53 protein-coding genes (2 of these 53 only partly in view) are annotated in these 56275 nt (G+C 66.0%); 33 read left to right on the top strand and 20 right to left on the bottom strand.

The features are described from left to right. Window positions 1-329: the beginning of a YggS family pyridoxal phosphate-dependent enzyme gene (locus M2333_RS12940; RefSeq protein WP_264612030.1), read on the bottom strand. 349 nt of this gene lie to the left of the window's left edge; only the first 329 of its 678 coding nucleotides appear in the window; its start codon is at window positions 327-329; its stop codon lies off the left edge, out of view. A 94-nt stretch (window positions 330-423) separates the two neighbouring features. Here M2333_RS12940 and M2333_RS12935 point away from each other — a divergent pair, with 94 nt between their 5' ends. Next, entirely contained in the window at window positions 424-960 is a 537-nt protein-coding gene (locus M2333_RS12935) for a thiamine phosphate synthase (RefSeq protein ID WP_264574092.1), read from the top strand. Here the strand turns inward: M2333_RS12935 and M2333_RS12930 are convergent. Further along, window positions 953-2248 carry an SGNH/GDSL hydrolase family protein gene (locus M2333_RS12930; protein ID WP_264612029.1) on the bottom strand — a complete coding sequence of 432 codons (1296 nt, stop codon included), beginning with the start codon at window positions 2246-2248 and terminating at the stop codon, window positions 953-955. The two genes, M2333_RS12935 and M2333_RS12930, sit on opposite strands and share 8 nt — an antisense overlap. A 153-nt stretch (window positions 2249-2401) precedes the next feature. Then, entirely contained in the window at window positions 2402-3160 is a 759-nt protein-coding gene (locus tag M2333_RS12925; RefSeq protein ID WP_264612028.1) for a hypothetical protein, read from the bottom strand. A gap of 349 nt (window positions 3161-3509) precedes the next feature. Here M2333_RS12925 and M2333_RS12920 point away from each other — a divergent pair, with 349 nt between their 5' ends. From M2333_RS12920 to M2333_RS12895, 6 genes are all read left to right on the top strand, one after another. Continuing rightward, entirely contained in the window at window positions 3510-3959 is a 450-nt protein-coding gene (locus M2333_RS12920) for a DUF3576 domain-containing protein (RefSeq protein WP_264574095.1), read from the top strand. 47 nt (window positions 3960-4006) lie between these two features. Further along, the gene (leuS, locus tag M2333_RS12915) at window positions 4007-6562 is read left to right on the top strand and encodes a leucine--tRNA ligase (protein ID WP_413716496.1); all 2556 of its coding nucleotides are present in this window, start codon (window positions 4007-4009) and stop codon (window positions 6560-6562) included. Then, window positions 6562-7059 (top strand): LPS assembly lipoprotein LptE, encoded by a 498-nt coding sequence (gene lptE / locus M2333_RS12910; RefSeq protein WP_264593476.1) that lies wholly within the window; start codon window positions 6562-6564, stop codon window positions 7057-7059. The genes leuS and lptE overlap by 1 nt, the downstream gene beginning before the upstream one ends. Next, window positions 7056-8039, top strand: coding sequence for a DNA polymerase III subunit delta (locus tag M2333_RS12905; protein ID WP_264612026.1), 984 nt, complete (start codon window positions 7056-7058; stop codon window positions 8037-8039). The genes lptE and M2333_RS12905 overlap by 4 nt, the downstream gene beginning before the upstream one ends. A 202-nt stretch (window positions 8040-8241) precedes the next feature. Next, window positions 8242-8652 carry a peptide-methionine (R)-S-oxide reductase MsrB gene (gene msrB, locus M2333_RS12900; RefSeq protein ID WP_264572327.1) on the top strand — a complete coding sequence of 137 codons (411 nt, stop codon included), beginning with the start codon at window positions 8242-8244 and terminating at the stop codon, window positions 8650-8652. Window positions 8653-8743: 91 nt separating this feature from the next. Continuing rightward, on the top strand, window positions 8744-10885 hold the full coding sequence (locus tag M2333_RS12895; RefSeq protein ID WP_264612025.1) for a transglycosylase domain-containing protein: 2142 nt from the start codon (window positions 8744-8746) through the stop codon (window positions 10883-10885). A 144-nt stretch (window positions 10886-11029) separates the two neighbouring features. Here M2333_RS12895 and lpdA read toward each other — a convergent pair whose 3' ends face one another. From lpdA to mdh, 7 genes are all read right to left on the bottom strand, one after another. Next, window positions 11030-12433 (bottom strand): dihydrolipoyl dehydrogenase, encoded by a 1404-nt coding sequence (gene lpdA, locus M2333_RS12890; protein WP_264612024.1) that lies wholly within the window; start codon window positions 12431-12433, stop codon window positions 11030-11032. A gap of 57 nt (window positions 12434-12490) precedes the next feature. Continuing rightward, a complete protein-coding gene (locus M2333_RS12885) occupies window positions 12491-12799 on the bottom strand; it encodes a GIY-YIG nuclease family protein (protein ID WP_264572326.1) in 309 nt (102 codons plus the stop codon). A 50-nt stretch (window positions 12800-12849) separates the two neighbouring features. Beyond that, the gene (odhB, locus tag M2333_RS12880; RefSeq protein WP_264612023.1) at window positions 12850-14130 is read right to left on the bottom strand and encodes a 2-oxoglutarate dehydrogenase complex dihydrolipoyllysine-residue succinyltransferase; all 1281 of its coding nucleotides are present in this window, start codon (window positions 14128-14130) and stop codon (window positions 12850-12852) included. A gap of 33 nt (window positions 14131-14163) precedes the next feature. Next, window positions 14164-16983, bottom strand: coding sequence for a 2-oxoglutarate dehydrogenase E1 component (locus M2333_RS12875; protein ID WP_264612022.1), 2820 nt, complete (start codon window positions 16981-16983; stop codon window positions 14164-14166). Window positions 16984-17082: 99 nt separating this feature from the next. Further along, a complete protein-coding gene (gene sucD, locus M2333_RS12870; RefSeq protein ID WP_181560935.1) occupies window positions 17083-17967 on the bottom strand; it encodes a succinate--CoA ligase subunit alpha in 885 nt (294 codons plus the stop codon). After that, entirely contained in the window at window positions 17964-18305 is a 342-nt protein-coding gene (locus tag M2333_RS12865) for a GIY-YIG nuclease family protein (protein ID WP_264612021.1), read from the bottom strand. Before M2333_RS12865 ends, sucD begins: the two co-directional genes overlap by 4 nt. 70 nt (window positions 18306-18375) lie before the next feature. Further along, a complete protein-coding gene (gene mdh / locus M2333_RS12860; protein ID WP_181560933.1) occupies window positions 18376-19338 on the bottom strand; it encodes a malate dehydrogenase in 963 nt (320 codons plus the stop codon). 451 nt (window positions 19339-19789) lie between these two features. Between mdh and groES the strand changes: the two genes are divergently transcribed. From groES to pepF, 3 genes are all read left to right on the top strand, one after another. After that, window positions 19790-20077 (top strand): co-chaperone GroES, encoded by a 288-nt coding sequence (gene groES / locus M2333_RS12855; protein ID WP_181560932.1) that lies wholly within the window; start codon window positions 19790-19792, stop codon window positions 20075-20077. Between the two features lie 38 nt (window positions 20078-20115). Further along, the gene (gene groL, locus M2333_RS12850) at window positions 20116-21762 is read left to right on the top strand and encodes a chaperonin GroEL (RefSeq protein WP_181560931.1); all 1647 of its coding nucleotides are present in this window, start codon (window positions 20116-20118) and stop codon (window positions 21760-21762) included. A gap of 187 nt (window positions 21763-21949) precedes the next feature. Continuing rightward, window positions 21950-23815, top strand: a complete 1866-nt coding sequence (pepF, locus tag M2333_RS12845) for an oligoendopeptidase F (RefSeq protein WP_264612020.1) — start codon at window positions 21950-21952, stop codon at window positions 23813-23815. A 708-nt stretch (window positions 23816-24523) separates the two neighbouring features. Here the strand turns inward: pepF and M2333_RS12840 are convergent. Together M2333_RS12840 and M2333_RS12835 are read right to left on the bottom strand one after the other, a co-directional pair. Then, window positions 24524-24763 carry a hypothetical protein gene (locus M2333_RS12840; RefSeq protein WP_264576913.1) on the bottom strand — a complete coding sequence of 80 codons (240 nt, stop codon included), beginning with the start codon at window positions 24761-24763 and terminating at the stop codon, window positions 24524-24526. Then, complete coding sequence (locus M2333_RS12835) at window positions 24744-25151, bottom strand: EVE domain-containing protein (protein WP_181560927.1); 408 nt, start codon at window positions 25149-25151, stop codon at window positions 24744-24746. Before M2333_RS12835 ends, M2333_RS12840 begins: the two co-directional genes overlap by 20 nt. A 152-nt stretch (window positions 25152-25303) precedes the next feature. On the opposite strand from M2333_RS12835, the gene M2333_RS12830 reads away from it, so the two are divergent. Next, a complete protein-coding gene (locus M2333_RS12830; RefSeq protein ID WP_264612019.1) occupies window positions 25304-26251 on the top strand; it encodes an isopenicillin N synthase family dioxygenase in 948 nt (315 codons plus the stop codon). Between the two features lie 115 nt (window positions 26252-26366). Here M2333_RS12830 and M2333_RS12825 read toward each other — a convergent pair whose 3' ends face one another. Continuing rightward, window positions 26367-26738, bottom strand: coding sequence for a dihydroneopterin aldolase (locus M2333_RS12825; RefSeq protein WP_264593468.1), 372 nt, complete (start codon window positions 26736-26738; stop codon window positions 26367-26369). Window positions 26739-26903: 165 nt separating this feature from the next. Between M2333_RS12825 and M2333_RS12820 the strand changes: the two genes are divergently transcribed. From M2333_RS12820 to M2333_RS12805, 4 genes are all read left to right on the top strand, one after another. Beyond that, complete coding sequence (locus tag M2333_RS12820) at window positions 26904-27449, top strand: GNAT family N-acetyltransferase (RefSeq protein ID WP_264612018.1); 546 nt, start codon at window positions 26904-26906, stop codon at window positions 27447-27449. 83 nt (window positions 27450-27532) lie between these two features. After that, window positions 27533-28099, top strand: coding sequence for a DUF1285 domain-containing protein (locus M2333_RS12815; protein ID WP_264612017.1), 567 nt, complete (start codon window positions 27533-27535; stop codon window positions 28097-28099). Further along, entirely contained in the window at window positions 28096-28695 is a 600-nt protein-coding gene (locus M2333_RS12810) for a CoA pyrophosphatase (protein WP_264612016.1), read from the top strand. Before M2333_RS12815 ends, M2333_RS12810 begins: the two co-directional genes overlap by 4 nt. Further along, window positions 28692-29912, top strand: coding sequence for a CCA tRNA nucleotidyltransferase (locus tag M2333_RS12805; RefSeq protein WP_264612015.1), 1221 nt, complete (start codon window positions 28692-28694; stop codon window positions 29910-29912). Before M2333_RS12810 ends, M2333_RS12805 begins: the two co-directional genes overlap by 4 nt. On the opposite strand, the gene M2333_RS12800 is transcribed toward M2333_RS12805, so the two are convergent. From M2333_RS12800 to M2333_RS12785, 4 genes are all read right to left on the bottom strand, one after another. Next, window positions 29876-31591 (bottom strand): putative bifunctional diguanylate cyclase/phosphodiesterase, encoded by a 1716-nt coding sequence (locus M2333_RS12800; RefSeq protein ID WP_264576906.1) that lies wholly within the window; start codon window positions 31589-31591, stop codon window positions 29876-29878. The genes M2333_RS12805 and M2333_RS12800 overlap by 37 nt on opposite strands. A 207-nt stretch (window positions 31592-31798) precedes the next feature. After that, the gene (parC, locus tag M2333_RS12795) at window positions 31799-34090 is read right to left on the bottom strand and encodes a DNA topoisomerase IV subunit A (RefSeq protein WP_264612014.1); all 2292 of its coding nucleotides are present in this window, start codon (window positions 34088-34090) and stop codon (window positions 31799-31801) included. A 41-nt stretch (window positions 34091-34131) separates the two neighbouring features. Continuing rightward, the gene (locus M2333_RS12790; protein WP_264612013.1) at window positions 34132-34617 is read right to left on the bottom strand and encodes a hypothetical protein; all 486 of its coding nucleotides are present in this window, start codon (window positions 34615-34617) and stop codon (window positions 34132-34134) included. A 67-nt stretch (window positions 34618-34684) separates the two neighbouring features. Beyond that, the gene (locus M2333_RS12785; protein WP_264612012.1) at window positions 34685-36049 is read right to left on the bottom strand and encodes an MFS transporter; all 1365 of its coding nucleotides are present in this window, start codon (window positions 36047-36049) and stop codon (window positions 34685-34687) included. A gap of 172 nt (window positions 36050-36221) precedes the next feature. On the opposite strand from M2333_RS12785, the gene hemB reads away from it, so the two are divergent. Genes hemB through M2333_RS12770 form a run of 3 tightly spaced genes read left to right on the top strand, consistent with a single transcriptional unit; the run spans window position 36222 to window position 38366 of the window. Beyond that, complete coding sequence (hemB, locus tag M2333_RS12780) at window positions 36222-37217, top strand: porphobilinogen synthase (RefSeq protein WP_264612011.1); 996 nt, start codon at window positions 36222-36224, stop codon at window positions 37215-37217. A 19-nt stretch (window positions 37218-37236) separates the two neighbouring features. Next, a complete protein-coding gene (locus M2333_RS12775; protein ID WP_264612010.1) occupies window positions 37237-37812 on the top strand; it encodes a GNAT family N-acetyltransferase in 576 nt (191 codons plus the stop codon). Then, a complete protein-coding gene (locus tag M2333_RS12770; RefSeq protein ID WP_264612009.1) occupies window positions 37809-38366 on the top strand; it encodes a gamma carbonic anhydrase family protein in 558 nt (185 codons plus the stop codon). The genes M2333_RS12775 and M2333_RS12770 overlap by 4 nt, the downstream gene beginning before the upstream one ends. Here M2333_RS12770 and M2333_RS12765 read toward each other — a convergent pair. Further along, window positions 38341-38865, bottom strand: a complete 525-nt coding sequence (locus tag M2333_RS12765) for a hypothetical protein (protein WP_264612008.1) — start codon at window positions 38863-38865, stop codon at window positions 38341-38343. The two genes, M2333_RS12770 and M2333_RS12765, sit on opposite strands and share 26 nt — an antisense overlap. Window positions 38866-39092: 227 nt before the next feature. On the opposite strand from M2333_RS12765, the gene rplU reads away from it, so the two are divergent. The 3 genes from rplU (at window position 39093) to M2333_RS12750 (ending at window position 40619) form a co-directional block, all read left to right on the top strand. Continuing rightward, the gene (gene rplU, locus M2333_RS12760) at window positions 39093-39455 is read left to right on the top strand and encodes a 50S ribosomal protein L21 (RefSeq protein ID WP_181561558.1); all 363 of its coding nucleotides are present in this window, start codon (window positions 39093-39095) and stop codon (window positions 39453-39455) included. A gap of 90 nt (window positions 39456-39545) precedes the next feature. Further along, on the top strand, window positions 39546-39815 hold the full coding sequence (rpmA, locus tag M2333_RS12755) for a 50S ribosomal protein L27 (RefSeq protein WP_181560913.1): 270 nt from the start codon (window positions 39546-39548) through the stop codon (window positions 39813-39815). A 231-nt stretch (window positions 39816-40046) separates the two neighbouring features. After that, window positions 40047-40619, top strand: a complete 573-nt coding sequence (locus tag M2333_RS12750; RefSeq protein ID WP_264612007.1) for a GNAT family N-acetyltransferase — start codon at window positions 40047-40049, stop codon at window positions 40617-40619. 231 nt (window positions 40620-40850) lie between these two features. Here the strand turns inward: M2333_RS12750 and M2333_RS12745 are convergent, their stop codons facing one another. Further along, the gene (locus M2333_RS12745) at window positions 40851-41819 is read right to left on the bottom strand and encodes a magnesium and cobalt transport protein CorA (protein ID WP_264612006.1); all 969 of its coding nucleotides are present in this window, start codon (window positions 41817-41819) and stop codon (window positions 40851-40853) included. A 125-nt stretch (window positions 41820-41944) separates the two neighbouring features. On the opposite strand from M2333_RS12745, the gene obgE reads away from it, so the two are divergent. The 7 genes from obgE (at window position 41945) to lptG (ending at window position 49466) form a co-directional block, all read left to right on the top strand. Further along, a complete protein-coding gene (gene obgE / locus M2333_RS12740) occupies window positions 41945-43015 on the top strand; it encodes a GTPase ObgE (RefSeq protein WP_181560910.1) in 1071 nt (356 codons plus the stop codon). A gap of 262 nt (window positions 43016-43277) precedes the next feature. Then, a complete protein-coding gene (gene proB / locus M2333_RS12735) occupies window positions 43278-44408 on the top strand; it encodes a glutamate 5-kinase (RefSeq protein WP_264612005.1) in 1131 nt (376 codons plus the stop codon). Beyond that, window positions 44405-45328: an NAD-dependent epimerase/dehydratase family protein gene (locus M2333_RS12730; protein ID WP_264612622.1), complete on the top strand. Its 924-nt coding sequence runs from the start codon at window positions 44405-44407 to the stop codon at window positions 45326-45328. Before proB ends, M2333_RS12730 begins: the two co-directional genes overlap by 4 nt. Window positions 45329-45429: 101 nt before the next feature. Then, on the top strand, window positions 45430-45678 hold the full coding sequence (locus M2333_RS12725) for an acyl carrier protein (RefSeq protein WP_181560908.1): 249 nt from the start codon (window positions 45430-45432) through the stop codon (window positions 45676-45678). 4 nt (window positions 45679-45682) lie between these two features. Further along, window positions 45683-46942 (top strand): serine palmitoyltransferase, encoded by a 1260-nt coding sequence (gene spt, locus M2333_RS12720; protein WP_264571525.1) that lies wholly within the window; start codon window positions 45683-45685, stop codon window positions 46940-46942. Between the two features lie 214 nt (window positions 46943-47156). Further along, window positions 47157-48368 carry an LptF/LptG family permease gene (locus tag M2333_RS12715; protein ID WP_181560907.1) on the top strand — a complete coding sequence of 404 codons (1212 nt, stop codon included), beginning with the start codon at window positions 47157-47159 and terminating at the stop codon, window positions 48366-48368. 3 nt (window positions 48369-48371) lie between these two features. Beyond that, on the top strand, window positions 48372-49466 hold the full coding sequence (lptG, locus tag M2333_RS12710) for an LPS export ABC transporter permease LptG (protein ID WP_264612004.1): 1095 nt from the start codon (window positions 48372-48374) through the stop codon (window positions 49464-49466). Window positions 49467-50061: 595 nt separating this feature from the next. On the opposite strand, the gene M2333_RS12705 is transcribed toward lptG, so the two are convergent. Next, the gene (locus M2333_RS12705) at window positions 50062-50877 is read right to left on the bottom strand and encodes a flagellin (protein WP_181560905.1); all 816 of its coding nucleotides are present in this window, start codon (window positions 50875-50877) and stop codon (window positions 50062-50064) included. Window positions 50878-51251: 374 nt separating this feature from the next. Here M2333_RS12705 and M2333_RS12700 point away from each other — a divergent pair, with 374 nt between their 5' ends. The 5 genes in view from M2333_RS12700 to M2333_RS12680 are tightly spaced (at most 17 nt apart) and all read left to right on the top strand, a layout consistent with a single transcriptional unit that may run on beyond the window. Then, a complete protein-coding gene (locus M2333_RS12700; protein WP_264612003.1) occupies window positions 51252-52511 on the top strand; it encodes a sigma-54 interaction domain-containing protein in 1260 nt (419 codons plus the stop codon). A 17-nt stretch (window positions 52512-52528) separates the two neighbouring features. Beyond that, a complete protein-coding gene (gene fliE, locus M2333_RS12695; protein WP_264612002.1) occupies window positions 52529-52885 on the top strand; it encodes a flagellar hook-basal body complex protein FliE in 357 nt (118 codons plus the stop codon). 4 nt (window positions 52886-52889) lie between these two features. After that, window positions 52890-54656: a flagellar basal-body MS-ring/collar protein FliF gene (fliF, locus tag M2333_RS12690; RefSeq protein ID WP_264612001.1), complete on the top strand. Its 1767-nt coding sequence runs from the start codon at window positions 52890-52892 to the stop codon at window positions 54654-54656. Next, window positions 54649-55665, top strand: a complete 1017-nt coding sequence (gene fliG, locus M2333_RS12685) for a flagellar motor switch protein FliG (protein WP_264571519.1) — start codon at window positions 54649-54651, stop codon at window positions 55663-55665. Before fliF ends, fliG begins: the two co-directional genes overlap by 8 nt. Beyond that, window positions 55658-56275: the 5' portion of a flagellar biosynthesis protein gene (locus M2333_RS12680; RefSeq protein ID WP_264612000.1), read on the top strand. 66 nt of this gene lie beyond the right edge of the window; the window shows 618 of its 684 coding nt (coding positions 1-618); its start codon is at window positions 55658-55660; the stop codon falls past the right edge of the window. The genes fliG and M2333_RS12680 overlap by 8 nt, the downstream gene beginning before the upstream one ends.

Below are 56275 nucleotides of genomic sequence, written 5' to 3'. Positions count from 1 at the left end.
AGCGAGGCGCGGTCGACGCCATGAATGGCATCGAACAGCGCGACCGCATCCTCCGCCTTGTTGGACTGAAGCTGGCCGACGAGGTGGAGGCGGATATCGGGACAGGCCTCGCGCAGCGCCGGCCATTTGGCCTGCGCTTCCTGCACGCGGTTTTCGCCGAACACGCGCTGCCCGGCCTCGATGAGCGGGCGCACCGCCTCGGCCGGATGCGTCTTGCTGACGGCGATCAGCGTCACCGACCCCGCGGGACGACTTGCGACACGCTCGACCCTGCTAATCGCATCCCGCACATGTGCCAACCGGCTCTCGGCCGTGCCCTCAGCGCTCATTTGATTATTTTGCCCATTCATCGGCGCCGCTATAAAAGGCGCGATGCACGCAGGCCAAGGCAAATCGCGCACTCCCCTGCCAACCTTGTGGCTGATGAGCGACGAGCGCGTTGCGACGGACGATCTGCTGCGCGCCATCGCGCGTCTGCCGCGCCATTCGGCCATTGTGCTGCGCCATTATCGCCTCGACCCCATCGCACGGCGGGCCTTGTTCAATCAGGTGCGGCGGGCAGCGCGCAAGCGCCATTGCCGCATTCTGCTGGCCGGCGATGCGGACATGGCCCGGCACTGGGGGGCAGATGGCCATCATGGTCCGGCGCGGGGGCCGCGCGACTCGCGCTGGCTGCATAGCGCGCCGGCGCACAGCCATAGGGAAGCGTTGGCCGCGCAGGGCGCCGGTGCGGACGTTGTGCTGCTCTCGCCGCTGTTTCGCACGCGTTCGCACCCCGGCGCGCGACCACTCGGCCCTGCACGCTTTGCGGCGCTCGCGCGGCTTGCGACCCTGCCGGTGATCGCGCTCGGCGGGGTCCACCCGCGCCACGCCGCCTTGGTGCGGCGCCTTGGGGCTGTGGGTTATGCGGCCATCGACGGGTTGACGCCCAGACGTGGCCCGCGCGGTGGCGCTATTTGAACAGCGAGAGGTCGATGGACGCGGCCAGCGCCTCATAACCCGCGTCGGTGCCGTGCAGGAAGTCGCCCATATGATAGCCGGGCCGCATCTGCTGGGGATTGGCGGGGTCCGCAAAGGCGGCGTCGAAATCCAGCCAGGCATCGAAGATCGTACCGGAGCGGATGGCGGCATTGATGCCTTGCCGTACGGCCTCGGCCTCCGGCGTCCAGTAGGTCGCGCCTTTATAGGGGGCGATCGTCGCGCCGACCGCGGTGATGCCGCGCGCCCGCGCCCGCTCGGCGATCTGGCGATAGCCTTCCAGCATCGTCTCCAGCGTTACCTTGGTGCCATCGGCGAGGACATTGGGCCGGCCAGCCTGCTGGGCCATGCGCTCGGCGCCAAAGGCGATGCCAAGATCGTTCACGCCCTCGAACACGATCAGATAGCGGATGCCGGGCAGGGCGAGGATGTCACGGTCCAGACGGGCCAGCGCGCTATCGCCAAAGCCATCGCTGAGCACGCGATTGCCGCTGATGCCCTGATTGGCGATGCCCCACTTGCCGGGATTCGCCGCCAGCAGACGGGCGGCGAGGAAGTCCGGCCAGCGCCGGTTCGCGCCGGGCGTGGAGCCGATGCCGTCGGTGATCGAATCGGCCAGCATGGCAATCGTCCCGGCACCGTCCTGCGCATCGACTTCCAAGGCGGCGAGGAAGGGGCGGTGCGGGCCTTGCTGCACAGGCTCGAAGGGCTTGCCGAGATAATTGCCAGGCGGCGAGACGCGCAGCGTATCCAGCCCGCTTTCATGGCAGGTGCAGGGGCCGGTATCGCCCGGCACATAAATCTGCACGGAAAGGCGGGCGAGGTCCGGCACCGCCATGTCGATGCTGTCGCTCAGCAATGGTGCGCGCGCCGGGATGCGGGCTGTCGCCGCGCCGTCGAAGCGCAGCATCCGCGCCGAGCCCGGCACTTCGGCGCCTTGCGGATCGAGCAGGGCGATGCGCACCCCGCCGATCTCCAGCGGCTTCTCGCCATAGGCATTGGTGAGGCGCAGCCGCAGGGCCTTGCCGCCGGCCGCGATGCGGAGCGTCTGCACCAGCGTCTGATTGTTATAGCTTCTCGGCGCCATGAGCGGGCCAAGGTCCGTGCGGGGGCGGACCGGCGCGGCGGACCAGCTGGTGATCCAGTCTGCCCGGGCGGGGGCGGCCGAGAGAAGCAGGCCGAGGACCATGGCGACGATGCCCGTCGTGCGTCCGCTCCGGCTTTTTTCGGCGTGATCGCGACGATGATGAGCGATCTGATTTATGCGCATAGTCCCTCTCCCCGTTGCGGCGCCATCTGAAGGCCTGCACTGCGGTGCTGCCTTGTGGGGCGCCGCTGTGTCAATCATCGAGACGGAAGAACCACAGCACTTGCGGGCGCGACTCATCGCGTTCGCAAACGAGAGGTCAGCGCACAGGCGGGCTTAGAACTTGAATGTGGTCCCGACGTAGACGGCCTGGCTGTCCTGCGCCTGATCCGTGACGGTCGGCGCAAGCCGGTTGTTCGGGCCGGCATAGCGCACGCCTGCCTTCAGGTTCAGGTTGCGGGTCAGCGAGTAGCTGCTCGACAGATCGACGGCATAGCTGGGCTCGGTGCCGAGCGTGGCCGGCGTATCTTCCGCCGGGGAGGCGGCAGCGACTTCGCGGTGTTCAAGCTGGACATTCGCCGAGAAGCGCTCCTGCTTCGGGCGCAGCGTGAAGCTGGCGACCGGCTCGCTGATCGACTTCTCGATGATCGGGTCGAGCCTGGAGGATTCGATGCGGGTGCCCGGCGTGAACCGCGCGAGACCCTTGGTCACGCCCAGCCGGTATGCGACAGGCGCGACGCCGAGATTGGGCAGAACCCGCTCGGACCGGCCATCCAGCGCGGAGGCCATGGCGTTGGGCGTGCGGACGAGAATGGTCAGCGAGCGATTGCCGGCCGCCGAACCACTGGTCGGCGTGAAGCGGAAGCCCTTGCTCTGCGATTCGCGTGCGGCCTGGGCATAGGCCTTGGCCAGCTTCTCGTCATGGGTGACCGGCGTGAACGAACCGATGCTGCCCAGCATCTTCAGCGACACGCCGCTTTGATCCAGGCCCTTCGATTCTGCACCGAGAACAGCGGAAAGCGCCGGGGTGAGGGCGAGCGAAAGGGCGGCTGTCAAAGCCCCCGCCAACGCGATCTTTCCCGTCTTCACCGTCACCGTTCGCTCCCTGCGCCGACTCCATTTTGAGGGCCGGTCTGTGTTCTTATATCATGAGGGGATAGCGCGGACCAGAAGCAGAGACGATTCGCTGGAAAGCGTGACCGATTCTCCACAGTGGCCACCGGCGAGCCGGTTATCCCCTTATAATCCCTTCGTGAAACGACCATTGTTCAACACGGTTGCAAAAATCAACCCACCGCAACTGAAATTGCGCCGGGCCGATGCCGGCAGCGGCGCGAGCGGCAGAGCCCGCGCAATCCGCCACTTGTGCCGCCGCCCTGCCTCACTATAGAGGCTGATCGACAGGGAGCCCGGTCACCACCGGACATCACGGGATAGGCAACGCATGGTTCTGAGCGGACACAAGACTTTGAAGGGCGGCCTGCTGCTGGCGCTTTCCTGCGGGCTGCTGGCAGGCTGCGGTGGCGGGAAGGATCGCCCCAAGGCCGATCTGGCCGCCTCGCGCGTGACCAGCATCGGCATCAACGGCTATCTCTGGCGCGCCAGCCTCGAGACGCTGTCCTTCATGCCCCTGCTCCAGACCGATTCCAACGGCGGCGTGATCCTGACCGACTGGTACATCAATCCCGCCGCGACGAACGAGCGCATGAAGCTGACGGTGACGATCCTCGACCAGGATCTGCGGGCCGATGCCCTGCGCGTGGCGGCCAGCCGCCAGATGCTGCAGAACGGCCAGTGGATCGACGCCCCGGTGCAGGCGGCGACGACCCAGAAGCTTGAAGAAATCATCCTGACGCGTGCCCGCGACCTGCGGCGCCGCGCGATCAGCGGCTGACAAAGCCCGGCCTCGGCGCCCGTCACGGGGCCGGACCGGCCCTATTGATGAACGAGGCGAGAGTGAGCGACAGACGCTTCAACCCTGCGCAGGCTGACGCCCGCTGGCAGGCCGTATGGGACGACAGGGAGAGCTTCAAGGCCGGCACCCGCCAGGGCGCGCCGAGAAGCTATGTGCTGGAGATGTTCCCTTACCCCTCCGGGCGCATCCACATCGGCCATGTGCGCAACTATTCCATGGGTGACGTGCTGGCCCGCTTCCGCCGGATGCAGGGCCATGACGTGCTGCACCCGATGGGCTGGGATGCCTTTGGCATGCCCGCCGAAAATGCCGCGATGGAAAAGAAGATCCATCCGGGCAGCTGGACGCGCGACAATATCGCCTCGATGAAGGCGCAATTGAAGCGCCTGGGCTTCGCGCTCGACTGGAGCCGCGAGCTGGCGACCTGCGAGCCGGATTATTACGGCCAGGAGCAGGCGCTGTTCATCGACCTGTATGAGGCCGGCCTCGTCTACCGCAAGGAAAGTGCGGTGAACTGGGACCCGGTCGACATGACCGTGCTCGCCAATGAGCAGGTGATCGACGGCCGCGGCTGGCGCTCGGGCGCGCTGGTCGAGAAGCGCAAGCTCAACCAGTGGTTCCTGCGCATCACCGACTTCGCCGACGACCTGCTCGCCGGCCTGGGCACGCTGGACAAGTGGCCCGAGAAGGTTCGGCTGATGCAGGAGAACTGGATCGGCAAGTCGCAAGGCATGCAGTTCCGGTTCCGGCTGGAAACGCCGGTTGGCGAGATTCAGGAGCTGGAGGTCTTCTCCACGCGGCCGGACACGCTGTTCGGCGCGAGCTTCGCAGCGATTGCCGCCGATCATCCGATTGCGCTGGCGCTCGCTCAGGACAATGCCGATCTCGCCGCGTTCGCCGAGGAATGCCGCCGGTCGGGCACCGCCGCGGCTGACCTGGAGACGCAGGAGAAGAAGGGCTTCGACACGGGCCTGAGCGTTGTCCATCCGCTCGATCCGGACTGGAAGCTGCCGCTGTTCGTCGCCAATTTCGTGCTGATGGATTATGGCACGGGCGCCGTCTTCGGCTGCCCGGCGCATGACCAGCGCGACCTCGACTTCGCGCGCAAATATATGCTGCCGGTGGAGCGCGTCGTCGCGCCGCAGGGCGAGGAGCAGGCGCCGATCCACGACGAGGCCTATACCGGCCCCGGTCGCCTCGTGAACTCGCGCTTCCTCGACGGCATGGCGGTGGAAGAGGCCAAGGCCGAAGTCATCCGCCGCGCCGAGGCCGAGGGCTGGGGCAAGGGCACGACGGTGTGGCGCCTGCGCGACTGGGGCGTTTCGCGCCAGCGCTACTGGGGCACGCCGATCCCGTTCATCCATTGCTCGGATTGCGGCGTGGTGCCCGTCCCCAAGACGCAGCTGCCGGTGGTGCTGCCCGAGGATGTGAGCTTCGACGTCCCCGGCAATCCGCTCGACCGGCACCCGACGTGGAAGCATGTCGATTGCCCCAAATGCGGCAAGGCTGCGGTGCGCGAGACCGACACGCTCGATACCTTCGTGGATTCGAGCTGGTACTTCATTCGCTTCGCCAGCCAGCCCGATGACCAGCCGTTCGACCGCGCCGAGGCCGAGAGCTGGCTGCCGGTCGGCCAGTATATCGGCGGTATCGAGCATGCGATCCTGCATCTGCTCTATGCCCGCTTCTGGACGCGCGCGCTGGCCCATATCGGCAAGATCAGCGTTGCCGAGCCGTTCGAGAGCCTGTTCACGCAGGGCATGGTCACGCATGAGACCTATGCCCGCAAGCAGGGCGAAGGCCTGCCGCCGCTCTACTACGCGCCCAGCGAAGTGACGCGCACCGCCGAGGGCGCGACGCTGCTGGCCGATGGCGCGCCGGTCGAGATCGGCCGCGTCATCAAGATGTCCAAGTCCAAGAAGAATGTCGTGGACCCGGACGAGATCATCGAGCGCTATGGCGCGGATGCGGTGCGCTGGTTCATGCTCTCGGACTCGCCGCCTGAGCGCGACCTGCCGTGGAGCGAGGCCGGCATCGAGGGCTCATGGCGCTTCGTCAATCGCTTGTGGCGCATCTTCGGGCAGGTCGGCGAAACCGGCGACGGCAGCGAGGAAAAGGCGCTCAAGCGCAAGCTGCACCAGACGGTCGACGGCGTCGCCAGGGATATCGAGGCACTGGCCTTCAACAAGGGCGTCGCCAAGATCTACGAGCTGGCCAATGCAATCGAGAAGGCGGCGCCGTCCGCCACCCGCGCCGAGGCGATTCGCGCGCTGACGCTGCTTGTGGCGCCGATGACGCCCCACATCGCCGAGGAAGCCTGGGCCGAGATGGGCCATGAGGGCCTGATCGCCGACGCCATGTGGCCGTCTGTCGATCCGGCCTTGCTGGTCGATGACGAAGTGACCATCGCCATTCAGGTGATGGGTAAGCTGCGCGATACGATCACCGTCGCCAAGGGCACGGACAAGGCCACGCTGGAGAGCCTTGCGCTCGCCGCGCCCAATGTCGCGCGGCAGCTTGAAGGCCGGGCGCCGAAGAAAGTGATTGTGGTTCCGGATCGTCTGGTCAATCTGGTCGTCTGATGACCAGCGCTTTCCCCCGCCTCATTCTGGGCCTCGCCCTTGCCGCCAGCCTCTCGGCCTGCGGATTGAAGCCCATGTATGCCGGCGGGCGCAGCGGGGCTGCGGCGCAGGCGCTGGCGAGCGTGCAGGTGGAGCCGATCCCCGGCAAGAGCGGCTGGCTGATGCGCAATGCGCTCAACGACCGGCTGGCCGCCATGGGCGATGCCGCCCCGCGCTATCTGCTCAAGGTGCAGCTCGATGATCGCATCGAGGGTCTGGGCGTGCGCGCCGATGACACGGTGACACGCGAACGCCGCACCCTGCGCGCGCGATACCAGTTGGTCGACACGCAGGATGGCAAGACCGTGCTGGACGAGACCTCAAGCTGGGACGCCGGCATCGATGTCGCCTCCAGCGAATATGCCACGGTTGCGGCCGAGGATAGCGCGCTGGAGCGACTGACCGAGATCGTCGCCGACCGCGTGCTGGCCAGCGTGGCGCTCGCCGCGCGCGAATGAGCCTGCGGGCGGACAATCAGGCCGCGCTCAAGGCGCTGGACGACCCCGCGCCGAACATCCGCCTCTATCTGCTGTACGGGCCGGATGAAGCCGGCAGCGAAGCGCTGTCGGCGCGCGTTGGCAAGGCCATGGGGGCGGGCGCCGAGCGGATCGACCTGGATGGGGCGACGCTGCGCAGTGACCCGGCCCGCCTGCCGGATGAGGCCGCCGCCATCTCCATGTTCGGGGACAAGCGCTGGGTGCGCGTGCAGCCGGCGGGTGAGGAAGTCGTGCCGGCGGTCGAAGCCCTGCTGCAGGCGCCCGCGACCGGCAATCCGGTGGTGATGATCGCGGGCAATCTGCGCAAGACAAGCAAGCTGCTCAAGCTGTGCGAAGGCGACAAGGCGGTGATGGCCATCGTCAGCTATGCGCCGGAGGGCCGCAATGCCGATGCGCTGGCGGTCAGCATGGCGCGCGAGCTGGGTCTGGAACTGCCGGGCGATCTAGCCCGTCGGCTGGTTGGGCTGACCGGCGCGGAGCGGGGACTGCTGGCTGGCGAGATCGAGAAGCTGGCGCTGTATCTGGATGCCTCGCCCGAGGAGCCCAAGGCCGCCACGCCCGAGGCGCTGGATGCGCTGGGCGCCGAAGGGGGCGACCAGCAGCTCTTCAAGGCGGCGATGGTCGTGCTCTCCGGCAATGTCCGCGCCACCGAGCATGAGATGGCCCGGTTGCGCCAGAGTGGCGGCTCGCTGGCGGGGCTTGCCCGCCTCACCCTGCAACGCGCGATCGGCTTTGCGCAGGCGCAGGGCGGACAGGCGCCGCGCTTTGGCGGGCGTGGCGACGAGGAGGTGGCGCGTCGCTGGAGTGCCGAGGCGTTGGATAAGGCCATCCATCGCCTCGCCGAAGCCGAGCGCACCAGCCGCCTCTCGCACCAGATCGGCGAAACGGTGCTGGCGCAGGAGTTGATCAATGTCGCACGGCTCGGCGCACGCGAGCGCTAGGGCCAATCGACATTCAGCGCTGACGGCCTGCAAATGGCGGCATTCCGCGCTTCCGGTTTCTTAATCTGTCTGGGCCAGCGATCTTCAAGGCAGCGGGATCCCGGATCAAGTCCGGGATGACGAAAGAAGGGCTGACGAAAGCGTTTCTGCCCTCAAACCCGGTGCCATTGACGCGCCCGGGCAGGCACCCGATATTCCGCGCATGGACAAGATGAACCTCAGCGATGCCGAGTGGCGCGAGCGCCTGACCCCCGAGCAATATCATGTGCTGCGCGAGCACGGCACCGAGCGCGCCTTTGCGGGTGCCTATGACAAGCTCAAGGATGCCGGCATCTATCATTGCGCCGGTTGTGGCCTGCCGCTGTTCGACAGTGGGCATAAATATGACAGCGGCTCGGGCTGGCCTAGCTTCACCGCGCCGCTGGAAGATGAGGCGGTCAGCGAATATACCGACACGAGCCACGGCATGCGCCGGGTCGAGGTGCGCTGCGCGCGCTGCGACGGGCATCTGGGCCATGTCTTTCCGGACGGGCCGGGGCCGGAAGGCCTGCGCTACTGCATGAACAGCGTCGCGCTGGACTTCGAGCCGCAGGGCACCGCACAGGACGATTGATATCCTATTCAGCGCTTGTAAAGGCGCTGGACGCTTGTAGCGTCCTGCACAGTTGCAGCACGCAGCGGTTCGGAGCGATACAAGGCAAGGCATGGCCAAGGCAAAATCGGGGAGCTCGATCAGGCTCTGGACCATCCGGCTGATCAAGGTCGGCATCGCACTCGCCATCGGGGGACTGATCGCGCTGGTGATTGCGGTCGTCATCGCGATGCAGTCGCTGCCGAGCTTCGACTCGCTCAAGAGCTCGCCCAATGGGCAGATGATCCGCGTCCATGCCGCGGACGGCTCGGTGCTCGTCTCGCTCGGGCCGAGCTATGGGCGCTGGCTCAACCATTCGCAGATTCCCGAGGTGATGACCCGCGCTTTGGTCTCGGTGGAAGACAAGCGCTTCTACATGCACCCCGGTGTCGATCCGATCGGCGTCGCCCGCGCGGCCTGGGTGGGCTATGTCCGTCGTGGCGAGGGCCGGCGTCTGCAGGGCGCGTCGACCATCACCCAGCAGCTGGCGCGCAACATCTTCCTCAACAACAGCTATTCCGCCGGCCGCAAGCTGCGCGAGATGATCCTGGCGCTGGCGATGGAGCGCAAGTTCAGCAAGTCCCAGATTCTGGAGCTGTACCTCAACAAGGTCTATTTCGGCGGTGGCGCCTATGGCGTGGATGCCGCGAGCCGCAAATTCTTCAATCACCCCGCGACGACGCTCAGCCTCGAGGAAGCGGCGATCATCGCCGGGCTGGTGAAGGCGCCCTCGCATTATTCGCCCACGGCCGATGCCGATGCTGCCGCCGGCCGCGCCAGTGTGGTGCTGGACGTGATGGCGGCCAATGGCGACCTTACCAGCGCCGAGCGGGCCGCCGCCGATCTCGACAGCGTGCGACTGGTGCCCGAGAAGGCGCAGGACAGCGTGCGTTACTTCACCGACTGGGTGCTGCCGCAGCTCGATACGCTGATCGACGAGCGCGAGCAGCCGCTCGACGTCTACACCACGCTCGATCCCCGGATGCAGCGGGCCGCCGTGGCGGCGCTCAAGGGCAATGTGCCGGGCGGCGCGCAGGGTGCGCTGGTCAGCCTCGACCGCGATGGCGCGGTGCGGGCGCTGGTCGGCGGGCTGGATTATGTCAGCTCCAACTATAACCGCGCGACCGTCGCCCAGCGGCAGCCGGGCTCGGCCTTCAAGCTGTTCGTCTATCTCTCGGCGCTGGAAGCCGGCTACACGCCCGAGACGCGGGTGGTGGACAGTCCGGTGACGATCAACGGCTGGTCGCCGCGCAACGACAATCGCCGCAATGTGGGCGAGATCGACGTGCGCACCGCCTTTGCCTATTCGATCAATACCATCGCCGCCAAGCTGGGCATGGAAGTGGGCTTCTCGACCGTCGCCGACATGGCGCGGCGGTTCGGCATTTCCACGACGATCAACACCCACCCCTCGATGGTGCTTGGCACGTCCGAGGTCCACCTCATCGACATGACGCAGGCTTTTGCCTCCGTTGCCCGCAAGGGCGTGGCGGTGCGGCCCTATGGCATCCTCAAGGTGACCACGGCCGATGGCACCACCCTGTATGAGCATGAGGACGATACCAGCCGCGTGCTGGTGGCGCCCTGGGTCGCGGCGGGGATGACCGATCTGATGCAGACGGCGGTGAACACCGGCACGGGCCGCGCGGCCCAGATCGGCCGGCCTGTCGCAGGCAAGACCGGCACGACCACCAGCAACAAGGATGGCTGGTTCGTCGGCTTCTCCAGCGGCATCACCACCGGCGTGTGGATGGGCCGCGATGACAATCGCACCGTGGGCGGCCTGGCCGGCGGGCGCGCGCCCGCACGAGCCTTCGCGGCCTATATGCGCACCGCCGTGGCCAATCGCCCGGTCGAGAATTTCGAGACCGAGGTGGTGCTGCCCGAATGGCAGCTCGAACCGGACGAAGAGGCCTATGGCTCGCCCGACAATGGCATGATGGTGGACGAGAATGGCCTGCCGCTGCCGCCTGCCGAGGGCCAGAGCAGCGGTGCCGAAGGCGCGACACCGGGCGATACCAGCGGCACGGAAGCCCCGCGCCGGATCGACCAGCGCTGGATCGACGAAGTCCTCGGCCGCGACGAACGCCCGGCGCGCCCGGCACCCGCCCAGCCGGGCCAGCAACGGCCGCCGCAGCAGCAGCGTCAGGCACCGCCCGCGCAGCCCCAGCCGCAGCGGGAATCGCCGTCGATCCTGCCATCGGGGATGCAGTAGGGGGCTGGTTCAGCCCCGGAAGACTTGTCAGCGCGGCGCCAGAGGTGCGCGAATCTTCCGCCAGCATTCAGCCTCGCTGGCGAACACGCTTACACGCGGGCAAAGGGGAAGCTCCTGACCGGACAAGCCGGTCAGGACGCCAATTCACATGTGGATGGGCTTACCGAGTACCGCCATCGCGGCTTCCTTCACCGACTCATTGTGCGTCGGGTGGGCGTGGCAGGTGTAGGCGATGTCCTCTGACGTCGCGCCGAACTCCATGGCCTGCGCGGCCTGGGCGATCATCGTGCCGGCCGGATCGGCGACGATCCACACGCCCAGCACGCGGTCGGTCTCGGCATCGGCGATCACCTTCACGAAGCCGTCGGTGGCGCTGATCGCCTTGGCGCGGCTGTTCGCCATCATCGGGAACTTGCCGACCTTGACCTCGCCCTTCTCGCGGGCGGCTTCCTCGGTGAGGCCGACACCGGCGATCTCCGGGCTGGTATAGACGACGCTGGGGATGACGTCATGATTGACGATGCCGGTCATGCCGGCGATGTTCTCGGCGACGGCAATGCCTTCATCCTCGGCCTTGTGCGCGAGCATGGGGCCGGGAATCACGTCGCCAACGGCCCAGACGCCATCGACCTTGGTGGAGAAATCGGGACCGGTCTCGATCTGGCCGCGCTGGTTCAGCTCCAGCCCGATCTTGTCGAGGCCGAGGCCCTGCGTGTTCGGGCGGCGGCCGATGGCGACCAGCACCGTATCGGCCTCGATCGTCTCGGCGGTGCCACCAGCAGCCGGCTCGACCGTCACGCTGGCCTTGCCGCCCTTGACGGCAACGCCGGTCACCTTGGTGCCGGTGCGGATCTCGAAACCCTGCTTGGCGAACAGCTTGGCGGCTTCCTTGCGCACCTCGCCGTCCATGCCGGGCAGGATCTGGTCGAGATATTCGATCACGGTGACCTTGGCGCCCAGGCGACCCCAGACCGAACCCAGTTCGAGGCCGATGACGCCGCCGCCGATCACCACCAGATGATCCGGCACCTTCTTGAGCGCCAGCGCGCCGGTGGAATCGACCACCACGCCCCTGTCATTGTCGATCTCGACACCGGGCAGCGGCGTCACGCTGGAGCCGGTGGCGATAACGATGTTCTTGGCGGTCACGGTCTTGCCGGCAACCTCGACGCTGTGCGCGTCCTTGAAGCTGGCGAGCCCCTTGAGCCATTCAACCTTGTTCTTCTTGAACAGGAACTCGATGCCGCCGGTGAGGCCCTTCACGGCCGCATCCTTGTCCGCCAGCATCGCCGGCAGATCGAGCGACACGGAGCCCAGCTTGATGCCGTGCTTGGCCAGCACGCCATCCTTGGCCTCATGGAACAGGTGCGAGGCGTGCAGCAGCGTCTTGGAGGGAATGCAGCCGACATTGAGGCAGGTGCCGCCCAGCGTCTCCCGGCTTTCCGCGCAGGCGGTCTTCAGCCCAAGCTGCGCGGCGCGGATCGCCGCCACATAACCGCCCGGCCCGGCGCCGATTACGAGAACGTCATAGTCGAACTGGTCTGCCATTACTCGCTCCATTGACCGGTCACCGCTTTGTGTTCCTGCGAAGGCAGGAACCCACGGCTAGGTCGCAATCACCGACCACAGATCGCGCCATTCGGGATTGTTCTCCCTGATCAGGCGGACTTTCCAGGCCCGTTTCCATTTCTTCATCTGCAGTTCGCGCAGCCGCGCTTCCTGCAGATCGTCATATACTGCGTACCAAACAAGGAGCCGGCAACCATAGCGTTTGCTGAACCCTTCGACATGGCCCTCGCGATGTTGATGGCATCGCGCGACAAGGTCGCTCGTGACTCCGAGGTACAGCGTGCCATTGGGCTTGCTGGCCATCAGATATAGGAAGCCACGTTTCGTCGTTTCATCTCCGCCGATGGGCTCCTGCCTTCGCAGGAGCACGGACTAGTTTGCAATGTTTGCCTGCCTCACAAATCGATCAGCAGCCGGGTCGGGTCCTCGATGGCGTTTTTGAGGGCGACGAGGAAGGTCACGGCCTCGCGGCCATCGACCATGCGGTGATCGTAGCTCAGCGCCAGATACATCATCGGGCGTGCGACGATCTGGCCGTCGACCACCACGGCGCGCTCCTCGATGCGGTGCAGGCCGAGCACGCCGGACTGGGGCGGGTTGATGATCGGCGTCGACATGAGCGAGCCGAACACGCCGCCGTTGGAGATGGTGAAGGTGCCGCCGGCCATGTCCGCCATCGACAGCGTGCCTTCCTTGGCGCGCTTGCCGAAATCGGCGATGGTCTTCTCGATCTCGGCGATGCTCATCGTCTCGGCATTGCGGATGACCGGCACGACGAGGCCGTTGGGCGCCGACACCGCGACCGAGATGTCGCAGAAATCATTGTAGACGATCTCGTCGCCCTCGATCTGCGCATTGACGCCCGGAATATCCTTGAGCGCCATGCACGCGGCCTTCACGAAGAAGCCCATGAAGCCCAGGCGCACGCCGTGCTTCTTCTCGAACAGATCCTTGTACTTGGCGCGCGCCGCGATGACGGCGCTCATGTCCACATCGTTGAACGTGGTCAGGATGGCGGCGTTGTTCTGCGCTTCCTTGAGGCGCCGCGCGACAGTCTGGCGCAGGCGCGTCATCTTCACGCGCTCCTGATGGCGCGACGGGCCGGAGCTGCCGGTCGCCGGTGCCGGCGCGGCGGTGGCCACGGCAGACTCGCTCGCGACGGCGCTGCCATCGGCGATGGCGGCCATCACGTCGTCCTTGGTCAGGCGCCCGTCCTTGCCGGTGCCCTTGATCTTGCTGGGGTCGAGGCCATGCTCGAGCACCAGCCGGCGCACGGCAGGCGAGAGGGTGATGGCGCCGAGCGTGCTGTCGCCCTCATGGGCGGCCTGCGCGGGCGCGGGGGTGGGCGTCGGCGTCGATGCAGGAGCTGCCTCGGTCTTGGCCGGGGCCGGCGCAGCGGCTTCCGCCTTGGCCGGTGCGGGCTTGCTGGCCGCAGCCGCACCTTCCTGCACGGTGGCGATGACGGCGCCGACATTCACGGTGTCGCCTTCCTTCACCAGCAGCTCGCCCAGCACGCCGGCAACCGGCGCGGGGACTTCCACCGCAACCTTGTCGGTCTCCAGGCTGGCGATCGGCTCATCGGCCTTCACCGCGTCGCCGGGCTTCTTCAGCCACTGGCCCACCGTCGCTTCCGTGACGGATTCACCCAGAGTCGGCACTTTCACTTCAGTGGCCATGTCTTTCCTCCTGCCCGGCGCGGCCTGCGCGGACTATGCTTTCTTCTGGCGCTTGATCTCGGTGCGCACATTGTGACCGAGCGCGTCCGCGATGAGCGCACCCTGCTCGGCCTGGTGACGGCGGGCAAGGCCGGTGGCAGGCGAGGCCGAAGCCTTGCGACCTGCGTAGCGGGCGCGCATCGGCGCCTTGCCGGCCTGATCGAGCGCCTCCTCGATATAGGGCTCCACGAAGAACCACGCACCATTGTTGCGGGGCTCTTCCTGACACCACACCACTTCCTCCAGCGCGGTCATGCGCTTGAGGCGCGTGGCGAGCGCCTCGGTCGGGAAGGGATAGAGCTGCTCGATGCGGACGATCTGCACGTCCTTGTCCCCGGCTGCGTCGCGCGCTTCCATGAGGTCATAGGCGACCTTGCCGGAGCATAGCACCAGCCGGCGCGTCTGCTCGTCCGCCGCCGGTGTGGGGTCGGAGAGGATGCGCATGAAGTGGCGATCGCCCTGGAAATCCTCGGCCTTGCTCACCGCCAGCTTGTGCCGCAGCAGCGACTTGGGCGTGAAGATGATCAGTGGCTTGCGGAACGGGCGCAGCATCTGCCGGCGCAGGATGTGGAAATAGTTGGCCGGCGTGGTGCAGTTGGCGATCTGGATATTGCCTTCCGCGCAGAGCTGCAGGAAGCGCTCGAGCCGTGCGGAGCTGTGCTCGGGCCCTTGCCCTTCATAGCCATGCGGCAGCAGCAGCACGAGGCCATTGGCGCGCAACCACTTGGATTCGGACGATGCGATATACTGATCGATGATGATCTGCGCGCCATTGGCGAAATCGCCGAACTGCGCTTCCCACAGCACCAGGCTCTTGGGGTCCGCCATGGCGTAGCCATATTCAAAGCCCAGCACGCCATATTCGGAGAGCGGGCTGTCATAGACCTCGAAATGGCCGTGCGGAACGGTGAGAAGCGGAATATACTTCTTCTCGCTGTCCTGATCGACCCAGACGGCGTGGCGCTGGCTGAACGTGCCGCGCCCCGAATCCTGACCGGACAGGCGCACGCCATAGCCTTCCGACAGCAGCGAGCCGAAGGCGAGGGCCTCTCCGGTCGCCCAGTCGAAATTCTCGCCGGTCTTGAACATCTCTGCCTTGGCATCGAGCACGCGGCGCAGGGTGCGGTGGACGTTCACGCCCTCCGGCACCGTGGTCAGCGTGCGGCCCAGGCTCTCGAACAGCTTGGGCGACACGGCGGTTTCGACATTCTTGCGCGCGGTCTCGATGTCGGCGGGCTGATGCAGACCCGACCAGCGACCGGCGAACCAGTCCGCATGATTGGACTTGTAGGTTTTGGCCGCTTCGAACTCTTCCTCAAGATGATCGACGAAGCCCTCGACCTGCGTCGAAACGAACGCATCGTCGACCACGCCCTCTTCGCGCAGGCGCGAGGCATAGACCTCGCTCACCGGCGGATGCTGCTTGATGCGCGCATACATGAGCGGCTGGGTGAAGCTCGGCTCGTCGCCCTCATTATGGCCGAAGCGGCGGTAGCACCACATGTCGATCACGATGTCGCGGTGGAAGGTCTGGCGATAATCGATCGCCAGCTTGCACGCGAAGGTCACTGCCTCGGGATCATCGCCGTTCACATGCAGGATCGGTGCCTGCACGCCCTTGGCGACGTCACTCGGATAGGGCGAACCGCGCGAGAATTGCGGGCTGGTGGTGAAGCCGATCTGGTTGTTGACGACGAAGTGGATGCAGCCGCCGGTATTGTAGCCGCGCACGCCGGAAAAGCCGAAGCACTCCCACACGATGCCCTGACCCGCAAAGGCCGCATCGCCATGGATGAGGACGGGCAGCACCTGCTTGTGCTTGCCGGGGCCGATATCATCGCGGAACAGCTGCTGCGCGCGGACCTTGCCGAGCACGATCGGGTCCACCGTCTCCAGGTGCGAGGGGTTGGGCACCAGCGACATGTGGACGTTGATGCCGTCAAACTCACGGTCGGTCGAGGTGCCGAGGTGGTATTTCACGTCGCCGGAGCCGCCGACATCCTCGGGATTGGCGGTGCCGCCCGAGAACTCGTGGAAGATGACGCGGAAGCCCTTGGCCATCACATTGGCCAGCACATTGAGGCGGCCACGATGGGCCATGCCGTACACGATCTCGCGCACGCCGAGCTGGCCGCCATATTTGATCACGGCTTCGAGCGCCGGAATCATGGACTCGCCACCATCGAGGCCGAAGCGCTTGGTGCCGACATATTTGCGGCCCAGGAACTTCTCATATTGCTCGGCCTGGATGACCTTGGCGAGGATCGCCTTCTTGCCCTCGGGCGTGAAGATGATTTCCTTGTCCTTGCCTTCCATGCGGTCCTGCAGGAAGCGGCGCTCCTCCACATCGGAGATGTGCATATATTCGAGGCCGACATTGCCGCAGTAATTGGCGCGAAGAATGTCCACCAGCTCGCGGATCGTCGTCCACTCAAGGCCGAGCGCGCCGCCGACATAGACCTTGCGGTCCTGCTCCGCACCGGAGAAGCCGTGATATTCCGGCGTCAGGTCCGCCGGCAGGTCGCGCTGGCTGAGGCCGAGCGGATCGAGATTGGCAGCCAGATGGCCGCGCACGCGATAGGTGCGAATGAGCATCATCGCGCGGATCGAATCGGCGGCCGCCTTGGCGACATCGGCCTGCGAGGCGGGCGCGCCGCTCTTGGCGGCGGCGGCCTTGATCGCCACCTGCATCTGAGTGGGGTCGAGCGCGGCGGTCAGATCGTCCGTGCTGTCGAGCGGCCAGCCCTTGCGCGCCCAGCTCGGCCCTTGTTCGGCCTCTTGCGCGCCGCTGAATTCCTGATTCTCGTAACCCATCGGTTCGATCCTTGCCTCTCTCCGCCGGGCGGAAGACGCCTGTGCCGCCATCCCGGACCGGCCCGTCTAGCCAATCCGGGTGAAGCGGCTGTTAACCACCTACGCCTTGAGCACCTCAAGCAGCGTCGTGCCCAGCTCCGAAGGGCTGGCCGCAACCTTGATGCCCGCTGCTTCCATCGCCGCGATCTTGCTTTCCGCATCGCCCTTGCCGCCGGAGACGATCGCACCGGCATGGCCCATGCGGCGGCCCGGAGGCGCCGTACGGCCCGCGATGAAGCCGGCCATCGGCTTCTTGCGGCCCTTCTTGGCCTCGTCGATCAGGAACTGCGCGGCCTGCTCCTCGGCATCGCCGCCGATCTCGCCGATCATGATGATGCTCTGCGTCGCCTCGTCGGCGAGGAACAGCTCCAGCACGTCGATGAAGTTGGTGCCGTTGACCGGATCGCCGCCGATGCCGACGGCAGTCGTCTGGCCAAGGCCGGCATTGGAGGTCTGGAACACCGCCTCATAGGTCAGCGTGCCCGAGCGCGAGACCACGCCCACGCTGCCCTTGCGGAAGATGGAGCCGGGCATGATGCCGATCTTGCACTCGTCCGGCGTCAGCACGCCGGGGCAGTTCGGACCGATGAGGCGCGACTTGCTGCCCGAGAGCGCACGCTTCACGCGCACCATGTCGAGCACCGGAATGCCTTCCGTGATCGTGACGATCAGCGGCACTTCCGCATCGATCGCTTCCAGGATCGAATCGGCGGCGAATGGCGGCGGCACGTAGATGACGCTCGCGGTGGCGCCGGTCTTGGCCACGGCTTCTTCCACCGTGTCGAACACCGGCAGGCCGATGTGGCTGGTGCCGCCTTTGCCCGGCGTCACGCCACCGACCATCTGCGTGCCATAGGCCAGCGCCTGTTCGGTGTGGAACGTGCCGGTCGCGCCGGTCATGCCCTGCGTGATGACCTTGGTGTTCTTGTCGACGAGGATGCTCATGGGCTCGCTTCGCTTCCTTGTTCCCCGGCGAAGGCCGGGGTCCAGTTCTGACAGATGGACTCGAACAGATCGTTCCAGTCCGGGTTTATCTCTTCAATGAGGCGCAGTTTCCACTGACGCTTCCATTCCTTGATCCGCAGTTCGCGCTGCCGCGCGTTCTGAAGATCGTCATGGGCTTCGTACCAAACCAGCAGCTTGCAGCCATATTTGGTGGTGAAGCCCTTGATCTCTCCTGTCCGATGCTGCGTGACCCGTCTCACCAGATCACTCGTCACACCGGTATAAATCGTTCCGTTCCGCCGACTTGCCATGATGTAGACATAGCCGGCGCCGTTCATTGCATCACGGGCACTGCTGGGCCCCGGCCTTCGCCGGGGAACAGGAGGAGCAAGCGAAGCGCTTCATCGCTTAGGCCAGGCTCGGATCGATGCCCTTGCACGCCACCAGCAGTTCCTTGACCGCATCGACGCTGACCTGGAGGTTGCCCTTGGCTTCGTCATCCAGCTCGATCTCGACGATCTGCTCGACGCCGTCCTTGCCGATGATCACCGGCACACCGACATACAGGCCGTCGACGCCGTACTTGCCCTCGACATAGGCGGCGCAGGGCAGCAGGCGCTTCTGGTCGCCCAGATAGGCTTCCGCCATGGCGATGCCGCTGGTCGCGGGCGCATAATAAGCCGAGCCGGTCTTGAGCAGGCCGACGATCTCGCCGCCGCCCGAACGGGTGCGCTGCACGATGGCATCGATACGCTCCTTGGTGGAGCGGCCCTGCTTGATGAGGTCGGGCACGGGAATGCCGGCCACGGTCGAATATTGCACGACCGGCACCATGGTATCGCCATGGCCGCCGAGCACGAAGGTCGTGACGTCCTTGGCGGACACTTCGAACTCTTCGGCGATGAAGTGGCTGAACCGGGCCGAATCGAGCACGCCGGCCATGCCGACGACCTTGTTGTGCGGCAGGCCGGAGAATTCGCGCAGCGCCCAGACCATCGCGTCGAGCGGGTTGGTGATGCAGATCACGAACGCGTCGGGCGCATTGTCGCGAATGCCCTCACCGACGGCCTTCATGACCTTAAGGTTGATGCCGAGCAGATCGTCACGGCTCATGCCCGGCTTGCGGGCGACGCCGGCGGTGACGATGATGACGTCGGCCCCGGCAATGTCCGCATAGTCGTTGGAGCCGGTGATCTTGGCGTCGAAGCCTTCGACCGGACCGCACTGCGAGAGATCGAGCGCCTTGCCCTGGGGAATCCCTTCGACCACGTCGAACAGGACGATATCGCCAAGCCCTTTGAGAGCCGCGAGGTGAGCAAGCGTGCCGCCGATATTGCCGGCACCAATAAGCGCGATCTTCTTCCGGGCCATGCGCGTCTCCTTCTTTGCGCGGTGGTCGATGAGGCGCCCATAGGCCCAATTTCCTTACCGTTCAATGACGATCGGGCCAGATTCCGGCTTTTCTTTGCGATTAGTTCGCAATATCATTTAGGGGCGTTCAGCCGGTCCTTCGGGCCGATGAGTGACCGTCATCGATGGATCGCGACGCCTTCGACGCGATACCGTCCAACGGCCGAGAACGCCGAACGGTCCACCGCGCAGGCGAAAGAACGAATAGTTTTTTGCTGCACCGCGCCTTGACGTGAGGTTCGACCGACCCATATGGCGGCCGTTAGCACTCACTCACTGACAGTGCTAACACAGTGTTTCACAGGCGGGGTGCCAGAGTCGGTATCCGGGGGGCGCGCAGGCTTCGGCAAGGGCCGGCCGGGCGATCCGACGGAGAGCGACAGCGCCCGCCGCTATGGAAAGGACTTGGATAATGGGATTTCGTCCGCTGCACGATCGCGTGCTCGTTCGCCGCATCGAAGCCGATGAGAAGACTGCCGGTGGCATCATCATTCCCGACAGCGCCAAGGAAAAGCCGCAGGAAGGCGAGATCGTCTCCGTGGGCACGGGCGCCAAGGCGGAAGACGGCAAGGTGACGCCGCTCGACGTCAAGGCCGGTGACCGCGTGCTGTTCGGCAAGTGGTCCGGCACCGAGGTCAAGGTCGACGGTGAAGACCTGCTCATCATGAAGGAAAGCGACATTCTGGGCGTCATCGCCTGATTTTCGCACTCCGTTGAATTCAAGGAAGGACTAGCAACATGGCAGCCAAGGACGTCAAATTTTCCCGCGATGCCCGTGAGCGCATCCTGCGCGGCGTGGACATTCTCGCCGATGCAGTGAAGGTCACCCTCGGTCCCAAGGGCCGTAACGTCGTGATCGACAAGAGCTTCGGCGCCCCCCGCATCACCAAGGACGGTGTGTCGGTCGCCAAGGAAATCGAGCTCAAGGACAAGTTCGAGAACATGGGCGCCCAGATGGTGCGCGAAGTGGCCTCGAAGACCAACGACATTGCCGGTGACGGCACCACCACCGCGACCGTTCTCGCCCAGGCGATCGTGCGCGAGGGCATGAAGTCGGTTGCGGCCGGCATGAACCCGATGGACCTCAAGCGCGGCATCGACCTCGCGGTGACCAAGGTGGTCGAGGACCTCAAGGCCCGCTCCAAGGCCGTTTCCGGCAACAAGGAAATCGCCCAGGTCGGCATCATCTCGGCCAATGGCGACACCGAAGTCGGCGAGAAGATCGCCGAGGCCATGGAGAAGGTCGGCAAGGAAGGCGTGATCACGGTCGAGGAAGCCAAGGGCCTCGATTTCGAGCTGGACGTCGTGGAAGGCATGCAGTTCGACCGCGGCTACCTCTCGCCTTACTTCATCACCAACCCCGAGAAGATGCAGGTCGAGCTGGCTGACCCCTACATCCTCATCCACGAGAAGAAGCTCTCCTCGCTGCAGGCGCTGCTTCCTATCCTGGAGGCCGTGGTGCAGTCGGGCCGTCCGCTGCTCATCATCGCCGAGGACATCGAGGGTGAGGCTCTGGCCACGCTCGTCGTCAACAAGCTGCGTGGTGGCCTGAAGGTCGCTGCCGTGAAGGCACCGGGCTTCGGTGACCGTCGCAAGGCCATGCTGGAAGACATCGCCGTCCTCACCAAGGGCGAGGTGATCTCCGAAGATCTCGGCATCAAGCTCGAGAACGTCACGGTTGGCATGCTCGGCACCGCCAAGCGCGTCACCATCGACAAGGACAACACCACCATCGTCGATGGTGCTGGCGATGCGGATGCCATCAAGGGCCGCACCGAGCAGATCCGCGCGCAGATCGAGACGACGACGTCCGACTATGACCGCGAGAAGCTGCAGGAGCGTCTGGCCAAGCTGGCTGGCGGCGTGGCCGTCATCAAGGTTGGCGGTGCGTCCGAGGTCGAGGTGAAGGAGCGCAAGGATCGCGTCGACGATGCGCTGCACGCCACCCGTGCAGCTGTCGAGGAAGGCATTGTCCCCGGCGGTGGTACGGCTCTGCTGTACGCCACCAAGGCGCTGGCCGGCCTCAAGGGCGTCAATGACGACCAGACCCGCGGCATCGACATCATCCGCAAGGCCATCGAAGCGCCGCTGCGTCAGATCGCTCAGAATGCGGGCTTCGACGGTGCCGTCGTCGCTGGCAACCTGCTGCGCGAAAATGACGAGACCCGGGGCTTCAACGCTTCGACCGACGTCTATGAGAACCTGGTGGAAGCCGGCGTGATCGACCCGACCAAGGTTGTGCGCGCGGCTCTGCAGGACGCGGCTTCGGTTGCCGGTCTGCTCATCACCACCGAGGCGACCATTGCCGAGCTGCCCGAGGACAAGTCCTCGGCTCCGGCTGGTATGCCCGGCGGCATGGGTGGCATGGGCGGCATGGACTTCTAAGAAGTTCACCGTTTCTTCTATCAGGGAAGGCCGTCGGGACACCGGCGGCCTTTTCCTTTGGGCAACGGCGGCCGGTGCGGAGGCCGCCGGTTCGCACAAGCATCTTCCCATCGGCGCGCAATGCCGACACAGTAGGGCATCGCAACCTGGCGCTGCCTGTTCCGCGGCGCCCGATCAGGATGACCGCATGACCGACCTTTCCCGCCGCGAAGCCGTGGCCGCCGCCGCCATTGCCGGCCTCGCCGCGCTGGCGCCCGCCTCGCTCGCCGCGCAAACCGCCTCCAACCGGGATATCACCTGGGATCTCAGCGCGCTTTATGCCGACGATGCCGCGTGGGACAGCGCCCGCCGTTCCGCGCTCGAGGCGGTCAAGGGCATGGCGGCCTATAAGGGGCGGCTCGGCGAAAGTGCCGAGACGCTCGCCGCGGCCTTCACCATGCAGTCCGACCTCTACCGGCAGATCCTGCGCGTCTATGTCTATGCCAGCCTGCGTGCCGACGAGGATGTGCGCGTCTCTGCGAACCAGGAGAAGCAGGGGCAGGCGGTTGACCTGTTCACCGCGTTCAGCGAGGCCAGTGCCTGGATCGCGCCGGAAGTGCTCAGCATCGGCGAGGCGAAGATCAAGCAGTTCATCGCCGGGAATGCTGTGTTGCGCGATCGGTTCGATCATGCGCTGGCCGACATGCTGCGTCGCGCGCCGCACACCCTCTCGCCGGAAGGGGAAGGGCTGCTGGCGAGCGCAACATCCGTGCTCTCGGCGCCGGGAGACATTTCCGACCAGCTGCGCAGCTCGGACATTCCCTGGCCCAGCATCACCCTGTCCACTGGCGAGAAAGTGAAGCTCGACAATCAGGGCTATACCGTCCACCGCGCGGCACCCGAGCGGGCGGATCGCAAGGCGGTGTTCGATGCCTTCTGGAAGACCTATGGGGAGTTCCGCAACAGCTTCGGTGCGACCTATCTGGCGCAGGTCCGCGGCAATATCTTCGATGCAAAGGCGCGCAAATATCCCACCGCGCTGGCATCGGCCCTCGCCGGATCGAATGTGCCGGAGGGCGTCTATCGCACGTTGGTGGCGGAGACCAACAAGGGCCTGCCCCAGCTTCACCGTTACTTCGAGCTGCGCCGCCGGATGCTCAAGCTGCCGGACCTTTATTATTACGATATCTATCCGCCGCTGGTCGAAACGGGGCGCCGCTTTTCGCTCGATGAGATGCGGCGACTGACGCTCGCGGCGGTGCAGCCGCTGGGGCGCGATTATGCCGCCTCCCTCTCACGCGCGACGGCTGCGCGGTGGATGGACCCGTGGCCACGGACCGGCAAGCGGCCGGGCGCCTATATGCAGTCCAGCGCCTATGATGTGCATCCCTATCTGCTGCTCAACCTGAGCGACGAATATGAGAGCCTGAGCACCTATGCGCATGAGTGGGGCCATGCCATGCACAGCCTGCTCGCCAATGCCGCGCAACCTTTCGAGAAAGCGGATTATCCGATCTTCACCGCCGAGATCGCCTCGACGCTGAACGAGCTGCTGCTGCTCGATTATATGGAGTCGCAGGCCAAGACGCGCGAGGAGAAGCTCTTCTATCTCGGCCAGCGGATGGAGAATATTCGCGGCACCTTCTTCCGCCAGACGATGTTCGCCGAGTTCGAACTGGTGGCGCATGACCGGGCCGAGGCGGGCGATGGTCTGTCGGGTGGCGCCTTCACCACGCTCTACACCGATCTGCTGGCGCGCTACCATGGGCCGAAGGTCGGCATGGAGCCGGCCTATGGCAATGAATGGGCCTATATTCCGCACTTCTACAACAGCTTCTACGTCTACCAATATGCCACCTGCTTCTCCGCCGCCGTCTATTTCGCCGGTGAAATCAAGCGCGGCGGGGCGAAGGCGCGGGACAATTATCTGGCCGTGCTCAAGGCCGGCGGCTCGGATTATCCGGTCGAGATCCTCAAGCGCGCGGGGCTGAACATGGCGGGGCCGGAGCCCTATCGTGCCGTCGTCCAGCTCCTGTCGGATACGCTGGATGAGGCCGAGGCGCTGATGGCCTGAGCGAAGGCAGGCGCGCGGGGTCTTCACCGCACGCGAGTCATGAAAATGGGGGCCGGCATCGCTACCGGCCCCCACGATGCCATCGCCTTCCAGCCCGTCTCCGGGACATCCAGCGTCTGGCACGACGCTCTCGATCGTCAGATCGTGCGCCTCACGTCCTGTTCCTTGCGGAAGTCCGACGTGCTGATCCGGCTGCGGCAGGCCGCCTTCGGATCGACCGCGCGAGGCTCGCCCGAAGGGCAAGCTGTGCCGGCCTTTGCGGATGCGGGATCATGCCTAGACGGCAGAGCCTGCATCCTTCCCGCTGCCTCGCGATCCTGTTCCCGGGGGAAGCGTGATCCTGCGGTTGGCGGCGGGCCGAACCAATCCGCCGAGCACGTTGCCGCGCGCAGGTCTTGGTCCGTAAGATCGACTCAACATCCTGATTTAACAGAACATTTCTGTCTCTCTATGGCTTGATGGTCTCACGAGAATCGAGTCGTGCAAAGCATTATCCGCCGCTGCAATGCGGGGAGCGAGATCAAAACTGTGGATGAGTGTGGATAAGTCCGGGGATAATCCGCGCCGGACCGATCATTGTTCCGCGCTGTAGGGAAGCGGCCGAAGATTCGCCAGCAAAAAGGCGCACAAAAAAGGGCGACGCCTTGCAGCGTCGCCTTTTGATTTGCAGCAGAGCGACCTCAGTGGGTCGCGCCGTGCCTCATCTGCTTACAGGCCGCCGAACGGAACGCTCATGGCAGCGGCAGAGATGTAGGCAGCAAAAATCTTCTTGAGAATGGTCATGTCGTGGCTCCCGGAATTGATCGGGCGCAGCGCCCGTGTCTCTGGAGGCCATTTGTGTTGCAACGCAGCAAAGTTCAATTGCAAAGGCCGGGCGATGGATGCAAAAACTGCAATCGTTGTGGCCTGCGCATTCAATTGGAAATGCTCATTGCTCTGATAAATCAACGATTCTCTGGAATTCCTCGTCGCTCACCGACGACACGGACAGGCGCGATTGTCGCACCAAAGCCATGTTCGCAAATGCAGGATCGGCCTTGATCTGCTTGAGCGTGACTGGCTTGGCGAGTTTGCGCACCGGCGCGACTTCCACCGCGAACCACTTGCCGGTCTCGTCCGTGCTGTCCTGCTCGGCCCCGCGCACGATCTCCATGATGCCGACGCATTCGACGCCGATATTGCTGTGATAGAACAGCGCCTGGTCACCAACCTCCATCGCCTTCATGTTCAGCTTGGCGGCATGGTTGCGCACGCCGTCCCACTCGGCGCGACCCTTCTCGACCAGATCGTCCCAGGAGAACACATCGGGCTCCGATTTCATCAGCCAGTAGCGCATGGGCGATCGATCCTCCTTTGCCAGCCTGCCCGGGCGCCATTCCATGCCGGTCTGCGGGGTGCAAGGCCTTTGCTGTCACCAAGCCCCGGCGTGACAGCCGCGCCGCGAACGCCTAGTCAGGCATCATCATTTCACGTTCGAGTGAGACCGTCATGACGTCATCCGATCCGCTGGGGCATGTCCCCACTCTCTCGCTCGCGCGCCTCTCGCCGCAGGATTTCGCCGATGCGATCGGCAGCAGCTTCCGCGAATATGGCTTCGCCATCGTCACCGATCACGGGATGGACCCGGACCTCGTGGCGCGGGGCTGGGGGCTGGCAAAGGCGTTCTTCGCGCTGCCCGATCCGGTCAAGCGCGCCTATCTCGTGCCCGGCGGTGCGGGACAGCGCGGCTACACGGCGTTCGGGACAGAGGTCGCCAAGGGTGCCAGCGAGAATGACCTCAAGGAATTCTGGCATGTCGGCCGCGCCCTGCCGGCCGGTCATCCGCTCGCCGCCGATATGCCGCCCAACATCTGGCCGGGCGAGATCGACGGATTCGAGAAGACTTTTACGGCGCTGTTCGCGGCGTTCGATGCCGTGGGCGCGCGCATCCTCTCCGGCGTCGCGCGCCATCTCGGCCTGGCGCCCGACTGGTTCGACGCCAAGATCGACGAGGGCAATTCCATCCTGCGGCTGCTGCATTATCCGCCCGTTTCCGCGCAGGCGCCCGGCATTCGCGCGGGCGCGCATGAGGACATCAACCTCATCACCCTGCTGCTCGGCGCGGAGGAAGGCGGCCTGCAGCTGCTGACGCGCGAGGGTGCGTGGATTCCGGCCACGCCGCCCGCCGGCGCGCTGGTCATCAATGTCGGCGATATGCTGCAGCGGCTGACCAATCATGTGCTGCCCTCGACCAGCCACCGCGTCGTTAATCCCCCGCCCGAGCGCCGCCACATCCCGCGCTATTCCATGCCCTTCTTCCTGCATCTGGAGCCGGACGTGATGATCGAGGCGCTGCCGCAATGCGTGAGCACGGAAAATCCGCTGCGTGAACCGCCGATCAGCGCGCATGACTATCTGCACGAGCGGCTGCGCGAGATTGGGCTGAAGAAGGGTTAGGTTTTCACCAAGCACATCCCGTTCGTGTCGAGCGAGTCGAGACACGCGAGCGCTGTTCTAACGTGTCTCGACTTCGCTCGACACGAACGGGCGGAGGAATGTGGGTCTGCGAACCCTATTTCCGCCAGCGGGAGAGGGTGACGCCGATCTTCTCGTTCCGCTCGGAGAGGGCCAGCTTGACGATCTTCACCGTCACATGGCGCGCCTTGCGGTCCTGCAGGAAGATGGTGTCGATGATGTGATCGGCCACGGCCTCGACCAGCATGAAGTGCTGGCCCCGGGTGATCGCCGTGGTCGCCGCATGCTTGAGGTCCATATAGTTTTTGGACGTGCTGAGCGGCGTGTTCGGCTCATAGTGGCTGCGATGCTCGAGCAGGGCGCGGATGCTGATTCGCAGCGGCTGCGGCAGATGGGTTTCCTCGGAATAGATGCCGGTCAGCACATCCACCTCAAGATCCTCAATCTCGAGCAGCAGCATGTCATCCATGGGATTCACGCCGTTTGCCGGATTGGCGCTGTGCCCTCCCGTTCCTGGCATTCCCGCCTCGCGTCCCGCCATCATAGCCTCGAATAACCCTTTTCATTTGGGCGTGAAGCGCTAAAGGCCGCCGCCTCGGGCGCTATTGCCCGCTTGGAAGGCGGACGGCAAGCGGTGACACGGATCGGCGAGCTGGCAGGAACCGGAGACGCGGCCATCACCGCGCTGCTCGATGCGGCATTTGGCCCGGCGCGCCACGGCCGCACGGCCTATCGCATCCGCCTGGGCATGGCTTGGTTCACGGATCTCTCCTTCGCCGCCTTCGATTCGGACGGGCAATTGATCGGCACGCTGCAAAGCTGGCCGGTGGCGCTGCACGGCCCGGACGGTCGAGAGACACCCCTGATCATGGTCGGGCCGGTCGCGGTGGTCCCCGCGATGCAGCGCCATGGCACCGGCCGTGCGCTGATGGACCGGCTGATCGAAACCGTCGATCTGCATCCGGGCGATCCGCTGGTGATGATTGGCGATCCCGAATATTATGGCCGTTTCTGGGGATTCTCGGCCGATGCAACGGGGGACTGGGCCGTGCCCGGTCCGGTCGAGCGGCACCGCTTGCTGACCCGCGCGGCGCCCGGCGTGGTGCTGCCCTCTGCAGGCAGTCTCGGCCCGCGCGGCACCGCCCTGGTGGCGGGGGCGGCGGCCACGCCGGCGGTCTGAGTGCGCTGATCCGGGCCGACGCCGCGTGGCACCGGTGCGAGACGCCCTTTGCCAAGCCGGCTGGCCTTGCCTATCTGCAGCGCATGGTTGCGCCTCTCGATCCCGGTTCCGATCTGCCCATTGCCGGCGTCCCGCAGGATGCCGATCCGGCGCGGCCCTATCCGGTCATGGATTGGTCGCCCACGCGCTGCGGGCACAGCGCGATGCGAATCGATGCGCAGGGCCGCTGGTTTCATGAAGAGCGCGAGATCCGCCGCCCCGAACTGGTGAGCCTGTTCGCGCGCCTGTTGCGGCGCGAGCCGGACGGGCGGCATGTGCTGGTGACGCCGGTCGAGATGCTCGACATTGAGGTCGAGGACGCGCCTTTGTTCGCGGTGGAAATGGCGAGCGAGGGGGACGGGCAGGCGCGCACGCTGCGGTTCCGCATTGGGGCGACCGGGCAGTGGGTCACGGCTGACGGCGCCCATCCGCTCGGGATGGAAGAGAATGCGGCCGGGCAGCGTCCTGCGCTCGGGCTGGAGGCCGGGCTGCGGGCCCGTCTGATCCGCCCGGTCTATTATGCGCTGGCCGATCTTGCCATTGCGGAGGGGCACGATCCCCTGGGCCTGTGGAGCGGCGGCGTCTTTCACGCGCTGGAGACGGCGGCATGAGTTGGCGGGACCGGCTGACCGCCTCTTTGCGGCCGGAATTCGACTCGGCGCATACCCATGATTTCTTCCTGTATCGCAACCGACCCGAGCCGGAGGGGCCATTCACGCCGGCAGCGGTGTTGATCGCGGTGACCGACCGCCCTGACCCGGGCATGATCTTCACCCTGCGCCACGCAGGGCTGCGCGCCCATGCCGGGCAGGTCGCCTTCCCTGGTGGCCGGCTGGACCCGGGTGATCGCGACGCGGTGGAGGCGGCGCTGCGCGAGGCGCATGAGGAAATCGCGCTGCCGCCCGAAGCAGTGGAGGTGATGGGCCGATCGGATCGCTTCCGCACCGGCACGGGGTTCGAGATCGAGCCGATTGTCGGCATCGTCCCGCCCGATCTGGCGTTGCGGCCTTCCGAGGCGGAGGTTGACGCCATCTTCGAGGTGCCGCTCGATTTCCTGCTCGATCCCGCCAACCGCGCCTTGCGCACCGTGGATTGGGAAGGCGGCACCCGCAGCTATTACGAGTTTCTGTGGCAGGAGCACCGCATCTGGGGCGTGACGGCAGCGATGCTGGTCAACCTCGCCCGGCGCATCGAGGCGGCCGCATGAGCGCGCCCCTCCCCGAGCGGCTTCCCGATGCCGAGTGGCGGGCTTGGCCGGGCCTACTGGCACTCTGCGAGGCGCTGGGCGCGGACCAAGGCGAAGCGCGTTTCGTCGGCGGCGCGGTGCGGGATGCCCTGCTGGGCATCGCGGTTAAGGATATCGACATCGCCACCGTCCACCTGCCGGCGGAGGTGGTCCGGCGCGTCAAGGCCGCTGGCCTGCGCGCCGTGCCGACCGGCATCGCGCATGGCACGATCACCGCCATTCTCGATCATCGCCCGATCGAGATCACCACGCTGCGGCGGGATGTTTCCACCGACGGGCGCCGGGCCACGGTCGCCTTCGGCACGGATTGGCGAGATGACGCGGCCCGCCGCGACTTCACCATGAACGCGCTTTATGCCGATCCCGCCAGTGGCGCCTTGTCCGATTATTTCGACGGGCGCGCCGATCTGCTGGCTCGCCGCGTGCGCTTCATCGGCGATCCCCATCAGCGAATCGCCGAGGATCATCTGCGCATCCTGCGCTATTTCCGCTTTACGGCCCGGTTTGGCACGCTGGATCGCGACACGCCGGATTATCGCGCCTGCGTGGCGCACGCGACCAGCCTCATGGCGCTTTCACGGGAGCGCGTCGCGGACGAGATGCTCAAGCTGCTCGGTCTGCCCGACCCGGCCGACGTGATCGCGGCGATGGTGGGCGACGGGGTGCTGGCGTCCGTGCTGCCGGAGATCGATGTGGAGGGCGTCGCCGCCTTGCGCGCGCTGATCGCTGCCGAGCAGGCGACGGGCATCGCGCCGGCCGGCTTGCGCCGTCTGGCGGCGCTGCTGCCGCCCGATGGCGCGCTGGCCGATCAGGTCGGCGCACGACTGCGCCTCTCCAACAAGGCGCGGCAGCGCTTGCGCGCGGCGGCTACGTCGACCTCGGCGGCCACCCCGCAGGCGCTGGCCTATGCGCTGGGCGAGGACAGCGCGGTCGATCAGCTGCTGCTGGGCCGGGCCTTTTCGCCCGACTGCGCGCCCGCGCTGATCGGCTGGCAGGCGCCGCGCCTGCCGCTTTCGGGCGGCGATCTGATTGGGATGGGGCTGACGGCCGGCCCGCTGGTGGCGCGGACGCTTCAGGCGCTGGAGAGAGCGTGGATCGACCGGGGTTTTCCCGCGCCGGACGAGACGCGCGAGATGGCGCGTCAGATGGTCGGGGCGGCGCTGCGCTCCAGCCAGTAGTGGAAGGCCTCCTGCGGCGGCAGGGGGCGGGCGAAATGATAGCCCTGGCCGAAATGGCAGCCGAGCTTGCGCAGGGCATCGGCCATGTCCGGGGTCTCGATGCCCTCTGCGGTGGTTTCCATGCCGAGCGCGCCGGCGAGGCTGACGATGGCGCGCACAATGGCGATCTTGTCGGCATCGCCGATCATGTCCGTCACGAAGCTGCGGTCGATCTTGAGCACATCGATGGGGAGCGACTGGAGGCTGGCGAGGTTGGAAAAGCCGGTGCCGAAATCGTCCATCGCCACCGTGACGTCCATCGCCTGCAGTGCGCCCAGCAATTGCCGGGTCTTGTCCGGGTCGGCGATCAGGGCGCTTTCGGTCAGCTCGATAATCAGGCGGTTGCCGGCAATGCCGGCATAGCGCAGCGCTTCCTCCACCGCGCGGGGCACATTGTCGCGCACCATCTGCACCGGCGAGAGGTTGACGTTCATGGTGATCGGCAGGGTTTCGCCGAACCGCCTGTCCCAGTCCGCGAGGGTCTGCACGCATTCGCACATCGCCCAGCGCCCGAGCGGCACGATCAGCCCCGATTCCTCGGCGACCGGGATGAACTCATTGGGGGACACCTGCCCCAGCACCGAATCTTCCCAGCGCGTGAGCGCCTCGAAGCCCTTCACCGCGCCGGTCTGCAGGTTGATGAGCGGCTGGAACACCATGGTCAGCTCGCCATTGTCGATCGCCTCGCGCAGGCGGTTCTCCAGCGTGAAGCGCTTGAGCGCCTCGCGGAGCACATTGGCGCGGTAGACCTCCAGCGCGCCGGATTTCTTGGCGCGCTTCACAGCCGCCTGCGCCTGGCGGAGCAGCCGCTCGATATCGTCGCTGTCTTCCTGCGCCAGCGCGCAGCCCAGCGCGACCTCGACGTTGATGAGATAGGTGGAGAGTCGGATCGGTGCCTCGAATGCCTTGCGCACGCGCTCGGCGATCTGCAGCACTTCGGACAGGCCATGGCCGACATGGGCGAAGATGGCGAACTCGTTGCCGCCGATTCGGGCCAGCACGTCGCCCGCGCGCAGCACGGATTTGACGCGGCGCGCGACGGTGATGATCAGCTCGTCGCCCGCCATCGCGCCCAGCGATTCGTTGATGCGGCTGAATCGCACGAGATCGAAGCCGATAATGGCATAGGTCGCCTTGCTGGCGGCCGGGCGGCCGTTTTCGGCGAGACCTTCGATCTGCTCCACAAAGCCGATACGGTTGGGCAGCGAGGTCAGGCTGTCCGTCATCAGCTCCTTGCGCAATGTGCTTTCCGCATTGCGCTCGCTGGTGCGGTCGGTTGCGGTGAAGAGCACCAGCCGGGCGGGCTGCGCATCGTCTTCCTCAACCCAGGTCAGCGAGCAGCTGTAGGCCCGCAGCCCGAGCCGGTCGTGGAATTCCAGTTCGAAGCGGTCGGAGCGGCGCTGCGAATCGAACATCGCCTGCGCGCGGTGCCGCCAGTTACGCTGCCTGCGCTGGCTGTCCTCGCAGTCGAGCAATTCGTTAGCGGCCTGATCCTCGACGAAGCTGAAAAACTCCGCATTGCCGACCAGAACGTGCAGGCCCGATGGGGATTGGGTCAACAGTGCGGCTGGATAAGGGAGCGCCTTGAGGAAGGCGGTGTAGCCGCGCAGGTCGTCGACCGCCGGCAAGGGCGCTGTCACGGAGGCGTCAAAGGGCGAAGGCCGCGGGCGTGCCGCTGCCTCTACATGCTCCGTCTCGCGTTTTGCGCTTGCCGTCATGGAACGCCGGGTTAACGGCCCATGGTAAATTAAGGCTGAAAGTCTGGCCCAAGCCCCTATTTTTGTTGATGCCGCAACAGTCCCCATCGTCCCGTGACGGGAAAAGGAGGATTCGCCTGCGCTGACGGGTCAGTCGAAGCGGTTGTCGCGGGGGAAGCCGTTGGGCGGCATCCGCCCGGCAGCGCCGCGGGCCGCGCGCCAGGAGAGCAGGTCGGTTTCGGTGCGGGTGCGCCCGCTGTCCCCGCCCATCGTCCAGGAAAGGCCCTGCGCTAGCGTGAGCGTCATCGCGTCGGAGAGGCCGCCATCCTTGTAGCGCTGCAGGGTCACGCCCTGTCCGCGCGCCATTTCCGGCAGTTCGGCGAGCGAGAATATGACCAGCTTGCGATTCTCGCCGATGACAGCGACCGAATCGGCCCCCGGTGCCACCGGCCGGACGACCTTGAGCTGCGCGCCGGCCTTGAGGTTCACCACCTGCCGGCCCTTGCGGGTCTCGGCGATGATTTCGCTCATCGCGGCGATAAAGCCGCGCCCGTCGCTGGCGGCGAGCAGCAGTTTGCCGTCCGCCCTGGCCGGCAACAGCGCGACGATGTCGGTCTCATTGGCCAGGTCGATCATCAGCCGCACCGGCTCGCCAAAGCCGCGCCCGCCCGGCAGCTTGTCCGCGCCCAGCGTGTAGAAGCGCCCATCCGATCCGGCGAGCAGCAGCTTGTCGGTGGTCTGCGCGTGGAAGGCATAGGCCGGGCCATCGCCTTCCTTGAACTTGAGCGCATCGGTCGCGGTGAGATCGGCATGGCCCTTCATCGCGCGAATCCATCCGCGTTGGGACATGATGACGGTGATCGGCTCGCGCTCGATCATCGCCTCGAGCGGAATTTCGCGCGCCGGCCCGGCCTGCTCGAGCCCGGTTCGCCGTGCGCCGATGCCCTTTTCCGGCGTGTAGCGCTTGCGCAGATCGGCGAGGTCGCGCTTGAGGCGGGTGCGCTGGCGGGCGGGCGATTCGACGAGCTTGTGCAGATCCTCGCGCTCGGCGGCGAGGTCATCGCGCTCGCGCCGCAGCTCCATTTCCTCCAGCTTGCGCAAAGAGCGCAGCCGCATGTTGAGGATCGCCTCGGCCTGCCGGTCGGTCAGCTGGAACTCCGCCATCATCACCGGCTTGGGCTCATCCTCGCTGCGGATGATCTCGATCACCCGGTCGAGGTTGAGATAGGCGATGATATAGCCGTCGAGCAGCTCCAGCCGATTGTTGATCTGCTCGATGCGATGTCGCGCGCGGCGGACCAGCACCTCGATCTGGTGCTTGAGCCATTCGGTCAGCAGATCGCGCAGGCCCATCACGCGGGGCGTGTGGCTGGCATCCAGCACGTTCATGTTGAGCGGGAAGCGGCTTTCCAGATCGGTGAGGCGGAACAGGCTGTCCATCAGCACGTCCTGATCCACCGTCCGGGCGCGGGGCTCCAGCACGATGCGCAGCACCTCATCCGATTCGTCCCGCACGTCGGCCAGGATCGGCAGCTTCTTGTCGGCGATGAGCTGGGCGATCTGCTCGATCAGCTTGCCCTTGGCGACGCCATAGGGAATCTCGTCGATCACCGCGATCCAGGTGCCGCGCCCTTCATCCTCGCGGTGCCAGCGGGCGCGCAGGCGCATGCTGCCCCGACCGGTCGCATAGGCGTCAGAGATCACCGAGGGCGGATCGACGAGCAGGCCGCCGGTGGGGAAGTCCGGCCCGTGCATCAGCGCCATGAGCTGGGCGTGCTCGGCCTCCGGCTGGTCGATCAGCAGCGTGGCCGCGTCGATCACCTCGGCGACATTGTGCGGAGGAATGCTGGTCGCCATGCCCACCGCGATGCCGCTGGCGCCATTGGCGAGCAGATTGGGGAACAGGCCGGGGAAGACCTCGGGCTCTTCCTCCTCGCCATTATAGGTCGGGCGGAAATCGACGGTGCCATGGTCGAGGCCGGCCATCAGATCGGCAGCGGCCTGCGTCAGCCGCGCCTCGGTGTAACGCATGGCGGCGGCGTTATCGCCATCGATATTGCCGAAATTGCCCTGCCCGTCGACCAGCGGGGTGCGCAGGGAGAAATCCTGTGCCAGCCGCACCATCGCGTCATAGACCGAGGCGTCGCCATGCGGGTGATATTTGCCGATGACGTCGCCCACGACGCGGGCGCATTTCTTGTAGCTGGTGGTGTTCCGCTCGGGATTGGCGACCAGAATATCCGGCGCCGGCCCGCTCGGTTCGAGCCGCAAGAGGCGCATCGCCCACAGCAGGCGGCGGTGGACCGGCTTCAGCCCGTCGCGCAGATCGGGCAGCGAGCGGGCGGTGATGGTGGAGAGTGCATAGACGAGATAGCGCTCGGACAGCGCGGAATCGAAGGGGTGGTCCTTGATGCTGTCGAGCGGATCGCGAAAATCTGTCATGTCGCGCGATTAGCAAGCGCAGCGGCGCTTGGGTAGGGGAGCTATGCGCCGTCGGCTGTGTTGCCGGCATTCTCCGCGCCATTGGCTTCCATGATCGCGCAGGCAGCATCGGCGAGGCGCCGCGCCGCCAGAATGTCATTGGCCATATTGGCCTGGATCATTGGCGCCAGACGCTCGGCCTCCGCCATCACTTGCGCGCACAGCCATGTGAAGCGGTCGGCCAGTGCAGCCAGATCGTCCGCTGCCTGCGCCTTTTCGTCCTCCGGCTGGGCACGAACAAGTCGAGGAAAGCCGATGGCGTCGGCCTGGGCGGAGGTTAGCGCGCTGTCCTGCAGGGCACACAGCCGCGCCTCTGCCTCATCCAGCCGCGCGTCTTCCGGCGCGTGGCGCGCGCTGACCGCCACGGCCTTGCGCAAGCAGGCAATGCCGAGCGCAAGGGCGCTCGCTGCCGCCTTGCCGGAGCCGGACGAGAGCGTGCCGGAGGCGATCTCCTCCAGCGCATCTCCGAACGGCGTTCGCGCAAGCATGATCGCTAAGCGGACGGGCGCGGATTCGGTTCCGGCGCCTCGACTCCGTTTGGCGCAAGTCGACTTGTCAGGCGGGAAGCGGGTTCGCGCGCCCGGCCGCCGGCATGTGATTGTCGACAATGAACGAGGCCGCTGAGACCAGGATGGCGCCGATCGCCAGCACCGCGAAGAACGGGATGACGCTGCCATTGCCGAGTTCCAGCAGCGCACCGCCAAAGGCGCTGGCCGAAACCGCGCCGACCCGGCTCATGAAGATGCCGAAGCCAATGCCCGACGAGCGGCAGGAGGGCGGATAGCCATGGGTCATGATGACATACATGGTCGCGATGCCGCCGCTGAACGCCGCTGCCGCTGCGCCGATGAGGCTGACGACGATGAGCCGCTCCGTTGCGCTCGGCGTCGGCGAGAGCGTCTCGACGAAAAAGCCGAGCGCCACGATGCAGACGAACAGCGAGGCGCTGATGCCCAACATCACGCCGCGCGTCCCGAACTGGCGGCTGAGGAACCCTGCCGCGATTGCCGCAACCATCGAGGTGATGCCGGCCACCGAGACGGCATTGCCGGCCTGCGCCAGGGTGAAGCCGGCGGCGGTCAAGAAGGTCGTTGACCAGTTGAGGATGGCATAGGCGACCAGTGCGCAGGCCGTGAACGAGGTGCATACGCCGACATTCATGCGCAAATTGCTCCGGTGAAGCACGCCGACCGCGCCGCTCGATCCATCGTCGGCGCGATGGCGCTCGGGCACCAGATCGATGTCCTCGTCCAGCACCTTCCGCGCGATCGCCTGCGCCTCGGCCTTCCGTCCGCGCGCGATGAGGAAGGAGGGGCTGTCGCGCAGCACCGTCAGAATGACGAAGATGAGGAACAAGGTCGCAATGCCGAAGACGACGAAGGTGAGGCGCCAGCTATAGGCTTGCGCGAGCGCAGGGGCGACCCAGCCGACAACCGCGCCGCCGATCGGGGTGCCGACCGATAAGGTGCTGACGGTGATCGGCCGCAGCCGATCCGGCAGCCATTCGCTCGCCATGGTGAGGGCGTTGGTATAGGCCGCACCGAAGCCGATGCCGCTGACCAGCCGCCACAGGGCCATGCTCCCCACGCTGCCGGCCTGACCGGCCGCGATGGTGCCAATGCCGAAGATGATCGCGGCGGCGGCCAGAGCATAGCGGCGCCCGACCCGATCGCCCATCATGCCGCCGGCCCAGCCGCCCAGACCGAAGCCCACGAGCGCCGCGCTCATCGCGAGACCAAAGGTGCCGCGGTCCACGCCGAAATCGGTGATGATGAGCGGGGCAAGAATACCGAGCAACTGCATGTCGATGCCGTCGCTCACCAGAATGAAGAGGCAGATGGTCACGGTGATCCACTGGAAGCGGCGGACCGGGCGGCTGGCCAGCGCGTCGCTGAACGTCTTCGCAGTGGTTGAAGCCATGCCGGTCTTGTCCCTCTCCTCACGGGCCTGTCGGCCACTTTGCGCCAAGGCGTAACGGATCGACTATCATTTGTCGAAGGAATGAACGTGGATGAGGGCGCCCGGCCGTCCCTCGGGCGCGCGCGGTGCCGCAGCCATTGATCGGGGGGCGCGAGAGGCCTATCCCGCCGGCATGACGCACGCTTCCTATCCCGAGCTTCGCCTTCGCCGCACCCGCGCTGCCGCCTGGAGCCGGCGCCTTCATGCCGAGCATCGCCTGACCCCGGCCGATTTTATCTGGCCGCTGTTTATCACGGCGGGGCGTGGGGTCGAGGAGCCGGTCGGCGCGCTGCCGGGCGTCTCGCGCTGGTCGGTCGATCTGGCCGTGGCGCGCGCGCGGGAGGCCGTGGCGGCGGGCATTCCCTGCCTCGCCCTGTTCCCCAACACCCCGCATGACTTGCGCAGTGACGACGGCGCGGAGGCGCTCAATCCGGATAATCTGATGTGCGAGGCGATCCGTGCGATCAAGGATGCCGTGCCGGAGATCGGCCTGCTGACCGACGTGGCGCTCGACCCCTATACCGCGCACGGTCAGGACGGCCTGCTCGATGAAGCCGGCTATGTCGTGAACGATGCCACGGTGGAGATGCTGATCGGCCAGGCGCTCAATCAGGCCGCCGCAGGGGCGGACATCATCGCGCCGAGCGACATGATGGACGGACGCATCGGCGCGATTCGCGAGGCGCTGGAGGCCGATGGCCACGCCAATGTACAGATCATGGCCTATGCCGCCAAATATGCGAGCGCCTTTTATGGCCCGTTCCGCGATGCGGTCGGCTCGGGCGGGCTGCTCAAGGGCGACAAGAAGAGCTATCAGATGGACCCGGCCAATGGCGCCGAGGCGCTGCGCGAAGTGGCCATGGACATTGCCGAGGGCGCGGACAGCGTGATGGTCAAGCCGGGCCTGCCCTATCTCGATATCGTCGCGCGGGTGAAGGATGCCTTCAACATCCCGGTCTTCGCCTATCAGGTGAGCGGCGAATATGCGATGATCGAGGCCGCCGTGACCGTCGGCGCGGGCGAGCGCGACGCGCTGGTGATGGAAACGCTGATGAGCTTCAAGCGCGCCGGCTGCACGGGCGTGCTGACCTATCATGCGCTGCATGCCGCCCGGCTGCTCGGCGGCTGAGCGGCCAGCGAGGAACGCCATGGCCAGAATGATCGCTGAAACCGAGCGGCTGATCCTGCGGACCGAACAGCCAGGTGATCAGCAGGTCTGGCTTGCCCATATGAACACGCCGGAGGTGCGGGCCTGTCTGGGTGGCCCAAGACCGGCCGACGCCATTGCGGACAATTTCGCGCGGATCGCGGCCGATTGGGAGACCAAGGGCATCTCGCTGGCGATGATCGAGCGCAAGGCCGACGGGCTGCTGCTGGGCGATTGCGGGCTTGGCGTCATCGATTCGCCGGAAGCCCCCGACGAGCTGGCCGGGCAGTGGGAGATCGGCTGGATCATCCGGCGCGATTGCTGGCGCAAGGGCTATGCGCAGGAGGCTGCGCGGGCGATGTTGGCGCGGGCGTTCGAATCGTGGGATCTGCCGGCGGTCTTTGCGCAGACCTCGCTCAGCAATCCGCCCTCCTGGGGCCTGATGGAGAAACTCGGCATGCGGCGTCGTGCCGATCTGGACTATGGTGACAGCCGTTATCCCGCTGCCGACAATCCCACGATCATCTATGAGATGCGGCGCGCGGACTGGACGGCGCTGAGCGAGGACAAGTCATGACCAGGCCTCTTATCCTTCCCTTCAACGGCAAGACGCCGAAGATTCACGAGACCGCCTTCGTGGCGCCGGGCTGCGTCATTATCGGCGACGTGGAGATCGGCCCGCAGGCCAGCGTGTGGTACAATTGCGTGCTGCGGGCCGACATCAACGCCATTCGGGTCGGCGCGCGCTCGAACATTCAGGATGGCAGCACCGTCCATGTCGAGAGCGATTTCGGCGATGGGGGCCATCCGGCGATCATCGGCGACGATGTGCTGATCGGGCATATGGCGATCATCCATGGCTGCATGCTGGAGAATCGCGCCTTCGTCGGCATGGGCGCCATCGTGATGGACGGCTGCGTGATCGAGGGGGATGCCATGCTCGCGGCAGGCGCGATGCTCACGCCCGGCAAGCGCATGCCCTCAGGCCAGCTGTGGAGCGGGCGACCGGCCAAATATATGCGCGATCTGGGCGAGGCCGACCTGCACGGGATGCGCCGCGGCGTGGAGGCCTATGTCGAGGAGGCGGCGCTGCACACCGCCGCGCTCAAGGCTGCGGAAGCTGGCGCCTGAGGGCGTCGAGCGCATCATTCTGCGCGTCGACCATTGCCAGCACGCGCAGGCGGGCCGGATCGATGACGGCAAGGTCTGCGGCGACGCGGGCGGCATCCTCGGCATCCTGCCGCTCGACAAACAGCGTGTCGAGCGCGGCGAGCGCGGCGACGCTTTCATAGCGGGCACTGTCGAGCGCACTGATTGCCGTCTGGGCGGTCACCCAGGATTCGCTGTTCGGCGCTGCGCCTGCGCCTGCTGCCAAGCTGGCGCGACTGCCGGCGAGCAGGCTCTGAAAGGCCGTGTCGGCGCTGCTCGCATCGCGGGTGAAGCGATCCACCTGCGTGGCGAGCGCCGGGTCCGTCGCGGCGGGCTTGATCGCCGGGGCCGGCGGCACCGTGCGGTCGCGGCTTTCGACCGGACGCTTGGCCAGCGACGGGAAGGCGCGCGGGTCGGCCTGCGCGTTGACGGCAGAGCCCAGAATCATCAGGGCGAAAAAGGCGGTGAGTCGGCGCAGCATGATGCCTTTCATTTAGGGTGGCGGGAGAAGCGCTTCAACCATGGCGCGCAGGCGGTGCCCGTTGCAGGTTTGATGGCGCGGCGCGTGAGGTTGCGCGGCGAAAATCCGAGTCTTTCCGTTGACAGGTCCGGCGACCCTCACTAAGGGGCCACATTCCCGCGCGGACAGCTCCAAATGGCTGTGCCATGCCGTTCGCGCCAAGCATTTGATTGATGGAAGTTAAGCCCATGTTCGCTGTCGTGCGTACGGGCGGCAAGCAATATCGCGTCGCCGCCGGAGACAAGATCGTCGTCGAGAAGATCGCTGGTGAAGCCGGCGAAACCGTCACGCTGGACGATGTCCTGCTCGCGGGTGACGGCTCGGAAATCAAGGACAGCAAGGGCCTCACGGTCTCGGCTGAGATCATTGCCCAGGCCAAGGGCGAGAAGGTGATCGTCTTCAAGAAGCGTCGCCGGCACAATTACCGTCGTCGTAACGGCCATCGCCAGCAGCACACGATCCTCAAGATCGTGGCGATCGGCGGCGAAGCGCCGAAGAAGAAGGCGGCCGCCAAGAAGGCCGACGCCGCTCCGGCAGCCGCCGAAGCCTGAGCCTGAATTTGGTTGATTGAGCATTTTCGGACGCAAAACCGGTTTCCACTTTTGCTGAAAATGCTCTGAAAGTTTCGAGGAGTTTAGACCATGGCACATAAAAAAGCTGGCGGTTCGTCGCGCAACGGTCGCGATTCAGAATCGAAGCGCCTTGGCGTGAAGAAGTTCGGCGGCCAGAGCGTGCTCGGCGGCAATATTCTCGTCCGTCAGCGCGGCACGAAGTTCTACCCGGGCCGCAATGTCGGCATCGGCAAGGACCACACCCTGTTTGCGCTCACCGAAGGTCGCGTGGTGTTCCACGACGGCAAGCTCGGTCGCAAATTTGTGTCCGTGGACGTGATGGCGGAAGCCGCCGAATAATCGGACGATTCATGACAGGGATCGTCCAGCGGGACGATCCCTTGGTGAGCCGGTGCCGGTTCATCTGAAACCAAGGGAGAAGGGATCGCCCCTCCTCCCTTTTTTCTTGTTCTCCCTGGACCCTCGATAGACCTCGGCGCGTCAGCAGCACGGTTGCTCGCAGCGTTCGCAAGGCTGTCTCACAGGCGTCATCTGTCTGCGGCAGAGCGCCCCGGAACCGGAGACAAGACCATGTTTGCACGTACCCCCCGTTTGCTGCTGCGGCCCGGCTGGCCGGAAGATGCGCAGGCGCTCTATGCCGCCATCGCGGATGAAGCGATCGTGCGGAATCTTGCCCGCGCGCCCTGGCCTTACACGCTGGACGATGCGGTCGATTTTCTCGGCGGCGATCACGATCCGCTGCAGCCCAAGTTCCTGGTGATGAAGCGCACCCAGGGAATACCGCGTCTCATCGGCTCCTGCGGCATCCACGCGCAGGACGATGGCGCGCTGGAACTGGGCTATTGGGTCGCGCGCCCCTATTGGGGCCTCGGTTTCGCGACCGAGGCCGCTTCCGCGGTGATGCAGATCGCCCGCGCGACGGGCGTGCGCAACATTCGCGCCAGCCATTTCACCGACAATCCCGCCTCCGGCCGGGTGCTGCGCAAGGTCGGATTCCGGCCGGCGGGCCGCCCCGAGCCGCGCCACAGCCGTGGCCGCAATCGCGCCGATCTGTGCCAATTCTATGAAGAGGGCGGCGAAGGCGACATGCGCGAGGACGTGGCGGTGGAAATTTATGCGGATCGCGAGCCCGTCGCGGCCTAGGCCAATCGACATTCAGTCCTGACGGCCTGCAAATGGCGGCTTCCCGCGCTTCCGGTGCTCACGTACTAGAAGTACGCTGCGTCCGGGGCGCAGAAATCCACCATTTTGCCCTCCGGTCGTCTTCGACTCCGCCACGTCATCTTCTGAATATCGATCGGCCGGCTGGTCGCGCGACGGCGATGGGTTTGGCGGTCCGTGACCGTGCTCATCCCGAGTGCGGCCACGGGCCGATCACAGCCAGCCCAGCTTGCGGAAGCGCCGATATAGGAGTGCGCAGATGATCGCGATGCCGCCCAGCACGATGAAATAGCCGTAGCGCCACTGCAATTCGGGCATGTTGCTGAAGTTCATGCCGTAGATGCCGGCAATGGCAGTGGGCACGGCCAGGATCGCGGCCCAGGCGGCGAGCATCCGGGTGATGTCGCCCTGTCGGCGCTGTTCGAGCAGGCTGCTCGTTTCCGCGACGGAGGTCAGATAGTCGCGCAGCCCGGCGACGCGATATTCGACCCGCCGGACATGATCCAGCACGTCGCGGAAATAGGGCAGCATGTTCTCGTCGATATTCGGCTGGACATGATTGACCATGCGCCCGGCAACATCGCTCATCACCCCGAGGATGCGCTGGAAGCGGACGATCTCCCGGCGGGTCGCGAAGATCTGGCGGATCTGGTCTGAGTCGAGGAAGGCCTCGCCGGCAGCGGCTTCCATCGCCAGCACCTGTTCCTCCAGCGCATCGACGACCGGGAAATAGCCGTCGACGATGAAGTCCATAATCGCGTGCAGCACATAATCCGGGCCGTGGGCCAGGGCGGCGGGCGCGCTCTCCAGCCGGGCGCGCAGATCCGAATGCGCCCGCGCCGAACCGTGGCGCACGGTGACGATGAAGTCCGCGCCGAGAAAGACGGAGGTCTCCCCATAGCCGATGAGGTCGCCTTCCAGATGCGCCGTGCGCAGGATCAGGAAGAGCTGGTCGCCATACAGCTCGAGCTTGGGCAATTGCTTGCCCTTGCGCGCGTCTTCCTGCGCGAGCGGGTGCAGGCCGAAACAGGTGCCGACCTGAGCCAGTTCTTCGGCATCCGGCTCATGCAGGCCGATCCAGACGAACTCGCCCGCCGGCAGCCGGTCATGGCGGGGGCAGTGGATATCGACATCCCCCACAACCTCGCCATTGCGATATCGCCGTGCTGCTATGACGGTCACGCGCGTGCCTTTCACCAGTCGAACCCGGCTGAGGTAACGCCTCGCCGGAGAAATGGAAGCATGGGAAGGCGGGCCCGTATGAGGCCGCGCTTCACCTTTGCCGGCAAAGGCCTTATGGGCGGCCGATGCATTTCCTAGATCAGGCCAAGATTTTCATTCGCTCGGGTGCGGGCGGGCCGGGAGCGGTCAGCTTCCGGCGCGAGAAATATATTCAATATGGCGGCCCCAATGGCGGCAATGGCGGCAAGGGTGGCGACATCATCTTCGAGGCGGTGCCCGGCCTCAACACGCTCATCGACTTCCGCTACACCCAGCATTTCAAGGCGCCGCGCGGCGGCCATGGCGAGGGTGGCGACCGCACCGGTGCGGGTGGGGACGATCTCGTCATCAAGGTGCCGGTGGGCACGCAGGTCATCTCCGAGCCGGATGAAGAAGGCTATAGCGAGGTGCTGGCCGACTTCACCGAGCCCGGCCAGCGGATCGTCCTGCTGCGCGGCGGCGATGGCGGGCGCGGCAATGCCAGCTTCAAGACCAGCACGAATCGCGCGCCGCGCCAGCACGGCACCGGTTGGCCGGGCGAGGAGCGCTGGGTGTGGCTGCGCCTCAAGCTGCTGGCTGATGTGGGGCTGGTGGGGCTGCCGAACGCCGGCAAGTCGACCTTCATCAATCAGGTGACCAACACCAAGGCCAAGGTCGGCGCCTATCCGTTCACGACGACCAAGCCGCAGCTCGGCGTGGTGCTGCACAAGGGGCGGGAGTTCGTGCTGGCCGATATTCCGGGGCTGATCGAGGGTGCCTCGGAGGGCGCTGGCATTGGCGACCGGTTCCTCGGGCATATCGAGCGCTGCCGGGTGCTCATCCACCTCATCGACGCCACCGGGGACGATCCGGTCGAGGCCTGGCGCATCGTGCAGACCGAGCTGGAGAATTATGGCGAGGGGCTGGAGGACAAGCCGCAGCTTCTCGCGCTCAACAAGGGCGATCTGCTTGGGCAGGAGCTGATGGAAGATGTCGCCAAGGACTTGAAGAAGGCCGGCGCGGGCAAGGCCTTCATCATCTCCGGCGCGACCGGCGAGGGCATGGAGGCGCTGCTCGACGCCGTGCTGCCCATGCTGGGCGAGGTTCACCGCGCCGAGGCCGAGGAGAAGGCCGCGCAGGAAGGTGAGGTGGAGGACAAGCCATGGTCCCCCATTTGAGGATGTATCTCCCCTCCTCTTTAGAGGAGGGGGCGGGGGTGGCGATGCGCCGGTGTCGACTGCGCGGCGCTCACGCCCCATCATTCAGCACCACCCCAACCCCTCCTCTGAAGAGCAGGGGCTTTTCCCCTGTCCCCCGCGCCGTTCGTGTCGAGCGAAGTCGAGACACGGTTAGCACAGGTCTCGCGTGTCTCGACTTCGCTCGACACGAACGGTGGGTTTGTTCTGGGCATGAGAGAAGAGTGCGTTGGGGATACCCATCATGACTGACGCCCTCACCGGCTTCCCGCCCGCCGCCATTCGGCGCATTGTCATCAAGGTCGGCTCGGCGCTGCTCGTCGCCCCGGACGGCTCCGTGCGGCGCGACTGGCTCACCAGCCTTGTCGACGAGATCGCTGCCCGCCGCGCGGATGGGCAGGAGATCATCGTGGTCTCCTCTGGCGCGATTGCGCTGGGCGCCCGCCGTCTTGGCCTTGCCAAGGGGGGGCGCGCGACGCTGGAGGATGCGCAGGCCGCCGCCGCCGTGGGCCAGATCGCGCTCAGCCAGGTCTGGGCGGACCTGCTTGCCGGGCACGACATTCCTGCCGCGCAGATGCTGGTGACGCTGGGCGATCTTGAGGATCGCCGCCGCTATCTCAATGCCTCCGCCACGCTGGACCGGCTCGCGGGCCTCGGCGTGGTGCCGGTGGTCAATGAGAATGACAGCGTCGCCACCGAGGAAATCCGTTTCGGCGATAATGACCGGCTGGCCGCGCGCATTGGCCAGGCGGCAGGCGCCGATGCGGTGGTGCTGCTCTCGGATATCGACGGGCTCTACACGGCGAACCCGCACAGCAATCCCGATGCCATATTGATCCCGCTGGTCGAGAAGATCGATGCCGCCGTGCTGGCCATGGGCGATGGCAACAGCGCCTCGGGCATGGGATCGGGCGGCATGATCTCCAAGCTGCAGGCCGCGCAGATCGCCACTGGCGCGGGTGCACATCTGGCGATCATTTCCGGCCGTGTCGATGCGCCGCTGGGTCATTGGCAGAGCAGCGGACGCGGAACATTGTTTCGCGCCTCAGCCAAACGCGGCGGGCGCAAGGGCTGGCTGGCCGGGCGCCTCACCGTCAAGGGCAAGCTCAGCGTCGATGCCGGCGCGAGCGAGGCCCTGCGCAAGGGCCGCAGCCTGCTGCCGGCCGGCGTCACCGCCACCAATGGCAGCTATGCGCGCGGCGACGTGATCGACATCGTCGGGCCGGATGGCGCTGTGATCGCGCGCGGCCTCGCGCAATATGACAGCCAGGATGCCGAGCGGATCATCGGCAAGCGCAGCGCCGAGGTTGCCGGCCTGCTCGGCGGCACCCCGCGCGCCGCGATGGTTCACCGCAGCTATATGGTGCTGCTCTGAGCACGCTTGCCCTCACCGGCGCCACCGGCTTTGTCGGCAAGGCGACGGTGGAAAGGGCGCTGGCCGCCGGCCATGCCGTGCGCGCGCTGACCCGCCGCCCCCAGCCGCCGCGCGAGGGCGTGAGCTGGATTGCCGGCTCGCTGGAGGATGACGCCGCGCTCGATGCGCTGGTCGCCGGCGCGGATGCCGTCATGCACATTGCCGGCGTAGTCAATGCACCGACCCGTGCCGGGTTCGAGGCGGGCAATGCCACCGGCACCGCGGCCGTTATCGCCGCCATGCAGCGTGCGGGCGTGGTGCGGCTCGTGCATGTCTCCAGCCTCGCGGCGCGCGAGCCGGGGCTCTCCGATTACGGATGGTCGAAGGCGGAAGCGGAGCGGCATGTGCAGGCAAGCGGGCTCGACTGGACGATGATCCGCCCGCCCGCGATCTACGGTCCGGGCGATGCCGAGCTGCTGGAGCTGTTCCAGATGGCGGCGCGCGGCTTCGTGCTGCTGCCGCCGGGCGGGCGCCTCTCGGCCATCCATGTCGATGATCTGGCCGATCTGCTGGTGCGGCTCGGCACGCGGCAGGGCGGCGAAACGCAGGGCAAAGTCTATGAAGTGGACGATGGCACACCGGAAGGCTGGAGCCATGTCGATTTCGCCCGGGCCATTGGCCGCGCCGTGGGGCGTGCCTCGGTGCGGACCATTTCCATGCCGTCCGCCCTAGTCCGCTTCGGTGCCCGCATCGACCGGCTGCTGCGCGGCGACAAGGCGCGGCTGACGCCCGACCGCGCCGCTTATTTCTGCCATGCCGACTGGGTGTCGAAGGCAGCATTGCATCCGCCAGCCGATCTCTGGCGCCCGACCATCGCCACCGAGACGGGCCTTGCCATGACCGCGCAGGCCTATCGCGACAAGGGCCTGCTGCCGCGCTGATGCCCGAATCCCGCCTTATTCGCTTGCCATAGGCAGGGCGAAGCGGGCATTCGGCTCGCAACAGGGCCTTATCGGGCTATTACGGAAAGAAAGTCGCAGCCATGTCGGACCGTCAGGACGTCTACGCGCAGATCGCAGCGCAGATCGAACCCTTCAACAAGAAGGGCGTCGCCTTGAGCGACAGCACCACCTTCGCTGGCGACCTGGAGTGGGACAGCCTCACCGTCATGGATTTCGTCGCCGCGATCGAGGACGAGTTCGAGATCATCATCACCATGAACATGCAGGCGGAGATCGAGACGGTCGGCCAGCTCGTCGATGCGGTGATGAAGCTGAAGGCGGAGGGCTGAGGCCATGGCGAGCGTGATCGACGGGGCGGAAACCACCATGCGTGTGGCGGAGGCCGACAAGGACCTGTTCTCCAAGTTCGATCCCCTGATCGCCGAGCGCGAGGCGCTGCTGGCGACCGGCGTGCGCGATCCCTTCGCCATCGTGATGGACGAAGTGAAGTCGCCCACGCTTGCGGTGATCAAGGGCAAGGAGACGATCCTGCTCGGCACCTATAATTATATGGGCATGACCTTCGACCCGGACGTGGTCGCGGCGGGCAAGAAGGCGCTGGACGAGTTCGGATCGGGCACCACCGGCAGCCGCGTGCTCAACGGCACCTACCAGACCCACAAGGCCTGCGAGGATGCGCTCAAGGACTTCTATGGCACCAAGCACGCCATGGTGTTCTCGACCGGCTATCAGGCCAATCTCGGCATGATCTCCACGCTGGCGGGCAAGGGCGATTATATCGTGCTGGATGCCGACAGCCATGCCAGCATCTATGATGGCTGCGCGCTCGGCAATGCCGAGATCGTGCGCTTCCGCCACAACAGCGTGGAGGATCTGGACAAGCGCCTCGGGCGCCTGCCGGCCGATGCGCTCAAGCTGGTCGTGCTGGAGGGCGTCTATTCGATGCTCGGCGACGTCGCCCCGCTGCCGGACATGGTTGCCGCAATCCGCAAGCACCCCAATTGCATGATCCTCGTCGATGAAGCGCATGGCATGGGCTTCTTCGGCCCCAATGGCCGTGGCGTCTATGAGGAGCAGGGCGTCGAGAAGGAGATCGATTTCGTCGTCGGCACCTTCTCCAAGTCGGTCGGCACGGTCGGCGGCTTCTGCGTCTCGGACCATCCCAAGTTCGATGTAATGCGCCTCGTTTGCCGGCCTTATGTGTTCACCGCCTCGCTGCCGCCGAGCGTCGTCGCCACCGCCGCGACCTCAATCCGCAAGCTGATGCACGCCAGCGAGAAGCGCGCGCATCTGTGGGAGAACAGCCGCCGCCTGCACAAGGGGCTGATCGATCTCGGCTTCACGCTTGGCACCAAGACGCCGCAGTCCGCGATCATCGCCGTCATCCTCACCGACCAGACCCAGGCCGTGGCGATGTGGCAGGCGCTGCTGGAACTGGGGCTCTATGTGAACATGGCCCGTCCGCCCGCGACACCGGCCGGCACCTTCCTGCTGCGCTGTTCGCTCTGCGCCGAGCATTCGAGCGAGCAGGTCGGCCAGATCCTCGAGATGTTCGCCACGGCGGGCCGGATGACGGGCGCCATCGCTGGCTGATCGACCGGCCGGGCCTGTGTGATGGCCCGGTCAACCCGCCCGCTTATCGCACGACCGGGCGCCTTCCCGGCTCCGGCTGGCGCGTGGCGCTATGATCTGGCGGGCGTCCATACACTCTAAGGTTGCGGCGCGGGCGCATCCCGCTTACGGCCTTGCCGTGTCCGGACCTTCCGGCCGGGCCACCTGAACCGGCTCAAGGAACCTGCGGACTCTCATGCTGACCGCTCTGGACCGCTACATGGCGAGGCTGATCGCGGTCCCGCTTTTCGCAAGCCTCATCGTTGCGGCGATGCTTCTGGTGCTGGACCGGATGCAGCGGCTGTTCGTCTTCGTCGCGACCGAGGGCGGTCCGGTGAGCGTGGTGTGGCGGATGCTCGCCAATCTCCTGCCCGAATATCTCGGCCTTGGCATTCCCATCGGCCTCATGCTCGGCATCCTGCTCGCCTTCCGCAAGCTGGCTCTGTCCTCGGAGCTCGATATTCTGCGCGGCGTCGGCCTCTCCTATACGAAACTGCTCAAAGTGCCGTATATGTATGCCATTGCGCTGGCGATCCTGAACCTGACCATTGTCGGCTTCATCCAGCCGGACAGTAAATATGCCTATGAGCGGCTGCGGTTCGAGCTGCGCTCGGGCGCGCTGGGCGCATCCATCAAGGTCGGCGAGTTCACCAAGCTGGGCGATGGCATCACCATCCGCATCGAGGAGAGCGAGGACGAAGGCAAGAAGCTGAGCGGCATCTTCGCGCGCATGGATAGCGACGGCGGCCAGTCGCTGGCGGTCACGGCGGCGCGCGGCCAGTTCCTGGCGACCGACGACCCCGATACGATCATCATGCGCCTCACAGATGGCGTGCTGGTGCATAATTCGCCCAGCTTCACCGAGCCGCGCATCCTCTCCTTCTCCAACCACGATCTGCCGATCTCGCTACCGAAGATCGAGGAGTTCCGTACGCGCGGCGATGGCGATGTGGAGCTGAGCCTGCCGGAGCTGTTCCGCGCCGGCCTCACCCGCGATACGGCGCTCGGCCGGGCGCAGGCCTGGTCGAACTTCAATTTCCGCGTGGTGGAAGTGGCGATGATGATGTTGCTGCCGCTCGCGGCGATTGCCTTCGCGATCCCGCCGAAACGCTCAACCTCCGCGCTCGGCGTCTTCCTGTCGATCGTCTTCATCGTCACCTATCACAAGATCAACCAGACGATGCAGTCGCTGGGCGCACTGGGCCGGATCGATCCGTTCCTCGGCCTGTGGGGACCGTTCCTCATTTTCGCCGGGATCATCGCCTGGCTCTATTATCAGACCGCCTATGTGCCCGGCGGCCAGCCCATCGGCGCGCTGGATCGTCAGTTCGCCAAGCTGCTCGGCCTGTTCAAGTCGCTGCTCAAATGGTTCGGCGACCGGCGTTACCGCAAGGCACATCGGGGATAGGCCATGCTGCTCAACTTCTTCCCTTCCCGCGCGCTGGCGCTGTATCTGGGCAAGACCTTCCTGCTGCGTTGCCTGGCGATGCTGGCGATGCTGGTGCTGATCCTGCAGATGCTCGATCTGCTGAGCGAGGCCGGCAAGGTGCTGGCCTATCCCGGCAATGGCGATGCGCAGCTATGGCAATATGTCAGCCTGCGCGCGCCGCAGATCATCTCCCGCTTCCTGCCCTTCTCGGTGCTGCTCGGCACGCTGATCACGCTGGCGACGCTCAATGCCAATAGCGAGGTGGTGGCGATGAAGTCCGGCGGGCTTTCGGCCCACCAGATTCTCGCGCCGCTCATTCTGGCCAGTCTTGCCGTGGCTGCGATCAGCTATGTGTTCAACGAACGCGTGGTCGTGCGCGCCACCGCGACGCTCACCGCCTGGGAAGCCGCGAAGTTCGGCCCAATCCCTTCGGACCCCGGGGTCAAGGGCAATGTCTGGGTGCGGCACGAGGATGATCTCATCCGGGCCGGGACGATCACCGGTCGCGGCAATGCCGTGCGGCTGCAGGACGTGAACGTCTATGACCGGCATAACAATGCCCTGATCTCGATCGTCTATGCCAAGCACGGGCGCTTTACCCCAGATGGCTGGCTGCTTGAGGATATCCGCGTGTTCGATGTCGTGCGCGGGGTCAGCCGCCATGTCGACCGGATGGTGGTCGGCAAGGGGGTTACGCCAGACCAGTTCACGCTCTCTTCGGTGGACCCGGATGCCATGTCCCTTGCCGACCTGAGCGAGGCGATCGATACCTTGCGCGAGGCGGGGCGCCCGGTGGCATCGCTCGAAGGGTCGCTCTGGCACAAGATCAGCGGGCCTTTGTCGGCATTGCTCATGCCGTTGCTGGGCTCCGTCGCCGCTTTTGGTATTGCACGCTCCGGCAAGCTGTTCGTGCGCGCGGTGATCGGCATGGCGTTGGGCTTCGCCTTCTTCGTGGCCGATAATTTCGCGCTCTCCATGGGCAATCTGGGGGTGTACCCCCCGATGCTGGCGGCCTGGGCGCCGTTCCTGCTCTTTCTGGTGGTCGGCGAAGCGGTGTTGATTACCACGGAGGAATAGCGCTCTGCCCGGATGGGCGGGGCGGTACCTTCGATACGCCGCTTCGACAGGCTCAGCAGCTACTCAGGACGAACGGAGGTAGGTCCTTTGCAGTCCGCTTGCAGGAAAGAGTGGCACCGTCACTGTTTTCCCAACCTCGGAATTTGTCCACGCCGCCTAACCTTCCGTTCGTGTCGAGCCCTTCGACTGCCCGCAGGGCGGGCGCTCAGGATAAACTTCAGCCGAAGGCGGAAGTCGAGACACGTCGTGCGCAATGCTTCTCGACTTCGCTCGAAGCGAACGGAGGGGTGGTGCAATGGAACGGGTCATGGCTGGCCGCTCCCCTTCCGGCCCGCCCCTTTGCATCTCCGCATACGCATCTGCCTGACGGCTCACTACAGGTGGCTGTTCGATCAGGCCCCTCGATCATCCGCCGGGGGCTGGCGCCCCGCTCGCCTACAATAGAAGAAACCCTCCGCCCGGGGGAGCGAAGGGTTTCCATATTCCCTGTTGGGGATGCTGACCCCCGGCACGATGGGGACTCTATGGTGCCGGGGGTCAACCGGGCCGGCGAGTGTGGACCAGTACCCTCGCCGTCCGATCTTAGGTGCTGCCCTTAGCGGAGCAGGCTGAGCACGCCCTGCTGGCTCTGGTTCGCCTGAGCGAGCATCGCCGTGGAGGCCTGGCTGAGGATCTGGTTCTTGGCGAGCGCCGTCGATTCCTCGGAGAAGTCGGCGTCTTCGATCCGCGAACGGGCGTCGGACAGGTTGGTGATCGTGGTGGTCAGGTTGCTGGCAGCCGATTCGAGACGGCTCTGCGTGGCACCGAGATTGGCACGGCCGGTAGCAACCGCTTCGATCGCCGTGTCGATGGCGGTCATCGCTGCACCGATCGTCGTGCCGGCGCCGCCGATGTTCGGTGCGGCGGTGGCGAGCGCGGTGAGCGCCGTCGTCACGGTCGAGGTGTCAACCGAGACAGTGTCGGTCGAGCCGGTGCCGACCTGGATCGAGGTGGCCGTCGCGCTGAACAGGGCCACGCCGTTGAACTCCTGACCCTGCACCTTGGCGATCTGGTCGGTCAGCGCGGTGACTTCCGCCTGCAGATTGTCACGAGCGGCGGTGTCGTTGGTGCCGTTCTTCGCCTGCACAGCCAGTTCCTTCATGCGGACCAGCATGTTGGAGATGTCGCCCAGCGCGCCTTCAGCGGTCTGCGCCAGCGAGAGGCCATCATTGGCGTTGCGGCGTGCGGCAGCGAGGCCACGGACTTCGGCGGTCATCTTGGTGGCGATGGCGAGGCCGGCGGCGTCGTCCTTCGCGGTGTTGATGCGCTTGCCGGAGGACAGGCGCTCCATGGCCTGCGACAGGCCCTGATTCGCAGCGGCCGAGGCATTCTGGGCCCGAATCGCGGACACGTTGGATGCAATAACAGTCATGTGGTTTCCTTTCCCGCTTCACTGAGGGTCGCTGCCCTTTGGCGGTGGCGGCCTCGAAACCACAGAACGGATAAGGCCTCAGGAGCTTTAGGTGACCGTCTCAAATTTCCCGAAATCACCAATTAATATAATGAAATAAAACGATATATTTTGCAACAAAGTGCGGCGGGATGGTTCGTCGAGAGGGAGAGCGGAGGCTCTGCACGTCAAGCGCGACATGATTTTCGCGCCTTCAGACGGTCGGCAAAATCCTGCCGCACTGCGGCAATGGTTCGCCGTCGTTAACCGAATGCTAAGCATTTTTTATCACTTTTAACGGGCAAGACGGGGGTGGCTCGCAAGAGCCCGGACTGGACCAAAACGGGGGCTTACGCATGTTGCATGTCGACATGAGTCAGCGCGTACAGCGGCTGTTGCCGGATCTGGATGCGTGGCTCGATACTGCCTGCTTTTCTGTACGAACGGTGGGTGCGGACACGCCGCGTGGTAAATCGGTTCAGCGCATTCTCCTCGCCGAGGAAATTGCCGATGCAACCTGTCGCGACCTGCTGATCGAGTGGCGCGAGGGTGCGCCGCGCTTCATGCCCGCCTCCAATGGCTTCCCCGCCCGCATTGCCTTCGGTGCGCAGGACAAGGCGATGGCTTTTGCCCTGATCGCCGAACTGCTCCGCCCGGCGCGGATGCCGGCGGTGGGTGATGAGAGCAGCGCCATGCTGATGCGCCTCGCCCAGCGGATCGCCGCCAGCGATGCGACGGTGCTCGTTCAGGGCGAGACCGGCACAGGCAAGGAGGGCATTGCGCGCTTCCTTCATGATATGAGCCCGCGCGCCGACAAGGATTTCATCGCCGTCAATTGCGCGGCGCTGCCGGAAACCATGATGGAAGCCATGCTCTTCGGCCATAAGAAGGGCAGCTTCACCGGTGCTGGCGCGTCGTCCGACGGTCTGTTCCTCGCTGCCAATGGCGGCACGCTGTTCCTCGACGAAATCGCCGAACTGCCGCTGGCCCTGCAGGCCAAGCTGTTGCGCGCGCTGCAGGAAGGCGAAGTGCTTCCCGTCGGCGCGACGCATCCGGTCCCGGTCGATGTGCGCGTCGTCGCCGCCTGCAACCGCGATCTTTCGGCGGAGGCCGATGCCGGTCGGTTCCGTGCGGACCTTTACTGGCGGCTCAATGTGATGCCGCTGCACCTGAGCGCGCTCGCAAGCCGTCCGGGTGACATTCCGGCGATCACCGCTTCGTTTCTGCTGCGTCATCAGGGCGGCCAGTCCGGCTTTGCCTGGCCGACGCCCGCTGCCCTGGGGCATCTCGCCGCGCACAGTTGGCCGGGCAATGCCCGTGAGTTGGGCAATGTCCTGCAGCGGGCCATCGTGCTGCGGGAAGGCGACCAGATCGACGTGAGCGATCTCAGCCTTGCCGGCAACGCCATGCCCGCGCCCGTTCCGGCCGAGCCCGCGCCGCTGCCGGCCCGCGCTCGTCTTCAGGATGTTGCCCGCGCCTCGGCGATGGACGCCATTCGCCTCGCTCTGCGCGATACCGGCGGGCATCGCGCCCGCGCGGCGCGCATCCTTGGCATTTCCGAACGTACCCTGCGCTACCGTCTCGCTGAAATGCGTGACCTCGCGCTGGCTAGCTGAGCGCAGGAGGCATCATCATGTCGGGACTTTCGGTCGATAGCGTGCTGGCCCTGCGCCAGAGCATTCTCCAGCGTAACTCCGCGATTCAGGACGCCGCGAAAAGCGCCGCCGGTGCCGCGACCGGCGGCGCGCCCGCCAGCAGCCATGCGGGTGGCGCCGATTTCGCGGACGCCATGCGCAGCGCCATCGAGGGCGTGAACAAGCTGCAGACCCAGTCGAGCGACGCGACCGCCGCTTATGAGCGCGGCGAGACCACGGACATCGCGGCCGTGATGCTGACGCGCCAGCAGGCGTCGGTGGGCTTCGAGACGACCCTGCAGGTCCGCAACAAACTCCTGTCCGCCTACAAGGACATCATGAGCATGCCGGTGTAATGAGATGAGCGACGCGAACATCACCACCACCACTGGCAACCCGGCGGCGATGCAGCCCGGATTGCCCGCCCTCTCCGGGTCTGGCGCGGGCTTTGCGGCCGGCGCGCAGGGCATGAAGCTGCGCCTCACCGGCCTGCTCCAGCAGCCCGCCGTGCAGCGCAGCCTGCCGATGATCGGCCTGATCACCGTTGCCGCGCTCGCCGCGCTGGCCTGGCTGGCGCTGCGCGAACCGCCGCAGCGCGACCTGTTCCGGGGCTTGCCCGAGGCCGACCAGGCCGCCGTGGCCGAGGCGCTGGGCAAGAGCGGCATCGCCTATAATTTCGATCAGACGAGCGGTGCGATCACCGTCGCCGAGACCGATTATTTCAACGCCAAGATGAAGCTCGCCGCCGAGGGCCTGCCCCGCAGCGCGCCGACCGGCGACACGCTGATCGACTCCATGCCGATGGGCGCGAGCCGCGCCGTCGAGGGCGAGAAGCTGCGCAGCGCGCGCGAGATGGATCTGGCCCGCACCATCGAGGCGATCGACGCGGTCACCAAGGCGCGGGTCCACCTCGCGGTCGAGGCGCCGAGCATCTTCCTGCGCGAGCGCTCCCGCCCGACGGCATCCGTGATGCTGCAGCTGGCCAATGGTCGCTCGCTGTCCGAAGGGCAGGTCGAGGCCATCGTGCATCTGGTCGCCTCCTCCGTGGGCGACATGGCGCCGGAATCGGTGTCGGTCGTCGATCAGAATGGCCGCCTGCTCAGTAATGCGACCGGGGCCGGCGCGGAGACGGATCGGCAGATCCAGATCCAGAGCCGCATCGAAGATCGCTACCGTCAGGCTGTGACTGCGCTGCTCACGCCGATCATCGGTGCCGGCAAGTTCTCGACCGAGGTGCATGCCGAGGTGAACTTCGCCGAGCGGCAGGCCACGCGCGAAACCTATCCGCAGGACGAAGCCCGGCTGCGTGCCGAAACCGGCAGTTGGAACACGGATGCGCAGGGCAATGCGAATGCCGCACCCGGCGGCATCCCCGGCGCGCTGCAGCCCAATCCGCCGGTCAATCCCGCCGATCCGGGCGGACCGCCGCCGACACAGGCGCAGGCCCAGGCCAACGCCATGCAAACGCCGCCCGCACCCGGCATGCCGCCGTTCAAGACGACCGAGACGTTCAACCGCAGCTTCGAGCTGGGCCGCGAAGTCTCCGTGACGCGGGACGCCGTGGGCACCGTGCAGCGCCTGTCCATCGCCGTCGCGCTGGATCAGGGCACCGATGGCAAGCCGCGCACCCCGCAGGAGATTGCCGCGCTCGAGGCGCTGGTCAAAGGCGCGATCGGCTTCGACCAGGCGCGCGGTGACGTGGTGGCGATTTCCTCGCGCAAGTTCGCCGAAGCCGCCGGGGACGCCGCGACCGATGCGACGCCCTGGTATCAGGAAGCGTGGGTGGCGATGCTCGCCCGCAACGTCTCGGCCCTGCTCGTCGCGCTGCTGCTGCTGGTCGGCATCGGCCGTCCGCTGCTCAAGCGCTGGTCCGCCGCGCAGGCGGAGCGTCAGGTGCTCGATGCGCAGATCGGCCAGCAGATCGGCACGGAAATCCAGGCCGAGATCGGCCGGGCCTCGGCGGCGGTGCATGACCCCGCTCAGCCCGTGACCCTCGATATGATCAGCGCCACGCATGACTATAGCGATCGCGCCACGCTGATCCGCAACTTTGTGAAGCAGGACCCCGATCGCGCGGCGCTCGTCGTTCGCGATCTCCTCAAGGATGGAGTGAAGGCCGATGGCTGAGGTCGAAGCCGCTCGCCCGCTCACCGGCAGCGCCGCTGCCGCCGTGCTGCTGATGCTCTTCGAGGAAGACGAAGCCGCGCAGATCCTCTCCCGGCTGGAGCCGGACGAGGTGCGCCAGCTCGGCTACGCCATGTATGACGTCGCCGATGTCGAGGTGGACGAGGTGAACGCCGCGCTGGACCAGTTCGTCTCCAAGGCGCGGGGCCGCACCACCATCGGCTACGGCGCCACCCAGCATATCCGCGGCGCCATGCACAAGGCGCTCGGGCCCGACCGCGCGGACAATATGCTCGCGCGGATCACGCCGCCAACGCGCTCGACCAAGCTCTCGATGCTCAAATGGATGGAGCCGGCTGAGATCGCCGCGATTATCGAGCCCGAGCATCCGCAGATCATGGCCATCGTGCTGGCCCATCTGGACCCCGCCGTGGCGGCCGCGACCCTGCAGCTGCTGCCGGCCGAGGTGCAGGACGATGTCGTCTATCGCGTCGCCACGCTCGGCCCGGTGAGCACCGAGGCGCTGGACGAGCTGGAGCAGCTCATTGCCTCGCGCCCGGCGCAGGGCCGCTCCTCCGCTGGCACCACCAAGCGCGGTGGCACCAGCGAGGCCGCCGCGATCATGAACAACATCCGCAAGGATCATGAGCAGCGCATCATCAAGGCGCTGAACAAGCGCGACCGCAATGTCGCCCAGCTCATCGAGGATGAGATGTTCGTCTTCGAGAATCTGCAGGCCCTGTCGGACAAGGATCTCGGCACGCTCATGCGGGCGGTGGACAACGCCATTCTCGTCGTCGCGCTCAAGGGGGCGAGCGACACGCTGCGCACGCGCATCCTGGGCTGCATGTCGCAGCGCGCCGCCCAGTCCATTCAGGACGAGATGGACGAGCGCGGCCCGATGCGCCTTGCCGAAGTGATGGAAGCGCAAAAGGCGATCATCGCCGAGGCGCGCCGCATGGGCGAGGAAGGGGCGATCATGCTGGGCGGAAAGGGCGACGACTATGTCTAGGATCTGGTCGGCCGATACCGTCAGTGGCGCCGCGCCGCTGGAGAGCTGGGGCAATTTCGGCAGCGTCGGGCGCGATGGCAGGGGCTTTCGCCACCTCTATGCCGAGGAGCAGGGCCATCGGGCCTGGAATATGACCTTTCCCGGCGGAAGCGGGCCCGGCGGCGACTATGATGAAACGCTGGCCGCTCAGGCGCCGGTCGACCCCATTGAGGAAGCCGCGCGCGATGCCTTCGTGCAGGGCTTTCAGGAAGGCGAGCGCATCACGCGCGAAGCCGCCGAGCAGGACGATGCGGCGCGGCGGGAGTTGGCTGCCGCTGTTCTGGCGCTCGGAAAAGTGGATGAAGGCGCCTTCGCCACGCTGCTCTCCCAGGCGGTCATCCGTCTGGTCGGCCAGATCGTGGGTGAAGTGCCGATCGATGCCGATGTGCTCCGGGCGCGCTGCGAGGCAGTCGCCGCCTGCATCGACACCGAGGATGCCAAGGCCCGGCTGGAGGTCAACCCCGAGGATCTGCCGCTGCTGCAGGCCGAGCCGCTGCGCTTCTCGCTGGCGGCCAGCGCCGATGTGCCGCGCGGATCGGTCCGTCTCGCCACGGCGGAGGGCTGGATCGAG

This window comes from Sphingobium sp. B11D3B, from assembly GCF_025961735.1.
Lineage (GTDB): Bacteria > Pseudomonadota > Alphaproteobacteria > Sphingomonadales > Sphingomonadaceae > Sphingobium.
This window is presented reverse-complemented; position numbering and strand designations above follow the sequence as displayed.

Bases quoted from the DNA above. Each gene is read 5' to 3' on its own strand.
- groES (WP_181560932.1), top strand. From the start codon at position 19,790: ATGGGATTTCGTCCGCTGCACGATCGCGTGCTCGTTCGCCGCATCGAA.
- obgE (WP_181560910.1), top strand. From the start codon at position 41,945: ATGCATTTCCTAGATCAGGCCAAGATTTTCATTCGCTCGGGTGCGGGC.
- M2333_RS12810 (WP_264612016.1), top strand. From the start codon at position 28,096: ATGAGTTGGCGGGACCGGCTGACCGCCTCTTTGCGGCCGGAATTCGAC.
- M2333_RS12765 (WP_264612008.1), bottom strand. From the start codon at position 38,865: ATGCTGCGCCGACTCACCGCCTTTTTCGCCCTGATGATTCTGGGCTCT.
- proB (WP_264612005.1), top strand. From the start codon at position 43,278: ATGACTGACGCCCTCACCGGCTTCCCGCCCGCCGCCATTCGGCGCATT.
- M2333_RS12790 (WP_264612013.1), bottom strand. From the start codon at position 34,617: ATGCTTGCGCGAACGCCGTTCGGAGATGCGCTGGAGGAGATCGCCTCC.
- M2333_RS12935 (WP_264574092.1), top strand. From the start codon at position 424: ATGAGCGACGAGCGCGTTGCGACGGACGATCTGCTGCGCGCCATCGCG.
- M2333_RS12775 (WP_264612010.1), top strand. From the start codon at position 37,237: ATGGCCAGAATGATCGCTGAAACCGAGCGGCTGATCCTGCGGACCGAA.
- sucD (WP_181560935.1), bottom strand. From the start codon at position 17,967: ATGAGCATCCTCGTCGACAAGAACACCAAGGTCATCACGCAGGGCATG.
- M2333_RS12835 (WP_181560927.1), bottom strand. From the start codon at position 25,151: ATGCGCTACTGGCTGATGAAATCGGAGCCCGATGTGTTCTCCTGGGAC.
- fliE (WP_264612002.1), top strand. From the start codon at position 52,529: ATGTCGGGACTTTCGGTCGATAGCGTGCTGGCCCTGCGCCAGAGCATT.
- lpdA (WP_264612024.1), bottom strand. From the start codon at position 12,433: ATGGCAGACCAGTTCGACTATGACGTTCTCGTAATCGGCGCCGGGCCG.
- M2333_RS12750 (WP_264612007.1), top strand. From the start codon at position 40,047: ATGTTTGCACGTACCCCCCGTTTGCTGCTGCGGCCCGGCTGGCCGGAA.
- fliF (WP_264612001.1), top strand. From the start codon at position 52,890: ATGAGCGACGCGAACATCACCACCACCACTGGCAACCCGGCGGCGATG.
- lptG (WP_264612004.1), top strand. From the start codon at position 48,372: ATGCTGCTCAACTTCTTCCCTTCCCGCGCGCTGGCGCTGTATCTGGGC.
- rplU (WP_181561558.1), top strand. From the start codon at position 39,093: ATGTTCGCTGTCGTGCGTACGGGCGGCAAGCAATATCGCGTCGCCGCC.
- M2333_RS12905 (WP_264612026.1), top strand. From the start codon at position 7,056: ATGAGCCTGCGGGCGGACAATCAGGCCGCGCTCAAGGCGCTGGACGAC.
- rpmA (WP_181560913.1), top strand. From the start codon at position 39,546: ATGGCACATAAAAAAGCTGGCGGTTCGTCGCGCAACGGTCGCGATTCA.
- parC (WP_264612014.1), bottom strand. From the start codon at position 34,090: ATGACAGATTTTCGCGATCCGCTCGACAGCATCAAGGACCACCCCTTC.
- lptE (WP_264593476.1), top strand. From the start codon at position 6,562: ATGACCAGCGCTTTCCCCCGCCTCATTCTGGGCCTCGCCCTTGCCGCC.
- mdh (WP_181560933.1), bottom strand. From the start codon at position 19,338: ATGGCCCGGAAGAAGATCGCGCTTATTGGTGCCGGCAATATCGGCGGC.
- M2333_RS12825 (WP_264593468.1), bottom strand. From the start codon at position 26,738: ATGGATGACATGCTGCTGCTCGAGATTGAGGATCTTGAGGTGGATGTG.
- spt (WP_264571525.1), top strand. From the start codon at position 45,683: ATGGCGAGCGTGATCGACGGGGCGGAAACCACCATGCGTGTGGCGGAG.
- groL (WP_181560931.1), top strand. From the start codon at position 20,116: ATGGCAGCCAAGGACGTCAAATTTTCCCGCGATGCCCGTGAGCGCATC.
- M2333_RS12930 (WP_264612029.1), bottom strand. From the start codon at position 2,248: ATGCGCATAAATCAGATCGCTCATCATCGTCGCGATCACGCCGAAAAA.
- M2333_RS12700 (WP_264612003.1), top strand. From the start codon at position 51,252: ATGTTGCATGTCGACATGAGTCAGCGCGTACAGCGGCTGTTGCCGGAT.
- M2333_RS12895 (WP_264612025.1), top strand. From the start codon at position 8,744: ATGGCCAAGGCAAAATCGGGGAGCTCGATCAGGCTCTGGACCATCCGG.
- M2333_RS12865 (WP_264612021.1), bottom strand. From the start codon at position 18,305: ATGAACGGCGCCGGCTATGTCTACATCATGGCAAGTCGGCGGAACGGA.
- msrB (WP_264572327.1), top strand. From the start codon at position 8,242: ATGGACAAGATGAACCTCAGCGATGCCGAGTGGCGCGAGCGCCTGACC.
- fliG (WP_264571519.1), top strand. From the start codon at position 54,649: ATGGCTGAGGTCGAAGCCGCTCGCCCGCTCACCGGCAGCGCCGCTGCC.
- M2333_RS12830 (WP_264612019.1), top strand. From the start codon at position 25,304: ATGACGTCATCCGATCCGCTGGGGCATGTCCCCACTCTCTCGCTCGCG.
- M2333_RS12815 (WP_264612017.1), top strand. From the start codon at position 27,533: ATGGTTGCGCCTCTCGATCCCGGTTCCGATCTGCCCATTGCCGGCGTC.
- M2333_RS12920 (WP_264574095.1), top strand. From the start codon at position 3,510: ATGGTTCTGAGCGGACACAAGACTTTGAAGGGCGGCCTGCTGCTGGCG.
- M2333_RS12805 (WP_264612015.1), top strand. From the start codon at position 28,692: ATGAGCGCGCCCCTCCCCGAGCGGCTTCCCGATGCCGAGTGGCGGGCT.
- pepF (WP_264612020.1), top strand. From the start codon at position 21,950: ATGACCGACCTTTCCCGCCGCGAAGCCGTGGCCGCCGCCGCCATTGCC.
- odhB (WP_264612023.1), bottom strand. From the start codon at position 14,130: ATGGCCACTGAAGTGAAAGTGCCGACTCTGGGTGAATCCGTCACGGAA.
- hemB (WP_264612011.1), top strand. From the start codon at position 36,222: ATGACGCACGCTTCCTATCCCGAGCTTCGCCTTCGCCGCACCCGCGCT.
- M2333_RS12715 (WP_181560907.1), top strand. From the start codon at position 47,157: ATGCTGACCGCTCTGGACCGCTACATGGCGAGGCTGATCGCGGTCCCG.
- M2333_RS12770 (WP_264612009.1), top strand. From the start codon at position 37,809: ATGACCAGGCCTCTTATCCTTCCCTTCAACGGCAAGACGCCGAAGATT.
- M2333_RS12725 (WP_181560908.1), top strand. From the start codon at position 45,430: ATGTCGGACCGTCAGGACGTCTACGCGCAGATCGCAGCGCAGATCGAA.
- M2333_RS12875 (WP_264612022.1), bottom strand. From the start codon at position 16,983: ATGGGTTACGAGAATCAGGAATTCAGCGGCGCGCAAGAGGCCGAACAA.
- leuS (WP_413716496.1), top strand. From the start codon at position 4,007: ATGAACGAGGCGAGAGTGAGCGACAGACGCTTCAACCCTGCGCAGGCT.
- M2333_RS12785 (WP_264612012.1), bottom strand. From the start codon at position 36,049: ATGGCTTCAACCACTGCGAAGACGTTCAGCGACGCGCTGGCCAGCCGC.
- M2333_RS12705 (WP_181560905.1), bottom strand. From the start codon at position 50,877: ATGACTGTTATTGCATCCAACGTGTCCGCGATTCGGGCCCAGAATGCC.